At 47.5% G+C, this 57,671-nt stretch carries 48 protein-coding genes and 1 riboswitch (2 of these 49 running past the window's edge); of the genes, 39 read left to right on the top strand and 9 right to left on the bottom strand.

Translation table 11 applies throughout. The annotated features are described in order from the left end of the window. Positions 1-286, top strand: the 3' end of a protein-coding gene (locus tag ACTHPG_RS25765) for a ketoacyl-ACP synthase III (protein WP_440392224.1). 719 nt of this gene lie to the left of the window's left edge; the window shows 286 of its 1,005 coding nt (coding positions 720-1,005); its start codon lies off the left edge, out of view; the stop codon is at positions 284-286. A gap of 176 nt (positions 287-462) precedes the next feature. Here ACTHPG_RS25765 and ACTHPG_RS25760 read toward each other — a convergent pair whose 3' ends face one another. After that, the gene (locus ACTHPG_RS25760; protein ID WP_440392223.1) at positions 463-2,397 is read right to left on the bottom strand and encodes an amidase family protein; all 1,935 of its coding nucleotides are present in this window, start codon (positions 2,395-2,397) and stop codon (positions 463-465) included. A gap of 371 nt (positions 2,398-2,768) precedes the next feature. Between ACTHPG_RS25760 and ACTHPG_RS25755 the strand changes: the two genes are divergently transcribed. The 25 genes from ACTHPG_RS25755 to ACTHPG_RS25635 all read left to right on the top strand — a co-directional run bounded on the left by ACTHPG_RS25755 (position 2,769) and on the right by ACTHPG_RS25635 (position 32,503). Beyond that, positions 2,769-4,898 carry a DNA topoisomerase III gene (locus ACTHPG_RS25755; protein WP_440392222.1) on the top strand — a complete coding sequence of 710 codons (2,130 nt, stop codon included), beginning with the start codon at positions 2,769-2,771 and terminating at the stop codon, positions 4,896-4,898. Positions 4,899-5,059: 161 nt separating this feature from the next. Further along, entirely contained in the window at positions 5,060-5,197 is a 138-nt protein-coding gene (locus ACTHPG_RS25750; protein WP_186327993.1) for a hypothetical protein, read from the top strand. A gap of 135 nt (positions 5,198-5,332) precedes the next feature. Then, positions 5,333-5,596, top strand: a complete 264-nt coding sequence (locus tag ACTHPG_RS25745; protein WP_440392221.1) for a DUF1294 domain-containing protein — start codon at positions 5,333-5,335, stop codon at positions 5,594-5,596. 246 nt (positions 5,597-5,842) lie between these two features. Then, on the top strand, positions 5,843-6,277 hold the full coding sequence (locus ACTHPG_RS25740) for a universal stress protein (RefSeq protein ID WP_047840488.1): 435 nt from the start codon (positions 5,843-5,845) through the stop codon (positions 6,275-6,277). Positions 6,278-6,548: 271 nt separating this feature from the next. Beyond that, positions 6,549-6,650: riboswitch (purine riboswitch) on the top strand. A 193-nt stretch (positions 6,651-6,843) separates the two neighbouring features. After that, positions 6,844-7,329, top strand: coding sequence for a 5-(carboxyamino)imidazole ribonucleotide mutase (purE, locus tag ACTHPG_RS25735; protein ID WP_105602018.1), 486 nt, complete (start codon positions 6,844-6,846; stop codon positions 7,327-7,329). Further along, positions 7,326-8,528 carry a 5-(carboxyamino)imidazole ribonucleotide synthase gene (purK, locus tag ACTHPG_RS25730; protein WP_440392220.1) on the top strand — a complete coding sequence of 401 codons (1,203 nt, stop codon included), beginning with the start codon at positions 7,326-7,328 and terminating at the stop codon, positions 8,526-8,528. Before purE ends, purK begins: the two co-directional genes overlap by 4 nt. Then, entirely contained in the window at positions 8,525-9,823 is a 1,299-nt protein-coding gene (purB, locus tag ACTHPG_RS25725; RefSeq protein ID WP_340910496.1) for an adenylosuccinate lyase, read from the top strand. Before purK ends, purB begins: the two co-directional genes overlap by 4 nt. A gap of 236 nt (positions 9,824-10,059) precedes the next feature. Continuing rightward, complete coding sequence (locus tag ACTHPG_RS25720; RefSeq protein WP_440392219.1) at positions 10,060-10,935, top strand: phosphoribosylaminoimidazolesuccinocarboxamide synthase; 876 nt, start codon at positions 10,060-10,062, stop codon at positions 10,933-10,935. A gap of 502 nt (positions 10,936-11,437) precedes the next feature. Further along, positions 11,438-11,683, top strand: coding sequence for a phosphoribosylformylglycinamidine synthase subunit PurS (gene purS / locus ACTHPG_RS25715; protein WP_017690695.1), 246 nt, complete (start codon positions 11,438-11,440; stop codon positions 11,681-11,683). A 4-nt stretch (positions 11,684-11,687) separates the two neighbouring features. Beyond that, positions 11,688-12,377, top strand: a complete 690-nt coding sequence (gene purQ / locus ACTHPG_RS25710) for a phosphoribosylformylglycinamidine synthase subunit PurQ (protein ID WP_440392218.1) — start codon at positions 11,688-11,690, stop codon at positions 12,375-12,377. Further along, on the top strand, positions 12,355-14,598 hold the full coding sequence (gene purL / locus ACTHPG_RS25705) for a phosphoribosylformylglycinamidine synthase subunit PurL (protein WP_440392217.1): 2,244 nt from the start codon (positions 12,355-12,357) through the stop codon (positions 14,596-14,598). The genes purQ and purL overlap by 23 nt, the downstream gene beginning before the upstream one ends. Next, positions 14,583-16,061, top strand: a complete 1,479-nt coding sequence (gene purF / locus ACTHPG_RS25700) for an amidophosphoribosyltransferase (protein WP_440392216.1) — start codon at positions 14,583-14,585, stop codon at positions 16,059-16,061. Before purL ends, purF begins: the two co-directional genes overlap by 16 nt. 3 nt (positions 16,062-16,064) lie before the next feature. After that, complete coding sequence (locus ACTHPG_RS25695; protein ID WP_440392215.1) at positions 16,065-16,508, top strand: immunity 26/phosphotriesterase HocA family protein; 444 nt, start codon at positions 16,065-16,067, stop codon at positions 16,506-16,508. 131 nt (positions 16,509-16,639) lie between these two features. After that, positions 16,640-17,680, top strand: coding sequence for a phosphoribosylformylglycinamidine cyclo-ligase (gene purM, locus ACTHPG_RS25690; RefSeq protein ID WP_440392213.1), 1,041 nt, complete (start codon positions 16,640-16,642; stop codon positions 17,678-17,680). After that, positions 17,680-18,297, top strand: coding sequence for a phosphoribosylglycinamide formyltransferase (gene purN / locus ACTHPG_RS25685; protein WP_440392212.1), 618 nt, complete (start codon positions 17,680-17,682; stop codon positions 18,295-18,297). The genes purM and purN overlap by 1 nt, the downstream gene beginning before the upstream one ends. Before the next feature lie 293 nt (positions 18,298-18,590). Further along, positions 18,591-20,138, top strand: a complete 1,548-nt coding sequence (purH, locus tag ACTHPG_RS25680; protein ID WP_440392211.1) for a bifunctional phosphoribosylaminoimidazolecarboxamide formyltransferase/IMP cyclohydrolase — start codon at positions 18,591-18,593, stop codon at positions 20,136-20,138. Positions 20,139-20,268: 130 nt separating this feature from the next. Continuing rightward, entirely contained in the window at positions 20,269-21,534 is a 1,266-nt protein-coding gene (purD, locus tag ACTHPG_RS25675; protein ID WP_440392210.1) for a phosphoribosylamine--glycine ligase, read from the top strand. Positions 21,535-22,250: 716 nt separating this feature from the next. Next, positions 22,251-23,588, top strand: coding sequence for a hemolysin family protein (locus tag ACTHPG_RS25670; RefSeq protein WP_440392209.1), 1,338 nt, complete (start codon positions 22,251-22,253; stop codon positions 23,586-23,588). A 242-nt stretch (positions 23,589-23,830) separates the two neighbouring features. Next, complete coding sequence (locus tag ACTHPG_RS25665) at positions 23,831-24,913, top strand: hemolysin family protein (protein ID WP_440392208.1); 1,083 nt, start codon at positions 23,831-23,833, stop codon at positions 24,911-24,913. Positions 24,914-25,170: 257 nt separating this feature from the next. Next, positions 25,171-26,121, top strand: a complete 951-nt coding sequence (locus tag ACTHPG_RS25660) for a ring-cleaving dioxygenase (RefSeq protein WP_440392207.1) — start codon at positions 25,171-25,173, stop codon at positions 26,119-26,121. 14 nt (positions 26,122-26,135) lie between these two features. Further along, the gene (locus ACTHPG_RS25655) at positions 26,136-26,741 is read left to right on the top strand and encodes an alpha/beta hydrolase (protein ID WP_440392229.1); all 606 of its coding nucleotides are present in this window, start codon (positions 26,136-26,138) and stop codon (positions 26,739-26,741) included. A 216-nt stretch (positions 26,742-26,957) separates the two neighbouring features. Then, a complete protein-coding gene (locus ACTHPG_RS25650) occupies positions 26,958-29,249 on the top strand; it encodes a beta-glucosidase family protein (RefSeq protein ID WP_440392206.1) in 2,292 nt (763 codons plus the stop codon). Positions 29,250-29,618: 369 nt separating this feature from the next. Then, entirely contained in the window at positions 29,619-30,509 is an 891-nt protein-coding gene (locus ACTHPG_RS25645; RefSeq protein ID WP_440392204.1) for an alpha/beta hydrolase, read from the top strand. Between the two features lie 63 nt (positions 30,510-30,572). Next, positions 30,573-31,865, top strand: a complete 1,293-nt coding sequence (gene ilvA / locus ACTHPG_RS25640) for a threonine ammonia-lyase IlvA (RefSeq protein ID WP_440392203.1) — start codon at positions 30,573-30,575, stop codon at positions 31,863-31,865. Between the two features lie 50 nt (positions 31,866-31,915). Next, complete coding sequence (locus tag ACTHPG_RS25635) at positions 31,916-32,503, top strand: GNAT family N-acetyltransferase (protein WP_440392202.1); 588 nt, start codon at positions 31,916-31,918, stop codon at positions 32,501-32,503. A 127-nt stretch (positions 32,504-32,630) separates the two neighbouring features. Here the strand turns inward: ACTHPG_RS25635 and ACTHPG_RS25630 are convergent, their stop codons facing one another. Further along, positions 32,631-33,599 carry a hypothetical protein gene (locus ACTHPG_RS25630; RefSeq protein ID WP_440392201.1) on the bottom strand — a complete coding sequence of 323 codons (969 nt, stop codon included), beginning with the start codon at positions 33,597-33,599 and terminating at the stop codon, positions 32,631-32,633. A gap of 315 nt (positions 33,600-33,914) precedes the next feature. Here ACTHPG_RS25630 and ACTHPG_RS25625 point away from each other — a divergent pair, with 315 nt between their 5' ends. Together ACTHPG_RS25625 and ACTHPG_RS25620 are read left to right on the top strand one after the other, a co-directional pair. Then, on the top strand, positions 33,915-37,058 hold the full coding sequence (locus tag ACTHPG_RS25625; RefSeq protein WP_440392200.1) for a stalk domain-containing protein: 3,144 nt from the start codon (positions 33,915-33,917) through the stop codon (positions 37,056-37,058). A gap of 407 nt (positions 37,059-37,465) precedes the next feature. Next, positions 37,466-38,374, top strand: coding sequence for an AraC family transcriptional regulator (locus ACTHPG_RS25620; RefSeq protein ID WP_440392199.1), 909 nt, complete (start codon positions 37,466-37,468; stop codon positions 38,372-38,374). A 16-nt stretch (positions 38,375-38,390) separates the two neighbouring features. Here the strand turns inward: ACTHPG_RS25620 and ACTHPG_RS25615 are convergent, their stop codons facing one another. Together ACTHPG_RS25615 and ACTHPG_RS25610 are read right to left on the bottom strand one after the other, a co-directional pair. Then, positions 38,391-39,203: a hypothetical protein gene (locus ACTHPG_RS25615; RefSeq protein WP_440392198.1), complete on the bottom strand. Its 813-nt coding sequence runs from the start codon at positions 39,201-39,203 to the stop codon at positions 38,391-38,393. A gap of 96 nt (positions 39,204-39,299) precedes the next feature. Beyond that, positions 39,300-39,476: a hypothetical protein gene (locus tag ACTHPG_RS25610; protein ID WP_440392197.1), complete on the bottom strand. Its 177-nt coding sequence runs from the start codon at positions 39,474-39,476 to the stop codon at positions 39,300-39,302. 139 nt (positions 39,477-39,615) lie between these two features. Here ACTHPG_RS25610 and ACTHPG_RS25605 point away from each other — a divergent pair, with 139 nt between their 5' ends. The 3 genes from ACTHPG_RS25605 to ACTHPG_RS25595 all read left to right on the top strand — a co-directional run bounded on the left by ACTHPG_RS25605 (position 39,616) and on the right by ACTHPG_RS25595 (position 41,823). Beyond that, entirely contained in the window at positions 39,616-39,849 is a 234-nt protein-coding gene (locus tag ACTHPG_RS25605) for a hypothetical protein (RefSeq protein WP_440392196.1), read from the top strand. Between the two features lie 254 nt (positions 39,850-40,103). After that, positions 40,104-40,934 (top strand): alpha/beta hydrolase, encoded by an 831-nt coding sequence (locus ACTHPG_RS25600; protein WP_278296936.1) that lies wholly within the window; start codon positions 40,104-40,106, stop codon positions 40,932-40,934. Between the two features lie 103 nt (positions 40,935-41,037). Then, positions 41,038-41,823, top strand: coding sequence for a DODA-type extradiol aromatic ring-opening family dioxygenase (locus ACTHPG_RS25595; RefSeq protein WP_440392195.1), 786 nt, complete (start codon positions 41,038-41,040; stop codon positions 41,821-41,823). 117 nt (positions 41,824-41,940) lie between these two features. Here ACTHPG_RS25595 and ACTHPG_RS25590 read toward each other — a convergent pair whose 3' ends face one another. Continuing rightward, on the bottom strand, positions 41,941-42,153 hold the full coding sequence (locus ACTHPG_RS25590; protein ID WP_440392194.1) for a hypothetical protein: 213 nt from the start codon (positions 42,151-42,153) through the stop codon (positions 41,941-41,943). A 434-nt stretch (positions 42,154-42,587) separates the two neighbouring features. Between ACTHPG_RS25590 and ACTHPG_RS25585 the strand changes: the two genes are divergently transcribed. Next, positions 42,588-47,342: an InlB B-repeat-containing protein gene (locus ACTHPG_RS25585; protein ID WP_440392193.1), complete on the top strand. Its 4,755-nt coding sequence runs from the start codon at positions 42,588-42,590 to the stop codon at positions 47,340-47,342. A gap of 183 nt (positions 47,343-47,525) precedes the next feature. On the opposite strand, the gene ACTHPG_RS25580 is transcribed toward ACTHPG_RS25585, so the two are convergent. Next, positions 47,526-48,065: a DoxX family protein gene (locus tag ACTHPG_RS25580; protein WP_440392192.1), complete on the bottom strand. Its 540-nt coding sequence runs from the start codon at positions 48,063-48,065 to the stop codon at positions 47,526-47,528. Between the two features lie 337 nt (positions 48,066-48,402). On the opposite strand from ACTHPG_RS25580, the gene ACTHPG_RS25575 reads away from it, so the two are divergent. The 4 genes from ACTHPG_RS25575 (at position 48,403) to corA (ending at position 52,726) form a co-directional block, all read left to right on the top strand. Then, on the top strand, positions 48,403-49,476 hold the full coding sequence (locus tag ACTHPG_RS25575; RefSeq protein ID WP_440392190.1) for a DUF3048 domain-containing protein: 1,074 nt from the start codon (positions 48,403-48,405) through the stop codon (positions 49,474-49,476). 317 nt (positions 49,477-49,793) lie between these two features. Further along, positions 49,794-50,411, top strand: coding sequence for a DUF47 domain-containing protein (locus tag ACTHPG_RS25570; protein ID WP_062836231.1), 618 nt, complete (start codon positions 49,794-49,796; stop codon positions 50,409-50,411). Between the two features lie 14 nt (positions 50,412-50,425). After that, the gene (locus ACTHPG_RS25565) at positions 50,426-51,415 is read left to right on the top strand and encodes an inorganic phosphate transporter (protein ID WP_062836232.1); all 990 of its coding nucleotides are present in this window, start codon (positions 50,426-50,428) and stop codon (positions 51,413-51,415) included. Positions 51,416-51,766: 351 nt separating this feature from the next. After that, positions 51,767-52,726 (top strand): magnesium/cobalt transporter CorA, encoded by a 960-nt coding sequence (gene corA, locus ACTHPG_RS25560; protein ID WP_440392189.1) that lies wholly within the window; start codon positions 51,767-51,769, stop codon positions 52,724-52,726. A gap of 226 nt (positions 52,727-52,952) precedes the next feature. Here corA and ACTHPG_RS25555 read toward each other — a convergent pair whose 3' ends face one another. Together ACTHPG_RS25555 and ACTHPG_RS25550 are read right to left on the bottom strand one after the other, a co-directional pair. After that, the gene (locus ACTHPG_RS25555) at positions 52,953-54,041 is read right to left on the bottom strand and encodes a DNA alkylation repair protein (RefSeq protein WP_440392188.1); all 1,089 of its coding nucleotides are present in this window, start codon (positions 54,039-54,041) and stop codon (positions 52,953-52,955) included. Positions 54,042-54,168: 127 nt separating this feature from the next. Further along, positions 54,169-54,804, bottom strand: a complete 636-nt coding sequence (locus ACTHPG_RS25550) for a tyrosine protein kinase (RefSeq protein WP_440392187.1) — start codon at positions 54,802-54,804, stop codon at positions 54,169-54,171. Between the two features lie 453 nt (positions 54,805-55,257). Here ACTHPG_RS25550 and ACTHPG_RS25545 point away from each other — a divergent pair, with 453 nt between their 5' ends. Next, positions 55,258-55,548, top strand: coding sequence for a YerC/YecD family TrpR-related protein (locus ACTHPG_RS25545; protein WP_017690665.1), 291 nt, complete (start codon positions 55,258-55,260; stop codon positions 55,546-55,548). A gap of 1 nt (position 55,549) precedes the next feature. Beyond that, complete coding sequence (locus ACTHPG_RS25540; protein WP_440392186.1) at positions 55,550-56,335, top strand: sirohydrochlorin chelatase; 786 nt, start codon at positions 55,550-55,552, stop codon at positions 56,333-56,335. Between the two features lie 156 nt (positions 56,336-56,491). Here the strand turns inward: ACTHPG_RS25540 and ACTHPG_RS25535 are convergent, their stop codons facing one another. Beyond that, the gene (locus tag ACTHPG_RS25535; protein WP_440392185.1) at positions 56,492-57,061 is read right to left on the bottom strand and encodes a TetR/AcrR family transcriptional regulator; all 570 of its coding nucleotides are present in this window, start codon (positions 57,059-57,061) and stop codon (positions 56,492-56,494) included. A 168-nt stretch (positions 57,062-57,229) separates the two neighbouring features. Here ACTHPG_RS25535 and ACTHPG_RS25530 point away from each other — a divergent pair, with 168 nt between their 5' ends. Continuing rightward, positions 57,230-57,671: the 5' end (the start) of a ketopantoate reductase family protein gene (locus ACTHPG_RS25530; RefSeq protein WP_440392184.1), read on the top strand. It continues 485 nt past the right edge of the window; the window shows 442 of its 927 coding nt (coding positions 1-442); its start codon is at positions 57,230-57,232; its stop codon lies beyond the right edge, outside the window.

Raw genomic sequence — 57,671 nt, 5'->3', positions numbered from 1 at the left:
AGCCGGGTTAAGACCTGAACAGATTGACTGGTTTGTCCCGCATAGTGCCAACATGAGAATGATTGAGGCTGTTTGCGAACGGGGTCCGGTTCCTTTGGAACGTACTTTAACGAGTGTCGAGTATCGCGGGAATACATCTGCTGCTTCCATTCCGCTTGCTTTACAGCTTGCAGTGGATGAGGGGAAATTGAAAGAAGGACAGACTGTAGCTCTCTTTGGTTTTGGTGGTGGTCTGACTTACGCTGGTCTGGTGCTGAAATGGGGCGTACCGGACAAAGTTCAGTAATGGATAACATACGAGTGTATGCAACACAAAAATAATAAAGAAAATTAAAGAGACCACCCGGACTCCATGCAGTCATGAAGAGGGTGGTCTCTTTAGTGAGTTAACTCGTTTAAATAAAATGATATGAATGCATTTGTTTTTTTGTGTTAACGGGAAAGCTTAATTCCATAATTATTTTACGGCGTAAGCTTAGGCGCCTGACGGTGGTGAGTTCCTTGCTCGTAGCTGTATGCCAGCTTGATCAAAGTTCCTTCATCAAAAGCACGACCCAGGAACTCCATACCTACAGGCAGACCATCGGTTGTGAAACCGGCAGGTACCGTAATCGCCGGGAAGCCGGAGAATGGACTCAGACGATTGTTACCACCGGAGTTTTGTCCTTCGCCAATAACACCAGCGGTTTGTGTGGACGTAGGATAGATGATGGCATCCAGATTATTGTCTGCCATTACTTTCAGCAAGGATTCACGTGTAACTTGGGTACGTTTCAGTACGATGTCCTTATATTCGGTAGTCTCCAGGGTTTGGCGTGCATCCCGAGTCTTCATGGATTGTTCTTGGGACTTATCAAACTCTCCGGAAGCGATGATCTCCGACAGACTGTGATATGGAGCATCTGCACCCAATGATTCCAGATAGTCATTCAACTGGAACTTGAATTCATATCCGCTGAGGCTTGGGTATTTGTTGATCTCGGCCAAGTTCGGGATAGGAATTGGAACTGCGGTAGCGCCAAGTGACTTCAATTCTTCCACAGCTGTGTTGATTACGTCAGCAACGGCTTTTTCTTCAGCTTTGGTACTTGGGATGAGTTCTGTGGCCACACCGATGCGTGCACCTTTCAGTCCATTTACATCCAAGAAATCAGTGTAGCTGGAAGGAATTTTTCCAACCGCGTAAGCTGTAGCGACATCCTTTTTGTCATAGCCGGCTGTTGCATCCAGCATAATTGCGGCATCACTTACGGTACGTGCCATAGGTCCGCCAACATCCTGTGTCAAAGCCAATGGGATAATGCCTTCTCGGCTGGACAGTCCGATCGTTGGACGGATACCTACGAGGCTGTTGAAGCTGGAAGGGATTCGGATTGAACCACCGGTGTCCGTTCCCATGCCGGCTGCGGCAAAGTTAGATGCAATTGCAGCGCCTGTTCCGCCGCTTGAGCCACCTGGATAGTGGTCCAGTGCGTATGGATTCAATGTTTGTCCACCCAATGAGCTGGATGTCGTGATGCCAAATGCGAATTCATGCAGGTTTGTTTTGCCCAAAATAATGGCACCAGCTGCTTTAAGTTTCTTCACTTGTTCAGCATCGTGAGCAGGGACGGAATCTTTCAGACAGATACAGCCTGCGGTTGTAGGCATGTCATTGGTATCAAAGTTATCTTTGACCAGAATTGGAACGCCATGCAGAGGCCCGCGAGCACCTTGAGCTGCACGTTCTTCATCCAATTGCTCCGCAATTTGGAGCGCATCCGGGTTCAGGGTTAATATGGCGTTGATGCTTACACCTTGATCATCGTATTTCTCAATGCGGTCCAGATATTTCTGAACCAGCTCTTTTGATGTCAGTTTTCCTTGCGTCATTGCGGCCTGGAGATCCATGATGGTTGCTTCCTCCAGCACAAACGGTTTTATGTAGTTATAAATGCGGTCTTTCAGTATGGAGAGATCATTCTCGGTAAGAACAGCTTTTGGAAGGAAGAGGGAGTCCGTATAACCCTTCATTAGTCCTGCGGTATTCAATGCACCAACAGCACCTGCGAAAGTGGCTTCATCCGGGACATCCTTGAATGATTCGGTAGTCGAATCCAGCTTGAGCCATTGTTGCAAGGCGACCGCAGCATCTTTACGTTGTACGGTTGTGCCGGAGAGCTTGTCCATGGTAAAAGGAACACCTGCAAGTGTAGCCGCTTCTTCCATGGCCTGAACAAATGCTGCCGGAGTAGCAGGCGCTTTTCCTTTGGATACAGCTGCTACGGTTGTTTTACTCGCAGGTGTTGCCGTTGCGGCTGATGCCGAAGGCACCGTTCCTCCCCATGTTGTGGCAACAACAGCTCCTGCCAGTAACAAAGCCGCACTTTTCTTTAATACAGATCCATGATAAGTCATGCATCCACGCTCCCTTCCGTTTCTCATTGATGTGTGTTAGCAGTGATTCTGTTTCTATGCTTTTGACACATTGTATAGTTATGTGAGGTAATCTAACAAGGTTTATATTTATCCAAAAAAACGTATACATCAATGCTGTACAGTATTAATGCTTATTCATGCTTCTGATTTCGTTAGCTCAGGAAATCTACCAAATACCCAAATGTTAATAAATCTAACATGTACTCGGCATGTTGATTCAACATGATGTTACAGGATGCGTGCAGACTAGGAAGCAGATATGGCAGAACATACCCTTCGTGTGAAATGATATAATGAAAAGATAGGAATTAAAGAGACATAACGATCTACCAGAGAGGAAGAGATATGAAGTGAAGACATTGGTACTCGCAGAAAAACCATCTGTGGCACGTGAGATCGCCAGAGTTATGGGGGCGCGTGATAAACATAAAAGTTATATGGAAGGCCCGAAATATATCGTGACCTGGGCGCTTGGACATCTGGTTGGATTAGCTGAACCGGAGGATTACGACAAGAAGTATGCCACATGGAATCTGGAGGACCTGCCCATTCTGCCAGAGCGTACGAAACTGAAGGTACTTAAAGAGACCAACCATCAATATAAAGCCGTGCAGCAGTTGATGAAACGTCAGGATGTGGGTGAGCTGGTCATTGCGACAGATGCGGCCCGTGAGGGAGAATTGCTGGCTCGTTGGATCTTGCAGATGGCGGGTTGGAAAAAATCGTTTAAACGCCTGTGGATTTCATCCCAGACAGATAAGGCGATCAAAGACGGATTTGCTTCACTGAAGCCAGGCAGCCAGTTCGACCGTCTCTATGAATCTGCACGTTGCCGGGCAGAGGCCGATTGGATGATTGGACTGAACGTGACACGTGCGTTAACCGTTCGTTTCAATGCGCAGTTGTCTGCTGGACGTGTGCAAACCCCGACATTAGGCATGATTATGGACAGGGAAAATGAAATTAATGGTTTCCGCTCACAGGAGTACGAGACGTTAACGGCAGATTTGGGCGGATTTCAGGCAGTGTGGCGGGCAGCTGGTGGAGATTCACGAATTTTTGACCCTAAAGAAATGCAAGAGTTGAAGAAACGGGTGGACGGGCGCAAGGGCACGATTGCCCAGGTGAAGAAAAGCGAGAAAGTAGAGCCACATCCGCTGGCATATGACCTGACGGAACTGCAACGGGATGCCAACCGGAAATATGGTTTCTCTGCAAAGCAAACATCGAATGTCCTGCAACGTCTATATGAACAGCACAAACTCGTGACGTACCCACGTACGGATAGCCGGTACCTGACCTCCGATATGACAGCTACCTTGAAAGAACGTCTGGACAGTGTAGCCATTGGACCTTACGCGTCTTTGGCACGTCCTTTGCTGCGCAAAAATCTGAATATCACCAAACGTATTGTGGATGACAGCAAAGTGACCGATCACCATGCCATTATCCCCACGGAGCAAACAGTGCTTCTCAATCAATTGAACCCGGAGGAACGCAAATTGTACGATCTGATCGTACGTCGTTTTATCAGCCTGTTCTATCCGTCAGCGAAGTACGATTCGGTTGCGATCACGGTTCAGGTGGGGGGCGATTCCTTCCATGTCAAAGGTACAACGGTGAAAGAAAGTGGATGGCGTGAAGTATACGGCGGTGATTACAGCGATGATGACGATGACCATGCTGACGATGCAGCAGACCACGAGCGTGCGCTTTTGCCAGATGTGCAGCAAGGACAGTCCGTGACGGTTCAGCGTTGCCATATTAAAAGTGGACGGACGATGCCGCCCAAACGGTATACCGAAGCCGCTTTGCTTTCCCAGATGGAAAAGCATGGACTCGGGACTCCGGCTACACGAGCGGATATTATTGAGAAGCTGGTCAGTTCCGATACAATAGATCGTCAGGGCAACAGCATGCATCCAACCGGCAAAGGCAAACAGTTAATAGAACTGGCTGCCCCACAGCTGCGTACACCGGATCTGACTGCTCGTTGGGAGGCGGAACTGGAAAGGATAGCCCGTGGACAAGGGAAACCGGGACCTTTCCTGGATGGTATTCGTTCAATGGCGAAAGAGCTGGTGTCTACGGTAAAAGGCAGCAAAGCAGAGTACAAGCCACATAATGTGTCGAATAGCCATTGTCCGGACTGTAACGCACGGCTGCTGGAGAAGAAGGGCAAACGCGGCAAGTTTCTTGTGTGTCCTACGGAGGACTGTGGGTATCGCCGTTCAGCAGAAAAAAGGTTATCCAACCGTCGTTGTGCCCAGTGTCACAAAAAGATGGAAATCAAAGAGGGCAAAGCGGGACTATACGTGCAATGTCTGCCATGTGGTATTACAGAAACATTGGATAAGGACAAACAGCATCTGAACAAGCGCGATCAGCAAAAGCTCGTGAAACAGTATGCAAAGCAGGAGTCCATTGGGTCTAACCTTGGAGATCTGCTGAAGGCGGCTATGGAGAAAAAGGGAGAGTAGGGCAAGCTCTGAGTTAGGGCAGATCGCATCCATCATGTAACACTAGTTGCGAATAACCGGCGCTATGGAAAGTGATTGCTGCGTGTGTACCTAATCAACCATGTGATGGGGTATAAGATCCTCTGTTTTCAGGCAACGTAAGCCAAGGAGGTGATACCCATATGCCGCACAACAAACCCGAAAAGATCCATAACCAACAGAACAAAGATAGCATTAGGGAAGAAAACATCGCTGTTCGTCCAGCCAAAGCAGCCAAAAGAGTACCGAGTCTGAACGGTATTCCCAAGCAGGAGTCCTAAAATTATCTAAACTGTCGATCTAATGCGTGCCTCCCGAAATTCTGCGGTTCCCTACCGGTGCGTTGAACATGTCTCTGATGAGGATTATAATGGAGACAGGGAGATGTCCCGGGACAGGGGGATCGCTAGAATTATATGCAAACCGGACTTATATTGTGGTTTTTATTTATTAATGTAGTTGGTTATCTGGTGATGTCGGATGATAAGAGGCGTGCACAGCAGCGTCGTGACCGTACACCTGAACGGACGTTATTCTTGCTTGCATTTATTGGCGGTGCTTTGGGAGTCTGGATCGCGATGTATCGGAAGAGGCATAAGACCAAACATCTCAGCTTCACCATTGGCATTCCGTTGTTGTTGTTCTTGAATGCAGTAATCTATGGTTACTTTATTCAATGAATTCATGGAACACACATGCGTAACCATTCCTTCTGTGTTTTTAATTGTAGGATTGGAGATATCGAACTGGACTTACGTTGAAGTGAAGGTGTATCGTTAATTTGTCTGATATGTAAATTCATTCGTATAAATGGTTCATAGTGACTCCGGGACGTTTAAGGAGTTATATGGTTCTGTTAGTTTATTGGATGTCAGACCGAAGCTTGCTTCGCGTGCTCTACATATAAAGGAAGGGACGGGATTCACATGTTATTTTCCAAAATATTAGTGGCTTATGATGGTTCCAAAGCTTCAAATAAAGCGCTTGATCGTGCAATTGAGCTAGCCAAAGTGTCCCCGAATGCAGTATTGGACGTCATTCATGCTTTTGATTTCCCGCGTGTATTCATCGGTGAGGGGCTGGCTCCACTGCCACCTTCCCTTAATAATGATTACTACAATCTGGCGGTGCAGACAACAGATGAAGCGAAAGAGAGAATCCAGGCTGCGGGTGTAACTGCCAATGTGGATCTGATTCAAGGAGCGGCTGCGGAAGTGTTGCTTGATTTCGCCAAAGAAAATGATTCGGATATCATTATTATTGGTAGCCGTGGACTTGGCGGAATTCGTGAATTTGTCCTGGGAAGTGTCAGTCACAATGTGGTGCAACATGCTCAGGTTCCGGTACTGATCGTAAAATAATGGATGAAGTATGCACGCACTGAAAAAGCAGGGAGCCGGTTGTCTTCGAGAGATTGAAGAGGAGCCGGCTTTCTTTTATGGGATGAAATGGATGGCTAACCGAATTCAATGAAGCAATTCCCGAACATTATATTTGTCAATATGTTAAATGTTCGTCTTTAAGTTGACATTAGCTGTAGGGGATTGTTAGAATGTTAGATGTGTCGATCAGGTAAGAATAAGGTCGAGTAGGAACGAAATGTGTAATAATAGATTGCGAAAATGAACGAAGATAGTTTGATAGATATTTGCTCGTATAACGCCGGGAATAGGGCCCGGAAGTATCTACCCGGGAACCGTAAATTTCCGGACTACGAGGAGATACGGCTGAGAGTCGCATGCAATCAGATGCGGACAGCAAGCCCCCTTTTGGCATGCCCAAATGAGGGATACGTATTTCTTGGAGTCCGGTGTCCGAAGAAAATGTGATGTTTTCGCGGGTAGCGGATTTTTTCATTTCACACGTAATAAGAGTTCCTTCATATCAGATGTAATCAAAAAAGCTCAGACGGGAGTTGGATGTATTCATGTCACTGCAAGTCGCTGTAATTATGGGCAGCAAGTCAGATTGGGAAACGATGAAGCATGCATGCGAGGTTCTGGATGAACTGGAGATTGGGTATGAGAAAAAGGTGGTCTCAGCCCATCGTACACCGGATTTGATGTTCGAATACGCAGAGCAAGCAATCGATCGAGGATTCAAGGTAATCATTGCAGGCGCAGGCGGGGCAGCACATCTGCCCGGGATGGTTGCTTCCAAAACGATGCTTCCGGTCATTGGCGTTCCCGTTCAATCCAAAGCATTGAACGGTCTCGATTCCTTGTTGTCCATTGTTCAGATGCCCGGTGGTATTCCCGTCGCAACTGTAGCGATTGGCAAGGCAGGGGCAACCAATGCAGGATTGCTGGCAGCTCAGATGATCGGTGCATTTGACCCGGATGTCCAACGTCGCTCTGAAGCTCGAAGAGAGCGCATCAAACAGGAAGTACTCGAAAGCAGTGAAGAGCTATGAGTAGAGCCGCGAACCAATCCGGCATAGCAGGAGAATTACAGAAAGTTCTGCTCCCCGGGAAAACAACCATCGGCATTCTTGGAGGTGGACAGCTCGGACGGATGATGACGCTCGCAGGAACGGCAATGGGATACCGATTCGTTACTCTTGATCCGGCTTCGGATGCCCCTTGTGGTCAAGTGGCTCGGCAGATTGAAGCGGGATATGACGACGCCAAAGCTGCGCTTGAACTGGCTCGGCAATGCGATGTCATTACGTATGAATTCGAAAATGTGGATGCAGAAGTCGCTGGCCTGCTGGAGCGGGAGTCCTACGTTCCGCAAGGAAGTGCGTTATTGTACACCACACAACACCGGTTGCGAGAAAAGCGTGCGATTGAAGCTGCTGGAGTAAGAGTGGCGCCTTATCGGGAAATCACGAGTGCGGATACGATGCTCGCTGCTGTAAGCGAACTTGGCGTGCCATCTGTACTGAAGACGGTGACTGGAGGTTACGATGGCAAAGGCCAACGTGTAATTCGGGAAGCGAGTGAGGCTGTTGCCGCATACGAAGAACTTGCAGCTACAGGTGCGGAACTGGTGCTGGAACAATTCATCAAGTTTGAATGCGAGATTTCGGTCGTTGTAGCGCGTAGTACAAATGGGGAGATCAAAACGTTCCCGCCAGCGGAGAACATTCATGTAAATAACATTTTGCATGCTTCCATTGTACCGGCTAGAGTTGCCGCAGATATCCAGATTGAAGCTCAAAAGCTGGCAGCCGCGGTGGCAGAATCAATGAAGGCTGTTGGGCTGCTGGCTGTGGAACTGTTTGTAGCGTCGGATGGAAGACTGTACGTCAACGAACTGGCACCAAGACCACATAATTCCGGTCACTATACGATGGAAGCTTGTGCGACTTCTCAGTTCGAACAACATATCCGTGCCATCTGCGGATTACCACTCGGTGACACTTCGTTATTGAGTCCGGTTGTTATGGTCAATGTGCTTGGAGAACATCTGGAAGGCATTATCGCAAGAACAGGGCAACCTGATGCGGAAGCGATAGAACTCGGTGTGATTCCCAAGCTTCACATATATGGTAAAACCGAAGCAAAAACAGGACGGAAGATGGGGCATGTGAATCTGCTCTGTCAGGATGTTGAAGAAGGATTGCAATGGATTGAACAAACTAACCTCTGGAGGAATACAAATTCATGATTGAACGTTATAGCAGACCCGAAATGAGAGCCATCTGGACCGAAGAGAACAAATTCCAATCGTGGCTGGAAGTTGAAATTTGTGCATGTGAGGCGTGGGCCGAACTGGGTGTAATCCCTAAGGAAGAAGCAGCATTGCTTCGTCAGAATGCATCTTTTGACATCGACCGCATTTATGAGATTGAAAAGGAAACACGTCATGACGTTATCGCATTTACACGTACGGTATCTGAAAGTCTGGGTGCAGAACGTAAATGGGTGCATTACGGACTGACTTCCACAGATGTCGTGGATACGGCTCTGGGTTATGTACTGCGTCAAGCGAATGAGATTCTGGAAAAGGATATCGTGAATTTCATTGAAATTCTTCGTGAAAAAGCACTGACCTATCAGCACACACCAATGATGGGACGTACGCACGGGGTACATGCAGAGCCAACAACATTTGGACTGAAAATGGCGTTGTGGCATGAAGAGATGAAACGGAATCTGGAGCGTTTCCGTCATGCAGCAGACAATGTACAATACGGCAAAATCTCAGGTGCAGTAGGAACATACGCGAACATCGATCCGTTTGTCGAAGAGTTTGTCTGCGAGAAGCTGGGCACAAAGCCAGCGCCGATCTCGACTCAAACATTGCAACGTGACCGTCACGCAGAATATATGGCTACACTGGCGTTGATCGCAACGTCCCTGGACAAGTTCGCTACAGAGGTACGCGCACTGCAGAAGAGTGAATTCCGTGAAGTGGAAGAAGCTTTTGCCAAAGGTCAAAAAGGATCTTCCGCGATGCCGCACAAACGTAACCCGATTGGTAGTGAAAACATCTCCGGCCTGTCTCGCGTCATTCGCGGACATATGGTATCGGCATATGAGAACGTAACGCTCTGGCATGAACGCGACATCTCGCACTCTTCCGTAGAACGTATCATTCTGCCCGATGCAACGATGCTGCTGAACTACATGCTGAACCGTTTTGGTAACATCGTGAAGAACCTGACCGTATTCCCTGAAAACATGAAACGCAACATGGAGCGTACCTACGGGGTACCGTTCTCCGGTCGCATCATGACGAAGCTGATCGACAAAGGCTTCAGCCGCGAGCAAGCGTACGATACCGTTCAACCACGTGCGATGCAAGCATGGGAAGAACAACGTCAGTTCCAGGATATCGTGAAATCCACCCCGGAAATCACGGAAGTACTGAACGAAGAAGAAATCGCAGATGCGTTCAACCCGTCATGGCACCTGAAGCACGTAGACACCATCTTCAAAAAACTCGGCTTGAACGACTAATATATAACTCCCATAAGGCTACAGCTCAGAATGATGGAATAGCAGGGAACGAAGAGGACAGAAATAAGCTGAAGAAGTGAAGCGTTCGCCTTTATCCCCGGACTTTCACTTTGAAAAAGTGGAATCAAAAAATCTGGGGATAACAGCGATCGGAAGATTGTTCTGTCTTCGGAGTGGAGTCCACACCATCAGGATTCTGATCTTAGCCTTACATCTCCACGAAAGAAGGTGAACCCATGGCACTGTCCACTGCGGCAGATCTCGTTAAAGCACCTCTGTTATATAAAGGAAAAGTACGTGAATTGTACGATCTGGGTGAACATTTTCTGATCGTGGTTACCGACCGAATCTCGGCATTTGATTACGTGCTGGACCCGGCGGTTCCCGAGAAAGGAAACGTATTGAATAAACTCAGCAGTTTCTGGTTTGAACTGACAGGTAACATGATGGAGAATCACGTCGTTCATACCGATGTGAATCAACTGGGTGATCTCATCACAGACCCAGAATTGCTCAAAGACCGCATCATGGTAACCCGCAAAGCCGAACGCATTGATATTGAGTGTGTCGTGCGTGGATACATCACTGGTGGTGGATGGAGACAATATGAGACAAGCGGTGAAGTGAATGGCATTAAACTGCCTGAAGGACTGCGCAAGAACGCCAAGCTCGAGGTTCCCATTTTCACACCGGCAGCCAAAAATGATGTAGGGCATGACGAGGACATTTCGATGGATCGCATGAAAGAACTCGTGGGAGACGGACTTGCAATGGAGCTTCAGGAAAAAAGCTTGCGCCTGTACGAATTCGCGCGTGATTATTGTGATCAGCGTGGCATCATTCTGGCAGACTGCAAATTCGAGTTCGGCATCGTGGATGGCAAGGTCATCCTGATTGACGAAATCTTCACCCCTGATGCTTCACGCTTCTGGGCCAAAGAGAATTATGAACTCGACATCGAGATCGACAGCATGGATAAAGAACCAGTGCGCACCTATCTCGCTGGAACGGATTGGGACAAGAACAGCAAACCGGATCCACTCCCGCAAGCCGTAGTTGAAGCAACAACCGCCAGATACGTCGATATTTATAACCGTTTAACGGCACAATAAATTAAATTGTTTTCACGTAAATGGTCAGTCTCGACCATTACACACCGTGCAACGTAAAGGTTTAGGCCTTTAAAAAACACCGCATGGACTAGCGGAGGGGCGGAATTGTTCTTAAAGGAGCGAAGCGTTCGCCTTTGTCCCCGGGTTTTGACCGCAGAGCGGGCTAAAACAATCCAAAAAACCTGGGGACAACCAGCGACCGGAAAGAACAATCCGCCCCGGAGCAATCACTAGACCATTACACACCGTGCAACGTAAAAGGTTTAAGCCTTTAAAAAACGTCGCATGGACTAGCGGAGGGGCGGAATTGTTCTTAAAGGAGCGATAGCGTTCGCCTTTGTCCCCGGGTTTTGACCGCACAGCGGGCCAAAACAGTCCAAAAAACCTGGGGACAACCAGCGACCGGAAAGAACAATCCGCCCCGGAGCAAGCTCCAAAAGACACTTTTTTTAACAGCATAAAGCATTTATCCCGTTCATTACTGAGGAGGAACATAAGGATCATGATTAAAGCAACCGTATATGTCACTATTAAGCAAAGCGTACTCGACCCGCAAGGCGTAGCCGTTCAAGGAGCCCTGCATTCGATGGGATTTAATGAAGTTGAAAGTGTACGGATTGGTAAAGTCATGGAACTGAACTTGGATACGACAGATCGTGCGGAAGCGGAGAAACGATTGAAAGTGATGTGTGAGAAGCTGCTCGCGAACACCGTTGTTGAAGATTACCGCTACGAATTGGAGGGTTAATCTCATGAAATTTGCAGTTCTTGTGTTCCCTGGCTCCAACTGCGACATCGACTGTTACAAGGCAGTGGAAGACGCGATTGGACAAGAGGTTGATTATGTATGGCACACGGCTACAGATCTATCGGCTTATGATTGTATTCTGGTTCCGGGTGGTTTCTCTTACGGAGACTATCTGCGCTGTGGAGCGATTTCCCGCTTTGCACCGGTAATGAACGAGGTAGCGAAAGCTGCTGAACAAGGTAAATATATTTTGGGCATTTGCAACGGATTCCAGATCCTGACGGAAGCGGGATTGCTTCCAGGTGCCTTGATCCGTAACACATCCCTGAAATTCCGTTGTCACGATACGGTCTTGAAAGTAGCGAATGCTGATACTCCATTTACACGTGATTATGCGCCGGGCGAAGAGATTATCATCCCGATTGCTCACGGTGAAGGCAACTATTATTGCGACGAGGAGACGCTCGCCAGTTTGCAAGCGAACAACCAGATCGTATTTACGTATGGCACGAACCCGAACGGTTCCCTGGGTGATATCGCGGGAGTCTGCAACGAGGGCGGAAACGTGGTCGGTATGATGCCGCATCCAGAGCGTGCAGTAGACTCACTGCTAGGTTCGGAAGACGGCAAACGTATGTTTACATCTATTTTGAAAGCATGGAGGGATCGGCATGACGCAGCAGCTATCCGCTAAGGAACCTACAGCAGAACAGGTCGCAGAACATAAACTTTACGCACAGATGGGCGTGTCTGACAGCGAGTATGAGCTGATCTGTGAGTTCATGGGCCGCAAGCCAAATTACACGGAAATCGGTGTATTCAGCGTAATGTGGTCTGAGCACTGCGCATACAAAAACTCCAAACCGCTCTTGCGTCGTTTCCCGACAAGTGGCCCTCGTGTCCTGATGGGACCTGGTGAAGGTGCCGGAATCGTGGATATCGGTGACAACCAGGCCGTTGTTTTCAAAATTGAAAGCCATAACCACCCTTCCGCGGTAGAACCTTATCAAGGCGCGGCAACAGGTGTGGGCGGCATTATCCGTGATATTTTCTCCATGGGTGCCAGACCTGTAGCATTGCTGAACTCCCTGCGTTTCGGCAAGTTGGAGAGCGATCGCGTTAAATATTTGTTCGAGCATGTCGTAGCCGGTATTGCGGGATATGGTAACTGTATCGGTATTCCTACGGTTGCGGGTGAAGTCATGTTTGACGAGAGCTACGAAGGTAACCCACTGGTTAATGCCATGTGTGTGGGTCTGATTGATCATGACAAGATTCAGCGCGGTGTAGCCAAAGGTGTAGGTAACCCGGTGTATTACGTTGGGCCACCAACAGGTCGTGACGGTATCCACGGTGCAACGTTTGCATCCGTTGAGCTGACAGAAGAATCCGAGTCCCAGCGTACAGCCGTTCAGGTTGGTGATCCGTTCATGGAGAAACTGGTCATGGAATCCTGTCTGGAATTGATCGACACGGGCATCGTGCTGGGTATTCAGGATATGGGTGCTGCGGGCTTAACATGTTCGAGTGCGGAGATGGCAAGTAAAGCAGGCAATGGTCTGGAATTGTATCTGGATCAGGTACCGCAACGTGAAGAAGGCATGACACCTTACGAGATGATGCTGTCCGAATCTCAGGAGCGTATGTTGTTCGTCGTTGAGCCGAAGGATGAGGCGCAGGCGATGGAAATCTTTGAACGTTGGGGCGTAATCTGTGCCAAAGTCGGTAAAGTTACGGATGATGGTCGTTTGAAATTGATCCATCACGGCGAAGTGGTTGGCGATATGCCAGTTACGGCACTGGTTGACGAGTGTCCGGTGTATGACAAACCTTCTTCTGTACCTGCTTACTATGAAGCCAGTGCTTCCATCGACACGCTCCGTTATGACGAAGTGTCGGATCTCGGTGGAGCGCTGAAACAAGTGCTCGCTTCGCCAACGGTGGCAAGCAAGAAGTGGGTCTATGATCAATACGACTACATGGTGCGTACAAGCACTGCCGTTCGTCCGGGTTCGGATGCAGCCGTAGTTACGATTCGTGGAACACGCAAAGGTCTCGCGATGACTACCGACTGTAATGGACGTTATGTATACCTTGACCCTGAAGTTGGTGGAAGAATTGCGGTTAGTGAAGCTGCGCGTAACATTGTATGTTCTGGTGCAGAGCCACTGGCAATTACGGACAACCTCAACTTCGGTAACCCGGAGAAGCCGGATATTTTCTGGCAAATGGAGAAAGCGGTAGACGGTATGGCAGAAGCTTGCCGTGTACTGGATACGCCGGTCATCGGTGGTAACGTAAGTCTGTACAACGAAAACGCCAAAGGCTCCATCTATCCAACGCCAGTTGTCGGTATGGTAGGTCTCGTTCATGATACGGATCATATCACGACACAAGCATTCAAATCCGAAGGTGATGTGATCATCCTCCTCGGTGAAACCAAAGCTGAACTCGGCGGCAGCGAGTTGCAATACGCGGTTCATGGTCAGACTGAAGGTCGCCCGCCAGAACTGAATTTGCAAACGGAAAAAGCGTTGCTCAGCACGGTGCTGGAAGCAATCCAATCCGGTCTCGTTCGCTCTGCACATGATTTGTCTGAAGGCGGCTTGGCTGTAGCACTCGCGGAATCTTGTATCAGTGGTAATGTAGGCGCACAGGTGAATGTGGAGACTGCACTGCGTGCAGATCACGCCCTGTTCAGTGAGAGCCAGTCCCGTATCTTGTTGTCGGCTACGCCAGAGCAAGCGGGTAAACTTGAAGCATTTGTACGTGAGCGTGGTGTGCCTGTAGCTGTAATTGGCCGTGTAGAAGGAAGTAACCTGACGATTGAATTGAACGGAACATCAGCCGTGAGCGAACCTGTAGGAGGTTTGGCTCAGGTCTGGGAGGATGCGATTCCATGTCTCATGAACTGACGACAGGACCGTTGTGGACAGGCGATTATTATAATGAAGGGTCCGGCAAGGAAGGACTCGACAAATTGAAGGAAGAATGCGGCGTGTTCGGGGTGTTTAGACACCCTGACGCCGCTTCGCTCTCCTATTATGGACTGCATGCGCTGCAACATCGGGGCGAAGAAAGTGCAGGCATGTGTGTGAGTGATGGCAGCCAGTTTAACTATCATCGCGGCATGGGTCTGGTGAAGGAAGTTTTCACCAAAGACCTGATGCAGACTTTAACCGGGGACATTTCCATTGGACATGTCCGGTATTCCACAAGTGGTGACAGTAAACTGACGAACGCACAGCCATTGGTGTTTAAATACCGTGATGGCGATCTGGCGGTAGCGACCAACGGAAACATTGTGAATGCACCAACGATCCGGCGTGAGCTGGAGCAGAGCGGTTCCATTTTCCAAACAACAAGTGATACCGAGGTTATTGCGCATCTGATTGCACGTTCCTCCAAAGGGCTTGTGGAAGCAGCCAAAGAGGCGTTCCAGCGCATTGTCGGCGGGTATGCGTTCCTGATCATGACCAACGACAAGCTTCTCGTGGCTTCCGATCCGCACGGACTTCGTCCGCTGACGATGGGTAAGCTGGGAGATGCGTATCTGTTTGCATCCGAGACATGTGCGTTGGAAACGATCGGCGCAGAATTAATTCGTGACATTGAACCTGGTGAACTGCTTGTGCTGGATGCCGATGGTCTGCATGAAGATCGCTTCGATCATCACAAACACCGCAAGGCTTTATGTGCGATGGAATATATATATTTTGCTCGTCCAGATAGTGATATGAATGGTGCGAATCAGCATGCTGCCCGTAAACGGATGGGAAGCCGGATGGCGATTGAGTCGTTTGTGGATGCGGACTTGGTTACGGGGGTACCAGATTCCAGTATCTCAGCGGCCATTGGTTATGCGGAGCAAACGGGTATTCCGTATGAGATGGGTATGATCAAGAACAAATATACTGGACGTACGTTTATCCAGCCAAGTCAGGAATTGCGTGAGCAGGGCGTGAAGATGAAGCTGAGCGCCGTGCGACGCGTTGTGGAAGGCAAACGAGTTGTCATGATTGACGACTCCATTGTACGGGGAACCACTTCCCGGCGGATCGTGAACATGCTGCGTGATGCAGGAGCAACGGAAGTTCATGTGCGCATTACATCACCACCTTTCAAAAACCCGTGTTTCTATGGCATCGATACGCCTGATAGCCGCGAATTGATTGCCTCACAGCTGTCAGTGGAAGAGATCTGCCGTGAAATTAATGCGGATTCCCTGTCATTCCTCAGTCCGGATGGACTGATCGCATCCATTCAGGGAGATAATCAGAATGATCCAAAAGGCGGGCTTTGCCTCGCATGTTTTGATAATGATTACCCAACCCGCCTCGACTTTGGTGGCGAAGAAAAATTCGGTTGCAGCTGTTAATCCATGCGGATGAGAAAGAGCTATAACGAAGGCGATGTATTTTTGATTCCGATGAAGGATGGCCGATTTGCAATATGTCAGGTGGTATGCGCACTTAAAGACCGTTTCAAAAAGGCATTTTCGTTCGGCGTGATGAGCATTCAGCGTGACGAAACCGAAAGGTTGGAAGATGGCGATTTTCTCTTCTATTCCTTTGGGAACCGGAGAAGCAACGTCATATTTACTTCTCCGGCCAATATCCGAAACGGAATGTGGAAGATCGTGGGAAACATCCCTTTGACTCCCGAAAAGGAAGAACTGAGAGTGTTTCAGTGTGCAGGGCATTTATACTGCGGCGATGAGTACATTCGTAACCTCCAGATTGAGGAATATAGCCAGTATAATACGCTAGGCGCAGCCGGGTATGAATTGGTGCAGATTCATCTGTTAGAGATGGAGCAAGGATAGATGGGTTGGACGAGACATTAACACGATAAAAACTTGAGATAATGGCAATTGGAAGGTTGTTTTGTTATCGAAGTATAGTAAGAGTTAATAATTCAGTTCAATTTTTATAAGATACGAAGGGTGTGAGGGTTGTGTCTGAAGCATATAAAAAGGCCGGCGTCGATATCGCGGCAGGTAATGAAGCGGTTGAACGGATGAAAAAACACGTGAAGCGTACCTTCCGTCCGGAAGTGATGACAGATCTGGGTGGATTCGGTGCCCTGTTCGGTTTGAACAAAGATAAATACGATGAGCCAGTGCTTGTATCGGGTACGGATGGCGTAGGCACCAAGCTGAAAATTGCATTTGCGATGGATCGTCATGACACGATCGGAATCGACGCGGTGGCCATGTGTGTGAACGACATTGTGGTACAGGGTGCAGAACCACTCTTCTTCCTTGACTATCTGGCTTGTGACAAAGTTATCCCCGAGAAGATCGAAGCTATTGTTGCGGGTATCGCTGAAGGCTGTCATCAATCGGGTTGTGCGCTGATCGGTGGCGAGACGGCAGAAATGCCAGGCATGTATAGTGAAGGTGAATACGATATTGCCGGATTCACGGTAGGCATCGTGGACAAAGCGAAGATCATCAACGGTACAACCATCGCTCCTGGCGACACAGTGATTGGACTGGCTTCCAGCGGTGTGCACAGTAACGGATTTTCGCTGGTGCGCAGACTTTTGTTGGAAGATGCGGGACTTGATCTGCATGATGAAGTCGCGGAACTGGGTGGTAAGCTGGGTGATTCCCTGCTGGAGCCGACGAAGATCTATGTTAAACCCCTGTTGTCCCTGCTGGAAAAGGTAAAAGTAAAAGGTATGGCTCACATTACAGGTGGCGGCTTCATCGAGAATATTCCACGTATGTTGCCGAGCAACGTCAATGTGGATATTGACTATGGCTCTTGGCCGATCCTGCCGATCTTCAACCTGTTGCAGGACAAGGGATCTGTCTCGAACCGTGACATGTTCACCACATTTAACATGGGTGTTGGGCTTGTACTGGTTGTTAATGAAGCAGATGCAACCGAAGCTCTGCAACAACTGAAAGCATCTGGTGAAGAAGCGTACATCATTGGACGTGTTACTGAAGGAGACGCGCGAGTAACCTTCACGGGAGCGGATGTTTAATGGTGAACTACCGCATAGCTGTATTTGCCTCTGGTGAAGGGACTAACTTTCAGTCATTGGTCGATGCAGTACGGAACGGTGGGCTGGATGCATCCGTAGATCTGCTCGTGTGTGATAAACCGTCTGCTCGTGTTGTGCAGCGGGCACAGGACGCAGGCGTGGATTGTCATCTGTTTACTCCGAAAAATTATGCTTCTCGTGAGGCCTATGAGGCTGAAATCGTGGAAGTGCTTGAATCCAAAAAAATCGACTTGGTCGTTCTTGCGGGATATATGAGATTGCTGACTTCTGTTGTTGTGGATCGTTACGCAGGGCGCTTGATTAACATTCACCCGTCCTTGCTACCGGCATTTGCAGGTAAAGATGCGATTGGACAGGCACTGGAGTATGGTGTGAAAATAACGGGCGTAACCGTGCATTTTGTGGACGGAGGCATGGATACTGGACCGATTATTGCTCAGCATCCGGTTCCCATTTTGCCAGAGGATACGCCTGAGTCAATCAGCCGTTCCATCCATGCAGCCGAACAGCAGCTATATCCTGAGGTTGTTTCCTGGTTCGCTCAAGGTCTGGTTCATTTAGATGGACGTCATGTCACTGTTAACAAACCGGTTTGATATAAGTTGAAATTTTTTTACACATTAACGGAGAGGACAGAAAAAACCTGAAAAAGCGAAGCGTTCGCCTTTATCACCGGATTTTCCCTTTAAGAAAAGGGAATCAAAAAATCTGGGGATAACAGCGATTGGAAGGTTGTTCTGTCATCGGAGTGTCCGTGTAAACATCTTAGTTCCACTTATATAACAGAAGTCGAATATTGGTACGCATTTTGTGATATTTCTCGGGAAATAAATCGGCTGTGTTTCGTCAGGAAACGCGAAGCCATGGGACATTAAAGGAGGAGCATATTGTGAGTATCAAAAGAGCGCTGGTCAGCGTATGGGATAAAACAGGCATCGTGGACTTTTGCCGCGAGCTGTCGCAAATGGGTGTGGAGATTATTTCGACAGGAGGTACAAGCAGCCTGTTGTCGAAGGAAGGCGTACCTGTCATTGGAATTTCGGATGTGACCGGGTTCCCGGAGATCATGGACGGACGTGTTAAAACATTGCATCCGGCAGTTCATGGTGGGTTGCTGGCTGTTCGTGACAGCGAAGAGCATAAACGCCAGATGGAAGAGAACGGATTGGATTATATTGACCTCGTTGTCGTAAACCTCTACCCCTTCCAAGATACGATCGCCAAACCGGATGTGACGTATGAAGACGCGATCGAGAACATCGATATTGGTGGACCAACGATGCTTCGTTCTGCTGCCAAAAACCATGCTTTTGTTAGTGTCGTTGTGGACACAGCAGATTATGGCCAGGTGCTTGAAGAAGTTCGCAGCAATGGCGATACCACCCTCGAAACACGCAAACGGCTTGCGGCAAAAGTGTTCCGCCATACAGCGGCTTACGATGCAGTTATTTCTGACTATCTCTCCAACCTGAACGGTGATCCACTGCCAGAACGTCTGACGGTTACTTACGAAAAACTCCAGGATTTGCGTTATGGCGAAAATCCACATCAGCAGGCGGCATTCTACCGCAAACCGCTGGCGGCTCAAGATACGTTGACAACAGCCGAGCAATTGCATGGCAAGGAGTTGTCTTACAATAACATCAACGATGCGAACGCAGCATTGCAGATTGTCAAAGAATTTGAAGAACCGGCGGTTGTTGCGGTTAAACATATGAACCCATGCGGTGTGGGCATTGGCGCAAGTATCTATGAAGCATACAGCAAGGCATATGCTGCAGATCCGACGTCGATCTTTGGTGGCATTGTGGCAGCGAACCGCATTATCGACAGCGATACAGCAAGCAAATTAAGCGAGATTTTCCTGGAAATTGTACTTGCTCCTGACTTTACGCAAGAAGCACTCGATATCCTGACGAAGAAGAAAAACATTCGTTTGCTCAAAACGGGTGAACTGAACGCTGCTCGTAAACGGGAGAGCCAATTCGTGGTAACGTCCATCGACGGTGGTATGATCGTGCAGCAGTCCGATGTACATTCCATCGAAGCGAGCGAGCTTAACGTGGTGACGGATCGTGCACCATCGGAAGAAGAACTGAAACAGCTGTTGTTCGGCTGGAAAGTAGTCAAACACGTGAAATCCAACGCGATTGTACTGGCTTCGAATGACATGACAGTAGGTGTGGGCGCTGGACAAATGAATCGTGTGGGTGCAGCCAAAATTGCGATTGAGCAAGCTGGCGAGCAAGCAAAAGGCGCTATTCTGGCATCCGATGCGTTCTTCCCAATGGGTGATACGCTGGAACTGGCAGCTAAAGCCGGAATTACAGCAGTAATTCAACCTGGTGGTTCAATCAAAGATGAAGAGTCCATCAAAGTAGCCAATGAATACGGGATTGCCATGGTCTTCACAGGCGTTCGTCACTTCAAACACTAGAGTGTAAAAGGTTCAAATAAGGGGTGTCGCCAGTCATACTTATGACCTAGGGTACACCCCCTATTTTTTAGGTTTATCATCTCAAAATAATGTAATAAATCCAGTTATGCACGGAGGGGGAGCAGAGCGAATGGATATTCTGGTAGTAGGCGGCGGTGGCCGGGAGCATGCAATCATCTGGGCACTGGCGAAGAGTCCGAAGGTAGGCAAGATTCATTGTGCACCGGGAAATGCAGGCATTGCGCAGCTCGCTGAGTGTCATGCCATTGCGGTGAATGAATTCGATAAACTAACGGCTCTTGCTGTAGAGCTTAAAGCGGGATTAGTGGTTATCGGTCCGGATGATCCGCTGGCGGATGGAATCGTGGATGCATTTGACTCCACTGGTATTCCGGTATTCGGACCTCGTCGCAATGCAGCAGAGATCGAGGGAAGTAAAACATTCATGAAGGATCTGCTTTATAAATACAATATTCCAACGGCAGCCTATGAGAAATTCGATAACTATGAACAGGCTCAAGCATACCTGAATGAACAAGCCATTCCGGTTGTCATCAAGGCAGATGGACTGGCAGCGGGTAAAGGTGTGACGGTAGCTTATTCGCGTGCTGAGGCTGATCAGGCACTTCGCAGCATCATGGTGGATAAAGTGTTTGGTGAAGCGGGAGCCAAAGTCATCATCGAGGAATTCCTTGCAGGGCAGGAAATGTCCATTCTGGCTTTTGTGGATGGAGAGACAGTTCGTCCGATGGCCGCAGCACAGGATCACAAACCTGTATTCGACAATGATCAGGGGCCAAACACAGGCGGTATGGGTACATACTCACCATTGCCTCATATTCCTGCATCCATTATTGAAGAAGCCGTGGAGACGATTATCAAACCAACAGCTAAAGCAATGGTATCCGAGGGCCGTCCATTCCAGGGTGTATTGTTTGCCGGACTGATGATCTCGCCCGATGGCAAACCCAAAACAATTGAGTTCAACGCACGATTCGGTGATCCAGAGACGCAGGTAGTATTGCCACGTCTGAAGAGCGACTTGTTCGATATCTTCTGGGCCACTGTTCATGGCAAGCTGGCAGACATTGAGATTGAATGGAGCGATGAAGCGGCTGTATGTGTGGTGCTTGCTTCCGGAGGTTATCCGGGTCCTTATGCCAAAGGTGTAGTCATTGAAGGACTGGATCAGGTGAATGATGCCGTGGTATTCCACGCAGGTACAGCGCGTAATGAAGCGGGAGACTGGGTCACCAACGGTGGACGGATCCTGGGTGTAGTTGGCCTTGGGGCTGACATTGCTGAAGCTAGAAACAAAGCCTATGCACAGGCAGAGCATATTCAATTTAATGGCAAACATCAGCGGACGGATATTGCTGCTAAAGCACTCGTATAGATTGACATAAGAGCCCGTAAAGATGTGTACCGAAAGGTATTTGCATCCTGCGGGCTCTTTGCTGCGTATATAGATGTATCTGTGCAAATGGCCGAACTAGTCCATACGGGAAAAGACTTAGAGAAGATACGAAACGACATTAAATCAGATGAATCAAGCATGTTTAATGCCCTGAAGTACAGGGTAGTATTTTTATAAATTGGACTATACTAAATATGTGAACAATATCACATTATGAAGTAATATCAATCATATTATCTAAAGTACCGTAACATACATAGAGACTAATTTGTGAACATTATACTGTAAGCTTGTGCCAAACCATAACGTGCAACTGGATGGTTGAGTGGAAAACATGGTATACTTTTCGGAAACAGGAATGAGTACGAGGGGAGGTGGATATCTATTGGGTAGGCGATATTGTAAATTGTCCAAATGGCGAATCTAGGTGGAGTTGAGCGAGGAACAATTGACAGCATGAGGGGTAACCCGATTTGAATGAAGAAGTTTCTGCAAGTCATTGACTTCATCTTGAATTCCTGTTTTGTAATTTTACAAGGTCAAACGTAAGACTTATACAAAAATTATCATTAAAATCGATTTTATATAAGGCAGACGTCGTGTTGAAAGACTAACAGCGGATGAATGGTTAACACCGTTAACGGCTCACGCTGTAACTATCTCTGGAGGTGAATCCCTGAGAATCGGGGAAATCATTGGACATAATTACCATATTGAATATCGCTTTACTTATTATCTTGATTGCATTGACTGCATTTTTCGTAGCATCGGAGTTCGCTGTAGTCAAAATTCGTACATCAAGAGTGGATCAACTGGTCGCTGAAGGCAATAAAAAGGCAGTACTCGCCAAAAAAGTTGTCTCGGACCTGGATTATTATCTGTCAGCCTGTCAGCTCGGTATTACGGTCACTGCTCTGGGACTGGGAGCACTCGGAAAACCGACGGTTGAGAGATTGTTATACCCGGTATTCAATTATTTAGATGTGCCTGCTTCAATCTCATCCATTGCTTCATATGCAATTGCCTTTATCCTTGTCACGTTCTTGCACGTGGTTATTGGTGAGATGGCACCCAAAACGTTGGCGATTCAGTTTTCTGAAAAACTGACGTTGATGCTCTCTCCATCGTTATACTGGTTTGGTAAAATCATGTATCCGTTCATCTGGGCGCTCAATGGAGCCTCACGTGTTATTTTGCGGGGATTCGGTGTAAAGCCTGCCGGACATGATCAAGCCTACTCGGAGGATGAGATCAAAATCATCATGAACCAGAGTTATGAAGGGGACGAGGACAACAAGACCAAGCTTTCGTATCTGGAAAATGTATTTGTGTTCGATGAACGTGATGCCAAAGACATCATGGTTCCACGTACGGAACTGGTGACTTTGAATCAGGATATGACCTATGACGATATTATTCCTATATTGGATGAACATAACTATTCACGTTACCCTGTCATCGAAGATGGGGACAAAGACCGCATTATCGGCGTTGTGAATGTGAAAAAGATTTTACCTGACATGGTTGCCGCAAGATCGTATCAACTAAGCGAGTTCGTTCGAGAGATTCCGTTTGTTTCCGAAGTTACACGGATTCAGGATGCGATGATTAAAATGCAGCAGGAACGTGTACACATGGCTGTAGTCGTGGATGAATACGGTGGTACTTCGGGAATCATTACGATGGAGGATATTCTGGAGGAACTGGTCGGTGAGATTCGAGATGAATTCGATGCTGATGAGGTAGCTGATATCCAGGAGACCGGAGAGAATCAATATCTCATTAATGGTCGGGTACTTTTGGATGAAGTGGAGCGGCAGTTCGGGCTTAGCTTTGAAGGAAACGAAGAGATGGACACCGTGGCCGGATGGATTCAGTACCAGAAGGGTGTAGGTGTGGAAAAAGGCGACACGGTAGAACACGGCGATTATGTCTGGACCGTTGTCGATGCCGAGAACTATCACATCAAGCAAGTGCTCCTGGAACGAGTGAGCGGCGCTGAGGTTGAGGAAGCAGCTAGCGATCTGGCGTAATTTTAGCCGAGAATCTTGTGAAACTTCAAATATTTTTGACAACGTATCAGTGTAGGGGACGGAATCGATTCTGAAGAAGCGCAGCGTTCGCGTTTGCAAACCAATTTTAAACCACTGAAAACAACAATCAGCGAAATTGGGAGGCAATGGCGATTGGAAGAACGAGCCGTCACCGGAACGTCACTCGTGCAACCTTATTTTAAATTTTAATGGAGGTGAATCCCTCAACCTGAGGGAAATCATTGGACGGAATAATAGCCTTGAATTTATTTTTAGTAGCTGTATTTATAGGTCTGACAGCCTTTTTCGTTGGAGCCGAATTTGCAATTCTTAAAGTACGGATGTCCCGAATCGATCAATTGATCTTGGAAGGCAATAAAAAGGCAGTACTCGCCAAAAAAGTGGCGCACAACCTGGATTATTATCTGTCTGCGTGTCAATTGGGGATTACCATCACGGCACTGGTATTGGGAGCCTTGGGTGAACCTACCGTTGAGAAAATGCTGCACCCGCTATTTGAACGCATGGAAGTGCCTGCGGCGTTGTCTACTGTGCTTTCCTATGGTATTGCGCTGGCAATCATTACGTTCCTGCACGTGGTTATTGGTGAATTGGCACCGAAAACACTGGCGATTCAGTTTGCAGAGAGAATGACGCTGTTGCTGGCACCACCATTGTACTGGTTCGGTAAAATCATGAATCCGTTCATCTATGCGTTGAATGGAGCTGCACGTCTGTTGCTTGGCATATTTGGTGTAAAACCTGCCGGGCATGATACCGTTCACTCGGAAGAAGAGCTGAAGCTGATTATGGCACAGAGCTATGAGAGTGGCGAGATCAACCAGACAGAGCTGGACTATCTGAAAAACATTTTTGCTTTTGATGAGCGTTTGCTTCAGGAGATCATGATTCCAAGAGATAAAATCGTTACCTTGAATAAAGAAATGCCACTTGATCAGATCATTGAGACGCTGAATCGACATGAATACACGAGATATCCTGTTATTGCAAATGGAGATCAGACGCATTTTGTTGGTTTCATCAACACGAAAGAAATGCTGACAAGTGTGGCTGCAGGCCGTGCCTTTAATATGGAGACATTTGTCCATAATACGCCGAGTTTCTCCGAGCGCTCTCCGATCAAGGACGTGCTGATCCAGATGCAGCAAAGCCGTGTACACATTGCAACCGTGAAAAACGAGGCAGGTGTTACGGTAGGTATGGTTACGATGGAGGATATCCTTGAAGAGATTGTCGGAGATATCAAGGATGAATACGAGCACAAAGATTTGGTGAACCCTCCAAAAAGAATGAAATTGGTTTAACAAGCAATGCGAAAAAGACATTACAGAATTAGCGAAGCAATGTAATTGTAGTAACGATAAACAGGTTCCCGGTGTAATCGGGGCCTGTTTTTTTGGTTTACATCTTAATTTTAAAATAAATGCTTGCATATTGTAGTCCAATGGATTAATATAAATTTAAAGAATCTTAATTTAAAGATAAATACCGAAAATCAATACAATAAATAAAAGAAGCACATCTAACTTATGATATTACTAAAACCAAGGGAGTGGAGATTATGTTCAGAACTTCAGGAATCCATCATATTACAGCTTTTGTAGACGATGCACAGAAAAACGTTGATTTTTACGCAGGTGTGTTGGGCCTCAGACTGGTGAAAAAAACAATTAACTTTGATGCACCGGACGTGTATCACTTGTATTACGGGAATGAGAAGGGTGCACCGGGCACAATCATCACCTTCTTCCCGCAGCAGAATTCAAGAAGAGGTGTCATTGGGTCAGGTCAGACTGGAGTAACCGTATATGCGGTTCCGGTGGGAAGCCTGCCTTTCTGGAAAGAACGTCTTGCATCCTTTGATATTCCATATGAAAATAAAACCAGATTCGGTGAGCAGTACATCCGTTTCTTCGACAAAGGCGGCCTGTTGCTTGAACTGGTAGAGCGCGAAGGTGGTCAGCCAAGCAACTGGACGTTCAACGGTGTGACACCGGAGCATGCCATCAAAGGATTCGGCGGTGCGGTACTGTTCAGTCATGTTCCTGAGAAAACCATGGACGTATTAGTGAGCAAACTGGGTCTGGAGCAGGTCGGTGAAGAGAACGGACTGCTTCGTCTCCAGGCAAGCGGCGATATCGGTCAGATCATCGATATTCAGTCTACAGGCATCCAACGCGGGATTGGCGGAGCCGGAACGGTTCACCATATTGCATGGCGTGCGAAAGATTATACCGAGCATGAACAAATCCAAAAGGATCTTGAACAATCCGGATATCATCCAACACCAGTCATTGACCGTCAATACTTCAATGCTGTGTATTTCCGGGAGCCGGGAGGCATACTGTTTGAATTGGCTACAGATCCTCCGGGATTTGCACGGGATGAACCAGCAGAGAGCATGGGCGAGAAACTGATGTTGCCTGAATGGTATGAACCACAGCGCGAGCAGATTGAACAATTGTTGCCACGAATTGAAGTACGTGAATGGAAGGGAGAGTCCAAATCATGACCACAACCAATACAATGAAACATATCTATAAAGCAGGTGCACAGGCGGATGCGCCAACCATCCTGTTGCTTCATGGCACAGGGGGAACCGAGAATGATCTGATCGGTCTTGCGGAGATGATTGCGCCAGGAGCTGGCATACTTGGAGTACGAGGTAACGTATCGGAGAACGGGATGCCCCGTTTCTTCCGCCGCTTGGCCGAAGGTATTTTTGATGAAGAAGATCTGATTGCTCGTACGGCAGAGTTGGGATCTTTTGTAGATGCAGCTGCAGTGGAATACGGTTTCGATCGGTCGAACGTTTATGCACTGGGCTACTCTAACGGTGCCAACATTGCGGCAAGTCTAATCTTCCATCAAGCGGATGTATTCAAAGGTGCAATTCTGCATCATCCAATGGTACCGCTGCGCGGTCTGGAATTGCCGGGTCTGAAAGGTCTGCCTGTGTTTATTGGTGCAGGCGAGAACGATCCGATTGTACCAAGACGTGAAACCGAGGAACTCGCTTCGCTGCTCAGCGGTGCAGGTGCCGATGTAACCATGCACTGGGAGCGTCAGGGTCATCAACTAACGCGTACCGAGGCAGAAGCTGCGGCAGCTTGGTTTAAGACACAGGCGTAAATTGGGTGAATCGACGGTTATGAAACAGTTAGAGACAGCCTGATCGTGAAGATCGGGCTGTTTTTCCATTTTTAGCTGATCATCAATAGGCAGAGGAAATGATTGACTGGTGTTATGTAAACGGTACTAACCGGGTAAACATTTGAATGTGTGTTAGATAACCTTGTATGCTTGTTTATATAGCTATGCACGACATCATGAACTGGAGGGGTTAATGTGGAACGTAACATTAAGGAACTGGTACAGCGGATGACACTGGAGGAAAAAGCGGGTATGTGCTCGGGACTGGACTTTTGGCATTTGAAAGGGGTGGAGCGTCTTGGCATTCCATCCATCATGGTGACGGATGGACCTCATGGGCTGCGGAAGCAGGATGGCAGTGCAGATCATCTGGGTCTGACGTCGAGCGTGCCCGCAACCTGTTTCCCGTCTGCGGCAGGACTGGCTAGTTCATGGGACAAGGATCTGGCGCGTCAGGTCGGAGTAGCCTTGGGTGAGGAATGTCAGGCCGAGGATGTAGCGGTACTGCTTGGGCCGGGTGTGAATATTAAACGTTCTCCGCTGGGCGGGCGTAATTTTGAATACTTTTCCGAAGATCCGTTGTTATCCACGCAGATGGCTACGGGTCATATTCAGGGTGTGCAGAGTCAGGGTGTGGGTACGTCTCTCAAACACTTTGCAGTCAATAATCAGGAAGAACGGCGCATGTCGATTGATGCGGTGGTGGATGAACGGACGCTGCGCGAGATTTATCTGGCGAGCTTCGAAGGTGCGGTGAAGGATGGACAGCCGTGGACGGTGATGTGTTCCTACAACAAGGTGAACGGCACGTATGCAGGTGAGAATGAATGGTTGCTGACGGATATCCTGAAAGACGAATGGGGACACGAAGGTCTTGTGGTATCAGACTGGGGCGCGGTTAATGAACGTGCAGACGCCCTTGCAGCAGGACTTGAACTGGAGATGCCAACAAGCGGTGGAATCGGTGAGCGTAAAGTGATCGATGCTGTAGAGAGTGGAAAATTGCCGCTGGACAAGCTGGATCGGGCGGTGGAGCGTCTGCTTACGCTGATCTTCAATGCGGTTGATCAAAAACAAGATGGGGCCACATATAACAAGGATGAGCATCACCAACTTGCGCGCAAGGTGGCCGCCGAGAGTATGGTTTTGCTGAAAAATGAAGAGGGTCTTCTGCCGCTGGGGCGTGAAGGAAAAGTGGCGTTAATCGGGGCATTTGCGCGTAAACCTCGCTTCCAGGGCGGTGGCAGTTCCCACATTAATCCGACCAAAGTGGATGATATTGTGGAAGAGATGACACGGGTGGCTGGCGAAGGTGTAACCTTCACTTATGCCCCGGGTTATCGGATTGAAGCCGATGATGTGGATGATACATTAATGCATGAGGCTGTCCAGGCAGCGAAGTCGGCGGATACCTCCGTGGTGTTTGTAGGATTGCCGGACCGTTATGAATCCGAAGGGTATGATCGAGCCCATCTGCGCCTGCCTGACAATCATATTCGGCTAATTGAAGAGATTGCGAAGGTGCAATCACGCGTCGTCGTGGTGTTGAGCAATGGATCTCCAGTGGAGATGCCTTGGCTGCCAAAGGTGCAAGCGGTGCTCGAAGCGTATCTTGGTGGACAGGCGGTTGGTGGAGCGATAGCTGATCTGTTGTATGGAGAGGTGAATCCATCCGGTAAACTGGCAGAGACATTTCCTGCCAAACTCAGCCATAATCCATCTTATCTGAATTTCCCGGGCGAAGGAGATCGTGTCGATTATCGGGAAGGCATCTTTGTGGGTTACCGCTATTATGACAAAAAAGAGCTGGAGCCCCTGTTCCCGTTTGGTTATGGACTGAGTTATACAACATTTGAATATGCTGATCTGGAGGTAGATCGTACAGAACTGACCGATCAGGATGAGGTAAATGTACATGTCCGGGTCACCAATACTGGTGACAGAGCGGGCAAGGAGATTGTCCAGCTGTATGTCAGTGATGTAGAGAGCACAGTTATTCGTCCAGTCAAAGAACTGAAAGCTTTTGCCAAAGTGGCTCTTGATGCTGGAGAGTCAAAAGTAGTGAGCTTTACATTAAGCAAGCGTTCATTCGCCTATTACAATGTGGATATGAAAGACTGGCATGTGGAGACCGGAGAGTTCGAGATTCAGGTAGGCAGCTCCTCCCGGGATATTCATGTGCACACACGTGTGAACGTAGAGTCTACAGCGACATTCCTTCCAACTTATACGCGTAATAGCACATTGGGAGATATCCAGCGTGATCCCGCCCATAAAAAGCTGCTCGAACAGGCTTTGCAACAATTCCAGGAGGCTAGTGGATTTGGTGGTGATGATGCGGGTGATCATGCGGATATGATGGATGCGATGATGAAATATATGCCGCTGCGTGCACTGGTAGCGTTTAGCGGTGGGGCTATGACGGAGGAAGCGATGAATGAGCTTCTGGAGCAGCTGAACAACAAGGATCATGGTATTCGTGGATAAGGGGAGTAGCCGCTCTAAGTCGAATATTCGTCCATTCTTGGATGGAGTGACTGTGCAATCCGTGCAGGACTTGAGCACGAAGCAACAAGAATGTGTATATGAGGGCCAGCCGCATAGTGGCTGGTACAGTTACCCGATCCGATCATGGATCGGGTTTTCTTTTTGCATAAGGGAAAAGAGGGGAAAGGAACGGTGGGATAGGATAATCCATGCAACGCAACAGAAAGTGATAGAAACGACAGGACGGCTGTAACACTGATGAAGCAACATGGTTGTGGTAGAGGATGGATTATTCTATAATGGAGTAATTGATAATCATTTTCAATTAGATCGGTGAAAGATGACTATGCTTGTAATCAGGAGGGGAATATGAATCCTAACTCTAGCTCACATACGTTTGGCTCAAGTACGTTTGTGAAGACCCGCGATGGTCGCAAATTACATTATATGTCCAGAGGAACAGGAAAACTTACGGTTGTGTTTGAATCCGGTATGGGTGCCTCCAGATCGAACTGGGGATTAGTTGCACCAGCCATTGCTGAGCATGCACGCGCCGTCGTATATGACAGGGCAGGGGCGGGACGAAGTGATGTGGACTCGGCTCCCCGTAGCCTTGAACGGATTGCAGGGGATCTTGGGGAACTGCTGACTGCGTTGGGCTCCGGCCCATTTATTCTGGTTGGACATAGCTGGGGAGGTCCGATTGTGCGGGCTGCGGCGTCTGCACATTTGTCTCGATTACGAGGCATTATTCTGGTGGACCCATCAGATGAGCATTGCGAACTGTATTTTTCGAAAACGGCCAAGAAGAGCTTTGCCATCAATGGTTTCCTTATTCCAATCATGGCACGTACGGGTTTATACAAGTTGCTCGGCAGCAAAGCGGGAAGCATTCAGCCTGCGGATGTGGCGACGGATCATCTCAAAGAGGATTTTACTGTAAGGGCAGCCAGCACGATGCTTGCGGAAGGCAAAACATTTCTGAATGACATGGCAGCATTGTTGGAGCATCCGCCAGCTCTGGGTGATCTGGAAGTCAGCGTGATCTCGGGTACGAAACCGGGTAAGGGAGAGGGGAAAATCAGACCTGCGCTCATCAAGGCGCACCACCAGACGGTGAGCCAGCTATCCAATGCAAGATGGATTGGGGCCGATCAATCGGGACATATGGTTATATATACAGACCCTCAGGTCATTATCGATGAAATTGTACGAATGATAAATGATGTAAGCTCAGGCGCAAGAACAGAACAAAAGTGATACAATACAAAGAAAAGCAGTGCGCGACATTGCTAGACCATAAAAGCGGAGTGTGGAGACAACATGAAACCAGTTGAACAAGAACCAACGGGAACCACAAGTCCCGGTCGTGCCAGTGTTGGCATGGAAGATATCGTGCGCGCACATCATGTGCTGCGTGAGGTCATTGTAAGAACGCCGTTGCAGCGGGACGCTGTATTGTCGGCCAAATATAACTGTAATGTGTATTTGAAAAGGGAAGACCTTCAAGTGGTGCGCTCGTTCAAAATTCGGGGTGCCTATAATATGATTCGCAGCCTGACACCAGCCGAGATGGAGAAGGGTATTGTCTGTGCAAGTGCGGGCAACCATGCTCAGGGTGTCGCTTTTAGCTGTAATGCCCTCGGAATTAACGGCAAAATCTTCATGCCGAGTACAACCCCGAACCAGAAGGTGAAGCAGGTACGACGCTTTGGCGGTAACAACGTTGAAGTGGTGCTGATCGGGGATACGTATGATGATGCTTATGCAGAAGCGATGCGTGCATGTGACGAACAGGGCATGACGTTTATCCATCCTTTTGATCAACCGAAGATTATTGCAGGTAATGGTACGGTAGCGATGGAAATCATGGAAAGTCTCGATGAGAATGCGGACTATGTGTTTGTTACGATTGGTGGCGGAGGGCTGGCAGCCGGCGTGGGGACCTACATGAAAACCGTGAGTCCAGAGACACACATCATCGGTGTTGAGCCGCTTGGGGCAGCTTCCATGAGTGAGGCGATGTTCCGCAAACAGGTTGTAACACTGGATGATATCGATAAATTCGTGGATGGTGCAGCGGTGAAACGGGTTGGTGATCTGACCTATGATATCTGCAGCAGTATACTTGATGACATTGTGAAGGTGCCTGAAGGCAAAGCCTGCACAACCATTCTGGAACTTTATAATGAGAATGCAATCGTGGTTGAGCCCGCCGGTTCCTTGGCTGTTGCGGCATTGGAGCAGTATCGTGAGCAAATTGTGGGCAAGACGGTAGTCTGTGTCATTAGTGGCGGGAACAACGATATCGACCGGATGCAGGAAATTAAGGAACGTTCCTTGATCTATGAAGGTCTGAAATATTATTTCATGGTTAATTTCCCGCAGCGTGCAGGAGCTCTACGTGAATTCCTGGAGGAAGTTCTAGGGAAGAATGATGATATCACCCGGTTTGAATATACGAAAAAGCATGATAAGGAAAATGGCCCTGCCTTGGTGGGCATTGAGCTGATGTACAAGGAAGATTACCAACCGCTCATTGAGCGTATGAACCGCAAAGGTATCGCCTATACTGAGCTGAACAAAAACCTGAATCTGTTCAACATGTTAATCTGATGAATTATTCCAAGATGCAGTCAGGCATGCCATCGGAGGTGAAACTAAGTATGCAAGCAGATCACCACGAGACCTCACCTCTGATCAGACAAGCACGCATAGAAGATGCAGATCAGGTCATTCCATTGTTGGTTCAGGCGATAGGAGATATTGCTTACTCGCTCGCGGGTGAGGCGGATCATGATCAGGCAATGCAGATTTTGCAGGAGTTCTATGTACAGGAAGACAATCGGATTAGTTATCGTCACGTAACAGTGATGGACCAGGATGGGTTGGTCGTGGGAATTCTCGTAGCCTATGATGGCGGTGAAGCGGATCGGCTGGATCAGCCGATACTGAATCGCCCTGGACGAAGCCGGGAAGAGAAGTATGCATTGGTCAAGGAAACCCGTCCGGGTGAGTATTATCTGGATACTCTCTCCGTAAGTGAAGCGGTTCAGGGGCAGGGCATCGGTCGGGCACTGATGGCTGCTTTTGAGCAGCAGGGCAGGGATCTGGGTCACTCCCAGGTATCTCTGATTGTAGAACGGGACAACGGCCGTGCGCTAATGCTCTATGAACGGCAGGGATATGTCAAAGACGATGTGATTGTCATCGCAGGACATGAGTATAGTCATATGGTCAAACCGATTCAATAAAGCAAGGAACCAGAACCAAAAAAACCGCTACAGGGGAGATCCTGCGGCGGTTTTTTTGTCGTAATGCTATGTTGTACCTTAGCTTGAATGTAGACCTCAACGTTAATTTGAGCAGGAGCGGATTAACTCAATAATTGGCATAGTCACTGACAGGTACATGCTGCTCCAGCCATTTCTCGACAGCAGCCGTTTTGTCGAAATTGGCTTCGGTTACGACGTCCATGAACTTTTCGAGCTTGGTCAGGAAGGCACTGTCTTCGGATGAGTTACGTTGTAAGACAGCTTTGTAACCTTTCTGGGCATTGGCTGTCATTTTGTTCGTTTCATAATCAAACAGCGGTGTATTGTTCAGCCCATAAAACGTATACAAGGTATAGTTATTCATGAGGTTGTTCACTTGTTTTACCCGATTGGACTTCGGATATTCATTCAGGAATCGTTCCTGATTCAAAGCGCGATTGAGTATCTCCTGATAGCCAATAACCAGTGCACCATCATCGGCGGCAAGGTTGCTGGTTTCGACTGCCATGATATTAATGTATTGTTTGATGTCCGGCTTCACGTACGAGATATATTTCTGAAAAGCCATATAGTTCATGATTGGATAAAGAGAACCTTCAAGCATGACGAGGCGGTAGCCGCTGTCACGGGCTTCTTTTAACAGTGCACGTAGATCCGAGTCCTGGGTACGCTCCATAAGTTTGGTGAAGCTATCATTCAACTTGTAAGCCTTGATCATCTTGTCCTGAACGTTAGGAACGAGCAGGCGGTCCGTCATGGCGCTTAGCGCCTGCATGCGAGCATTCTCCAATTGAAGCACCATCAGGGTGGCGTGATGCTTTGTTACTTTTTTGATATGAGATTCCAGATAGGTATCTGCGGTAGGTAAGCCGTTCTTTTTGTAGAGCATGGACTGAAATGTTTGATATATCTTTGTTGAACTGGCAGTCGTGACTTTGGATTCTGTACTGGAAGAAGCGGCAGCAGCGACTCCGGATAATGGAGCGACAGCCGTTTGTAGCAGCATGAGGATGGCGGTGGCGGTAATGAAGGTGCGTGTGCCTTTACGTTTGGCAGATTGGAACGATGATGTCATAGATATGAACCTCCCGTAGTTAAGAAAATGATAGGCGTTGTTCACTAGTCACTATACATTAACGTACTTGAGGACGGATAGGGTTGCGGAATGGTGACAAATTCTTCTGTTATTTTTAACTTTTGGAGGGTGGAAGATAGAGGGAGATTTCTGCGAAAATATTTTTTGTACAACTGGAAACTTTTGAGGTGATCTGAACGTCTTAGATGTGCACAGGTAAATACAGGAATTAATGAAAGAACAGCGAATCTATTTCGATGTTAACTAATTGCGAGAATGGGGATATGGGATATGAGGAAAGCGGGAGGAAAACAAGTGAAGAAGGTAATGTCAGCGCTGGCTGTATCGGCCATGCTGATGTCCGCACTTCCAACGTCGGTTATGGATGCAGCTGCGAGAATCAGTATATATATTAATGATGCAGAGTTATCATCTGCTCAGGCACCTGTGATGAAAGGTGGACGCGTACTGGTTCCGCTTCGGTCAATTTTTGAAGGATTGGACGCGAAGGTACAGTACACGAACAGAACCAAAACGATTGTTGCAACTCGCGACGATCAGGAAGTTACATTGACACTCGGTTCCAAAACGGCATACATCAACGGAGAAGCGATCTCGCTCGATGTACCTGCAAATACGATTAAAGGCAACACGATGGTTCCCATTCGTTTTGTCAGCGAAGCTTTTGGAGAAAAAGTATTCTGGAACTCGCGTAATCAGCGTGTGGATATCAAGACAACGGCTACACCTCCAGTGGATGAGACACAATATGCTGCATGGAACATCTATGGATCGGTATCCGGCAGTAATGGAGATGGTCGTGACCTGACTGTGAGCTTCACACGTCCAACTTCGGAGAAGGCGGTATCTGCTTACCGGATTATGCTGGTGAAAACACGCGATGTGAATACCTTCACGGAGTCTGCCGCGTCTGCCGTACCTTCTGCAAACTATACATCTGTAACACCGAATGGCAGCAACCCGAAACTGACGCTTAATGCACAGACGCGTGACGTAAACGGGGATTTGCTCAATAGCAATGAAACGTATCGCTTGTATGTCCTGACTGTTGGTAACAGCAGCAATAATTATAAAAATGCATTGAACTGGTCTTCCCAAGCATTGAAGCTCAATATTGTGAAATCTACAGTACAGGCGGTTACAAGTCTGCGTGCTGCAGATATTAGTGATTATGGCGATGGCCGCGATCTGGAGATTAACTTCACACAGCCGAGCACGACATCGAACATTACGTATTATCGTGCATTTGTTGTTAAAGCGAAGGACTCTTCTGCATTCAATCTGGCTGCAGCGAATAAAGTGTCCAGTGCAAATTCCACGATTATATACAAAGGCAACACTGCTGCGGTCAAAAGCCAGCTGACTTCTTCGACACGGGACACGTCCGGCGAATTGATTAAAAGCGGTACAGCGTATGTCGTGTATATCTTGTCCGTAAGCACAAATACAACAACAGACAGCAAGCTGTCCGCAGCATCATCTTCACTTACATTGTCCGTGAACACAGCAACATCACCAGTGATTACACAGGTGAGAGACAATTCGGATTATGGGGATGGTCGTGATATTCAGGTGAGCTTCAACCGTTCTTCGGATGAGTCCAAGGTGGCGAATTATCGCGTCTTCGTGGTGCGCAACTCGGTTGCCAGCAGCTTCAATCTGACAACAGCAAGCAACCTGTCCTCCAGTCTGTACTATACGGTGAACAAAACAGGCAACAACATTACAACGACATTGCCGTCATCCATGAAGGACACCAGTGGTTATAACGTAACGAATCTGCAAGATTATCGCATCTACGTGATGGCAGTGGGCAATCAGCAAAATGGATACACCAATGCGCTGTCAGCTTCCTCCACTGTGCTGAGACTTACAACGAACGGTAACGCGGGAGTGATCAGCAACCTGGCTGTTGCGGATATTGGTGACTACGGTGATGGTCGTGATCTGCGGGTCTCTTTCAACAAAGCCGCGGATGAATCCAGAATCTCAGCCTACCGTGTATATGTCGTTCGTTCCGCTAATGTGGGCAGCTTTACGCTGAGCGCAGCTAATGCGTCGAGCAACTACACACAGGTGAACAAAACGGGTGGTAACCTGTCCTTTACGCTTCCGAACTATGCGGTAGATACCAATGGTTATACCATTACCAATAACGTTGCTTATCGGGTATTCGTGCTGTCGGTGAATAACAACGGAAACTCCAGTCAGAATGCTCTGTCTGGTTACTCTTCACAGATTACGTTGTCACAGAACGCCGCTATAACGGCTCCGAGCAATGTGGGTGCAAGTGATATTGGGGATACTGGAGATGGACGTGATCTGCGTGTGACGTTTAATAAATCGGCAGATGAGACGAATGTGAATCATTATCGGGTGTTTGTGGTGAAAAATGCGAATGCAGGCAGCTTCAATCTGAACGCAGCCAATGCGGTGACTAGTTCCAATTATACGTATGTAAGTAGAACGGGAAATAATCAAACGATTACCTTATCTAATGGTTCGAGAACAGTGGATGGTGACTCGATTCGTAACGATGTAGGCTATCGAGTTTACGTAATGGCTGTGAATAACAATGCTTCTCTGACGAATGCATTGTCATCGCCTTCCGGCGCAATCACACTGACTTCGAATGCCACTGTAGAGGCAGTTGGCAAGGTAGAGGCAACTGTGAAAGATGCATCGCAAGCTGCCGGCAACGTAACTGATGTAACAGTTAAATTTACGAAGCCTGGTAACGAGACAGGCATTAAACGGTATGTGCTAATGGTTGTGCCTGCTGCAACGGCATTTGATCTGAATGCAGCCAAAACAACTGCAAATTCAAATTTTGCAACAGTTGTTAATACTAGTCCTACAGACTTGCCGCTTTCATTGAAGGACAGTAATGGCGTTGATATCAAAGCAGGAGTTTCATACAAGGTGTATATACTATCGGAATCATCAGATAGTAAGTGGGAATCCAATTTGGCATCTTCCCCTGTTTTCACGATCAACGCAAAGAAACAGGCACCAACGCCTGTTGAGAAGGTAACAGGTGTAAATGCAGCAGTAACTGATAATTCCATCAATGTAAGTTTCACTAAGCCGACTAATGAGGCAGGCATTGCTCGTTACGATGTGTACATTGTTAAAGAAGGGGGCAGTACAGGTACTTCTGGTACAGTTCTAACCACAGTAAGTACGGGTACCGCTCCATGGACAGCAACAGTGGGTATTACAGCTAAGGATTCAGATAATGTAGATTTTGGAGCAGGGAAATACCGTGTTTTGGTAGTCGCAGTGGCGAGTGACACATCGTTAAATACATCAGTCACCTCTGAAGGGACTTTGACCATTCCGCCAGCTTCTTCTGGTACTGATCAGGGAGCCGACAATACAGGTAAATCCTCTAATCAGGATACCGATGCAAGTGCCTCCGGTGGTAGTGGTATTTAAGTATCAGCTTGAGATACCTCATAAAACAAACAAAGTTTAACACTTGGATGAATACATCATCTAGATGAGTGACAGAGGTAGTGAAGGGCACGGAATCGATTCTGAAGAAGCGGCAGCGTTCGCCTTTGTCTCCGAATTTCTACCTTTTAAAGGTTAATCAAGAAAATTTGGAGACAACAGCGATCGCAAGAACGATCCGTGACCGGAACGGTCACTCAGAGAAGCGCAATCTATTTTCAGTAAAGTAACATGTTAACTCCCTTTCCAAAAGAGAAGGGGAGTTTTTTAATTACCCTTTTGAAAATCTTGTCGCTAAAAAGGGTACTTAGACCATTGTTGGAACAGGACAAGCCGGTGGATAATAGAAGGAATAAGCTAGAAGCCAATGAGCCGAAAGGAATGATGGAATGCTTGCATTTCGTTTGACGGGCCTGCCGGATTCCCGGTTGCCGCTGTACCTGTATTGTGTGGGCACGCAGGAAGAGAAAGTTCTGCATAGACCGGATGGATTTCCGGTGTATCAGTTGTTTTTGTCACGCGGCGGTGAAGGGCAGTTCAGGATTCCGGGAAAAGGGACATGGACGATGGGAGCAGGGCAGTTATTCATTGTGGAGCCCGGGATTGCGCATGAGTATGTGCCTCATTCCAAATCCAAAGGTGAACTTGGTTATATCGGTATTGGCGGTGCATCGACTGGATCGGTACTTCATAGCGCGGGTTTGCTTCAGAACGAGCCGTACCCCATCTCCGGTTTTGAATTCATGTGGTCGCGGTTAACAGATCTCTGGCAGGGACTGAATCAAGGAGTAACGGAGATGTGGAATACTTCTGCCCTGATCTACCAGCTCATTCTGGATATAGCACAATCGAAAATTGCATCGGATATCGGTCGTGTGGATATTGGATCATCCATGGTGCAGGAGGAGATAGTAACCCGTTCGAATCAGGAGTCTGACCCAGGCAAAGATGCACTCATCCGAGCAGTAGCATTGATGCATACACATTATCAGGATGACCTGTTATTGAGGCATGTCGCGGATGCAGTGGGTTATTCGGTGCAGCACCTCAATCGATTGTTTCATCATCATTATGACGTGACAGGACATCAATATATGCAGCGATTGCGTTTGCAGAAGGCTTCGGACTGGTTGGACAAGCATCCAAGCGCAAGTGTGCGAGAGGCGGCAGAGACGATAGGCATGGAAGTGAACTATTTTATCCGGATGTTCAAGCGGGAGTTCGGCGAGACGCCAGGCAAAGGAATTAAACATCGCAATCAGCTCCAAATGGAAAAAGGGACCCTCAAGGCCCCTTAATCGCTTATATAACGTGTTATGCTGTTTTCTTTTGACCGAATAGAGGCCTTAACGTAGCAAGCCCCACAATGCCGATCACCGCACTCACCCATGGAGCTAGTGCGAATACAGGAAGTTTATCCCGTAGTGGATACCCGACAAACAGCACGAGTACCACGACCACGATGTAGATGACGATCCCCCGAATATTGAGCTTAGGTACCTTATTTCGGTCCGCTCCTTCATCGTCTGGTCGCTCAGCAAGACGGCGAAGCATTTCCACCAATGCGATTCCGCCGACGGCTGCAACGATTAAGGAAAATAGACTGATGTGTTGGAACGGTTCTGTATCTCCGCCAGTCCAACCCACGAACAATCCTGCACACCCTTGGATCAGCATGACAAAAGACAGTGCGGCCCATGCGATCATGGCATACCACTTTGGTGTCCGTTTCGCTGGCTCGGCATTCTCCGTTGGCTGTGGTTCAGCATCGTTGGCTTTCTTTTTCGATGAAGCTGATGCATTCTGACTACGGGTTGGGGAGGATTTACCCACCTCAACGGCGGCCGTCTTCTCCGGTGCTGTATCTGTTATCCCGAGCTGTGCATGGATGTCTTGTTCCAGATCAGGTCCGTATAGCTCGCGAGCGGGTTTGTTATCCCGCTGAGCCTGTACGATCGCTTTTCCTGCGGAGAGAATCCATTCTTCCTGTGTTCTCTCATCCGCTGGCGCATGACGCGCAATGGTGCTGATCTCGTCATACAGCTTCACATGTTCAGGTGTCATACGACTCATCTCGGTAATTTGCCGATTCTGTATTTCTTTCAGTTTCTTATAGGAAATCCCCAATGATTGCTCCCCCTGTCTACACACGTTCTGATCTTCGAATGATCTGAAGACCCTGACGGTATTTTAGTATACGGGAAGGGCTCTCGTTTCGCAAAGTCATTCCTTATTAAAAAGCTGCTCATGGTTGGTCCATATCCCCACACAGGCCAGAATGACACAGGTGCATAACAGTACCAGTTTAGCGTGATCTTGAATCCACTCCAGTAGATGTTCCATGAATTCATTCCTTTCGGCAGAAGGACTCCGAGGCATATACTGCCATGTATTGTTCATTTATTTTCCCCCGTTGATGTGAAAAAATACCCTCATTCTTCCCAGATCTAACGATTGTGTGACGTATGCATAAAGAGCAGCCGATTCCATCACAATAGTAGCATTTCCAACAGAAATCCAAGATTGGAGTGTGCTTGTGATGGATAAACAAACAGATTTGACGCGGAAGCTGCTGCTGAACAGCAACTCCCGTGGAGTCGTAGACGAGGTTGTATCCTTTGAGGAGAATCTGGAGGACACGGAGTATGCAGAAGAACTGACAGACGGCAACTTGAGGGGAAGAAGTTTCTGGGATAACAGTGATTCGAGTCATGAGCATGAGTGGAATGGACGGATAGAGACCCACGAGATGTTCCGTAGAAGCTACGAATAAAGATCCTGCAACACTTGGTTGAAATGCCGACAGATATCCGGGCCAGCTGTTATCAGCGTGGCTCATTTTTTTGCGCTCATCCGCCGATAAAATGTAGACTAGCAGTCGACGTAGAAAGGGTTCTTACTTACGTTGACTTGCAGGGTACGGGATGATAATATATGAATAACATCTTAATACACACTAAACTTATCGGATTATATATATTTAATAAATGGAACTCAACAGGCTAAGCGTGGAAAGGGGAAATCGGTATGGAACGTCAGATCAGTATCCGACATGGGCAGGAAGAATTAACAGCCACGATTCATTATCCGGTTGTGAAAGATATCAAGGAGGAGAAGAGTCAGCAGCGCGTACCTCTGGCAGTCATCTGCCACGGCTTCGTTGGTAGTCGGATCGGCGTGGACCGTTTGTTTGTCAAGACTGCACGGGAGCTGGCGGAAGACGGTTATCTGGTTCTGCGTTTCGATTATATCGGTTGCGGAGAGAGCAGTGGGGAGTATGGAGCCGAGGGATTGGAGTCCATGGTGCTGCAGACCCGTTCGGTGCTGGATTATGCGGTCAATTGCAGTGATGTAGATCCTACGCGTGTGACACTTATTGGTCATAGTCTGGGTGGCGCCGTTGCATTACTAACGGCTGTTCGCGACAAACGTGTCAAGAACCTCGTAATGTGGTCCTCCGTGGGTTATCCGTTCAATGATATCGTGAAGATTACGGGGCGGGAAGTTTACGATGAAGGCGTGAAACTGGGTGCAGCTGACTATCTCGGATACAAATTCACACCGACATTCTTCGAGTCTCTCGCTGAACATCAGCCATTCCAGGAAGCAGTCAAGTTTAACGGGGATGTTCTCGTCGTGCATGGTACGTCAGATGAGATTATTCCTGTAGACTATGCATTCCTGTATCAAAAGGTATTCTGGATGCGCCAGGAAGGCCGATGCGACAAGGAAATCATCTTCCAGGGCGATCACACCTTCTCTTCAGGTAAAGAGCGGGAACAGCTAATTACACGTACCAGAGAGTGGCTGGGCGAGCGTCAGAAGATTGAGCAGGATTGGCAGCACTGGATGATATAAGCGGCAGGATTGCAACGGTTTGGGGATGTCAGCTTGGAAAAGCGCCTTCTTAGGGGTAAAATAGAAGAGTAAGCATTCTATCCGTGTCTGGAGGTTGGCAGCAATGACATTACCTGCACTTTTCATTGCGCATGGTTCTCCCGCTCTGGCGGTGGAGAGCAATGACTACACTCACTTCTTGAACCAGCTTGGAGACAGGCTGCCGGCTCCGAAAGCCATTGTCGTATTTACGGCACATTGGGATTGTCCTGAACCGTCCGTGACGATGGATGATACACATCAGACCCTGCATGATTTTTATGGATTTCCTTCTACGATGTATACGATTGAATACCCTGCTTCCGGGCAGCCAGATCTGGCGAACGAGATATGTGCTTTGTTCACCCGCAGCAACCTGGCGCATCAGCCGATTCGAGGACGAGGCCTGGATCATGGCGTATGGGTACCGCTGCTACATATGTACCCCGAGGCGAATATCCCTGTGATCGCTGTGTCGGTAGACTCACTGCGTACGCCACAGGAACAGTATGATATTGGCCGAATGCTGGAACAGTTGCGTCATGATGATGTCCTGATTATTGGCAGTGGTGGAACGGTTCACAATTTACGATTGTTGGGCGATACGGATGAACCGCAAGAGTGGGCGGTGGATTTTGATAACTGGATCGGGGAGCGCTTGGAGCAGTGGAACACAAGAGAACTGTTTCAATACGAGAAAAAAGCCCCTCACGCACGCACGGCTGTTCCATCGTATGGTACAGAGCATCTTGCGCCTTTGTTCTACGCTATGGGTACAGCGGATATGTCCCGATCAGCGAAGCGTCTATTCCAGTCTTATCCGTATGGAACGCTTAGTTTAAACTGCTGGCAGTTTGGAGACGGCGTGTAACTTGGAACAGACAAGAACAAGACTAGACCTATGAATGAATATAAATAAGCAAAAGGTTCCTGCAGTCAGTTAGTTGACGGCGTGGAACCTTTTTTTGATATTCAGTTACTTATAAGACTATTTGCGAATTTCGAACAATTCACATTCCGTACGTGAGTGATAGGCGAGTTCACTGACACTGGACTGAACAACAACGGTGTTCTCATCAAATCGGATGATAATACCTCCAGAGTCAATCTGATGGTTATCTTTGAATACCCGAATTTTATGTTTTAAGGTCATGGCTTCTTGGAAATCGACGTCAGTTTCGAGACGGCGCTGCGTAGGCATTAGAGATACTCCTTTGTTCTGTTGGACTTTATACCATCATAATATGGGATTCTACAGGTGAGCAAGTATATGCAGCTGGATATAAGCAACTTGTGTTGTAACGCTTTGGAAAATTAGAGTTATATTTGTGATTTATAGCATTGGAAATGTAAAAATGTGCAAAAAAATAAAGTCTGGATAGCTAACGATAGGCTATATTATTTTTCTGATCTATAAAGTAAACTAAGCGTAATCATGTTATACGCAACGGAAAAATCGCATGCTGACGGGGATGGTAGGCTGTTCTCAAAATGCAAGCTCATCAGGACCATGCAACAGAGGAGCAGAAGTTTAGCTTCAGGTCACTAGACATCAGAGTACAAACATCATTTTACGGCTTGGCGGAGCTGCATTTGGCATGAGGAACAATGTGTAAATAAGGGGGAGATATTGGAGTGATTCACTATACCTGTCGTGCCTTTTGGAAGATCACGCTGGTCTTTGTGCTAGTGTTTACTGCATTATCGGCAGGATTAGGAACAACACGGTCAGCGCACGCGGAGATGTGGTATGAACAGTATCTGGGAGAGATACAACTACTTCCTTACGGGTTTGTACCGAAAGGTTGGGAGTTTGCTGCGGGACAAAAGATGAGTATTCAGGACAATGAAGCTTTGTATTCATTGCTTGGTTTGAATTATGGGGGCGATGGACAAGTCGATTTTGCATTACCGGATCTAACATCGCTTCCTACACCTGACGGTATGGGCTACTACATAGCAACTACTGGAGTATTTCCTGCACGCGAAAATGGCGGGACTGCGATGGGGTATGGAGGTGAAGTGCGCATCTTCCCGTATACTTTTTCGCCTGATGGCTGGCTCAAGCTGGATGGGAGTACATATAATGCGCAGAGTTATCCTCAGCTGTACTCCGTTATTCGTGATGTGTTTGGATCTCAGGATGGTCAAAAATTCACTTTGCCCAGTATTAGTGCACCGCTGCGAAACCAACCATTACACTTTGCTGTGGCGGCAAGACCGATGGGTAGTCAGAACGGAACGGATATCAGGAATCAAAATAGTGAAGTTTTACTAGGACAGACCATACCATTTCTTGTTCCGATGCAGACCAATTGGAGTGCTAGCGATGGGAGATCGTTTCCCATAATGGGTTACCAAGCTCTTTTTACACTCCTGGGAACTAAATTTGGTGGCAATGGAAAGGATACATTTTCTATTCCAGATTTGAGAAATAATCCTTTCGATTTCCAATATTATACTGTGGATAGTTCAGGACTATACCCTTCTCGTAGTGAACGAGGAGGGGGGCCTTCTGCGGTCGCAGGAACAAGTACGATCTATACCGTGGCCACTGGACTGACGGTGCGAATTAACAGCTCGGATTTGATGGCGAATGTACCTGGTAGTGCGGGTGCCAAGGGAGTTTCGTTGCGCGCTCAGCCGCAGCATGGAACGGTTGTTCAGGATAGTACCGGCTTTATTTATCAGGCTCCAAACTTCTATTACGGTAATGATAGCTTTACAGTGAGGACATACAACGATAATGGATTTGCTAACGGTTATTCGACGGTCCAAATCAAGGTGGAGCAACCTGTGCCACCTATTGTAACCGGTGTTAGCGATGGGGGCATTTACAATCGTACGGTGAATCCAGTATTTAGCAGTGGCATGGCTACTCTGAATGGCCATCCGTTTACGAGCGGAACAGCGGTTACTGCGGAAGGAAGCTATACGTTAGTCGCAACGAACAGTTACGGTTCGACGCAGGTTCAATTTAGAATTGATCTTACACCGCCGACGGTACTTGGAGTAACGAATGGTGGGCGTTATACAGTGCCGCCTACGATTACGTTTAGCGACGGAAGTGCTACGCTGAATGGAGCGACATTTACCAGCGGAGGACAGATCAGTCAGGAAGGTAGTTATACACTGATCGTCACTGACACGGCTAATAATAGTTCAACGATCAAATTCAGTTACTATGCACCACGGCAGCTTCTGTTCGATAGCGGCGGCGGAACGAGCGTAGCTACGCAAAATTTGTATTATGGTGATCATGGCATTGAGCCAACTGCACCGACACGAACCGGTTATACATTTACCGGCTGGTATAGCGACGCAGCGCGCACGCAGCCATTTCATTTTACGAATACGGAAATTACGACGAATACACAGTTGTATGCAGGCTGGAGTACTAGCCAGTATACCGTTAGCTTTGACAGTAGTGGTGGAACAGCCGTAGCGGATATTCCGGTGAACTATGGCTTGACCATTAGCGAACCGACAGCGCCAACACGAGTCGGTCATACATTTAACGGCTGGTACACGAATGCGGGTCGCACGCAGCCATTCCATTTTGGAAATACGGCAATAACGCAGAACATGAGGCTATACGCCGAGTGGATTGTTAACCAATATGCGGTTAGCTTTAACAGCAGCGGTGGTACGGCAGTAGCGGATGTTGCGGTGAATCATGGCTCTACGCTTAGCGCACCAACTGCTCCGTCGCGCACGGGTTATACGTTTACAGGTTGGTACACCGATGCTGGTCGTACACAGCTGTTCAACTTTGCTGGTACGGTGATAACGGGAAATACACAGCTGTACGCTGGCTGGAGTATCAATCAGTATTCCGTCAGCTTTAATAGCGGCGGAGGTACAGCTGTATCAGATGTTCCGGTTACGTATGGCTCCACGATTAGTGCACCAACGTCACCAACACGCACAGGGTACAGATTTATTAGCTGGTATAGTGATGCGGCACAAACGCAGCTCTTCGATTTTGCGAATACACCGATCACGACAAATACACAGTTGTACGCTGGCTGGAATATCAATCAGTACACTGTCAGCTTTGATAGTAACGGAGGTACAGCGGTAGCGAATCGTCAGATCGACTACGGTACGCTCATGAGTGAGCCAACGGCTCCAACGCTAACGGGATATACATTTGGCGGTTGGTACACAGATGTGGCTCATACACAGCGCTTTGAATTTGCTAGTATGCCAATAACGGTGGACACACAGCTCTATGCAAGCTGGACGCTCCAATCGTATACGGTCACGTTCGACGTATATCAGGGAGATCATGCTAATGTGCCTGATCAGATGATAGAGTACGGCACATTGATTACGCGTCCTACAGATCCGGTACGTACGGGTTATACATTTACCAATTGGTACACAGATGCAACACATACGCAGCCATTTGACTTCCAGACGATCATTACTGATTCGGTTACATTGTATGCAGGTTGGAGCACCAATCAATATGTAGCCAGTTTTGAAAGTAATGGTGGTACTCTAGTGAGCGAGCAATTGCTCGACTATGGTAATCCGGTGCAGGAGCCACAGCAACCGAGAAGAACGGGTTATACATTTGGCGGCTGGTATAGTGATGCTAGCTTACAGCAACGTTTCGATTTTGCGACATCGTCTATTCTGGATCATGTTCAGCTATACGCAGGTTGGGAACGCATTCTCTATACCGTTAGCTTTGATACGGCCGGAGGCTCGGATATACCGGATATGAGTATCGGACATGGCGATCAGTTAACCTTAATGAATGAGCCAACTTCGGATGCGGAAGGTCAAGTCTTTGCAGGTTGGTTTGCAGATTCACAGCTCACGGTTAAATTTGATTTTAGTCAGCCGATCCAGTCGGATGTAACTTTGTATGCCAAATGGGCAGTTCAAGTACAGCAGATTACATTTGATACGGATGAAGGCACGACAATTGCTCCACAGACCGTTGCTTATGGCGACCTTCTGTCTCGTCCAACCGATCCAGAACGTACAGGTTATACGTTTGCTGGCTGGTATGGGGATGCCGCACATGATCAGCCATTCGATTTTGCAACAACGACAGTAGTGGCAGATATGACGTTGTATGCGAAATGGAATATAGCCGTGCGAACCGTCACCTTTCATACGGATGGTGGAACGGCAATACAGGCTAGCGAGGTAATTAACGGTGAGATGTTAACTCGTCCAAGCGATCCGGTGCGAACCGGGTATGCGTTTACGGGGTGGTACAGGGATATCACACGTACTCAGCCATTTGATTTTGCAACAGCGACGGTAACTGCTGATATGACGTTATATGCCGGTTGGACGCTTATACCAACACCAGGCGGTGGTGACTCAGGAAACAATGGGAATACAGGTTCCAACTCCAATTCCAGTCTTGGCTCAAGCGGTAATCCTTCTAATGATAACAATGATACGCAGACAAGTGTGTCCATTCCTGCGGGGGAAGCTGGTCAACTTCGACTAGGCACAGGGGTGCTGCTTGAAGTTCCAGCCGGTGCTTCCGACCAGCCACTAGAGATTAAAGCCATTGTGGTAGACACACCGGTTACTGGATTAGCAAGTAATCAACGTGTTGTGAGTCAGGTGGTGGAATTCACCAAAAACACGCAGGGTAACTTTAAGATTCCAGTGAAGTTAACGCTGACCTTTGACCCTACTTTACTTCAAAGCAATGAGAAGCTTGCGGTCTTTTATCAGCAAGAGCCGAACACATCATGGACAATGGTTGAAGATGGCAAAGTGGACGACGATAAAATTCGCGTAGATGTGAATCACTTTACACGTTTTGCCGTGATGGCAGTTCCGGCAACAATAGCTGCTCCTACAGCAGCCAATTTTAGTGATATTGAAGGTCACTGGGCAGCTGACAGTATTCGTGAAGCAGCTGGGCTTGGTATTGTCAAAGGCTATGCTGATGGTACGTTCCATCCAGGTGCGCAAGTTACACGAGCAGAATTTGCTGCCATGCTTGTCCGGATGCTTAAGCCGGTGCCTGATAATGAAAATGTTATTTCAACATTGCCTGCTTTCGAGGATGCAACCGAGATTGGGGCATGGGGAATGAAGGAGATTACACAGGCAAGCACACTGGGGTGGATTCAAGGTCATGCGGATGGAACCCTCCGTCCAAACGCTCCAGTCACACGTGCAGAGATGGCAGTTATGGTTAGCCGTGCGCTGACATTGACTGATGTTACGATCGAACCTTCCTTCACTGATGCAGCCAGCATTCCGGTATGGGCAAGCCAGGCAGCAGCTCACATGCAGCAATCGGGTCTGATGAAAGGTCGACTCAATGGGGCATTTGATTCTTCGGCACTGACAACCCGTGCGGAAGCAGCGCAGGTATTGATGAATGTACTCCAACATAATTGAACCCGATCCGGGATTAGTCTCTCTTGCCGTTTTACGATGTCATATCGTAAAACGGCTTTTTTCATTGTTTCATCGCAGTATTACTCGAGACGAGTATAGTTGATAGATTAGTCAGACATAAAAAGCCCCGCGCTCCGGGGGATGGAGAGCAGGGCTGAGAATTTGATGAATGATTGCTATGACTTAAGCTGTTTTTTGAGTTGGGCTAATCGTTGGTGTGTCTTTAGGCTGATTACCTTTGTTGCGAGTGATCAATCCGCGAAGGTAAGGCAGTACCCAGTGATCCAGACCGATTTTACCTGCATTTGCACCAGCAACAACCAGGAAGATTTGCATCAGAACCAGTTGAGCGTTCGTGCTTACTGTACCCGAGAAGAGGAACGCGAAGTTCATCACGAGAGCCATCAGCGCAGCCAGTGTTGTGAAGCATCCGAGAATGAGTCCTACACCTACAAGGAATTCACCAAGTGGAATGATGAAGTCGAACAATCCTGCGTTTGGTACAGCGAATTTCTCAAGGAATGTTCCCCACCATGCTTGAACTGTTGGATTTTCACCCGTTGCTTTGCCGACTGCCCCGGCAAGGAACCCGCCAGCTTGGAATCCGCCAGTCAATTTGCTCCATCCGTGAGTCATCCAATCGTAACCGATATACACCCGAAGTACTGTCAAAATCCACATTGCCACTTTGTTTTCTCTAAGCCATTGGTTGAAGCTGAACATATAAACCACTCCTTCATGGAATCTAGTGTGTGTTGTTTTTGTTTTTCTAAGTGATCACCTTTGATGTCTTTATTGTATAGTTCAAAAGTCGTTTTGTTTGTGATTAAAATCACAATCTAGTTCAAATTTTAAGTAAGGTTTGAGAAGTTCACATTTAGGACATATTTTTCTCCCGCTTAGCTGTTTCAAATGTGGGATTCACGCTGTATCAAGGCCTTCTGGGCGCAGACAAATTAGACGGTGTGTGATTAAATGGAAAGAAATACGTGAAATGGTTGCCCACATGAGACATATATCACAACTTAGAACCAGGCCATATCGTTCAGGAGGTCCCATATTGAAGCTTTTTAAATGGAATAAAGCAGCATTGGCTGCATCTCTGTTTATTCTTTCATTAAGTCTTGTTGCTTGCCAAAACCAGGAGACGGCTCAGATGCCACTTCAGCCAGAACCGACACCCGCACCTGTACAAGAAGAACAGACTGTGGAGGAGTCCGACACGTCTCTTTATACAGCACCTCTTACGGGTCTGCCTGTAGATGAAGCAATTACGCGTCGACCACTCGCCGTAATGATTAATAATGCACCAGCAGCCCGGCCCCAATCGGGTCTAAGTTCAGCCGATATCATTATTGAAGTCCTCGCAGAGGGCGGCATTACCCGTTTCATAGCCATCTTCCAGAGTGAAGGCGGTGCTGAGACGGTTGGACCAGTTCGCAGTATACGCCCATACCTGATTGAGCTCGGCGAGAGTTATGATGGGGTGCTCGTTCATGCCGGAGGCAGTCCGGAGGCGTATTCCATTTTGCAAAGGCAGCAGAAACAGCATATGGATGAAATATCGAATGGTGGACCTTATTTCTGGCGTTCCTCGGATCGTAAAGCCCCACATAATCTGTATACTTCAGCGGACAAGCTGAGAGAAGGGGCAGATATCAAAGGCTACAGCCATGATTTCAAGTCTCCCGTATACATCTATAACAAAGAAGGCGCGACATCTGCAGGAGAGACAGTACAGCAGTTCGATATCCAATATTTATTGGATAGTTACCGGGTGACGTATGATTATGATGAAGTTAGCGGACGATATATGAGAATGGTGAATGGTAAGGCAGATCATGATCTGGATAATGGGACTCCACTTGGCGCAGCGAACATTATTGTGGCAGGTGCAGATCACAGGGTGCTCGATAGTGTAGGACGGTTGTCCGTTAATTTGGAACAGGGCGGTGAAGCGATGTTGTTCCAGAAGGGCAAGATGATTCGTGGACAGTGGGTGAAGAAGCAGGGGGATATTATTCGTTTTGTTCAGGATGGCAGTGAAGTGGCTCTTGTGCCTGGTAAAACGTTTATCAGTATTGTTCCCAATCAACCGGAATTTTCTAGTCATGTGAAGCTGGCTGGACAATAGAAGGATGTAATGAAAGAAAACGATGAAACATGTACCCATTTTGTTGTCGAAAAGGCATGATATTGTACCTTGGCATGAAAAGTAGAATAGTGTTGATTCTGTATTTTGATGTCGAATTGTAAACGCAGTGTAAAATCTCAACTTGAATTTACCATTATTCCAAATAATTAAGATTCATTTCAGATTAATGTGATAAGAATATAAAAAAGGATCACACCTTTTGTACAAACCATGAAACAAATATGATAAGATATCAAAGGTTGTCATTTCATGTTTCATCGGTTATCGGCAATTTTTTCCGTAAAGGGGATAGGGCTATGAAGCTTAAGAAGAAGAAGGATATATTTTTTGAGACACTGGAGAACATGGCAGATACGGTTGTTCAAGCGGCAGATTATTTCTCCCAGCATGTTTCCAACCTTCAGGATGTGACTCTTTTTGCCAATGAAATGAAGAAGTACGAGTCCCAATGTGATGACTATGTGCACACAATTATTACGGAACTCAACAAAACGTTTATCACGCCGATCGAACGCGATGATATTATGGAGCTGACAACGACACTTGATGACGTATTGGACGGACTCGAAGCAACGGCTTCCCGTTTCTATATGTACCAACTGACGGATCCTGACGAATATATCGTGCAATTTGCTGAAATTTTGCGTCAATCGGCTTACGAAATTCAGAAGGCCATTCATTTGCTGTCTCAGAAAAAATTGCTGGCGATTCGTGAGTACACGATTCGATTGAATGATCTGGAAAATCAGGGTGATGAAGTGTTGCGCATGTGTATCAAGAACCTTTTCGCTACCGTTCCTGATCCGATTGAATTGATCAAACGTAAGGAAATTTACGAACGTCTTGAGACAACAACGGATGCTTGTGAACACGTAGCAAATGTGCTCGAATCCATCATCATGCGTAATTCTTAAGGAGCCAGAGAATAATGGAAACAACGATTTGGGTATTAGGTATAGTCGTCTTCCTTGCACTGGCGTTTGACTTCATCAACGGTTTTCACGACACGGCCAATGCCATTGCTACTTCAGTATCGACACGGGCACTGACGCCACGTCGCGCGATCCTTTTGGCAGCGGTAATGAACTTTGTCGGTGCGATGATGTTTACAGGCGTTGCGAAGACGATTGGGGGGAGTGTAACCGACCCCACCACGCTGGATAACGGGATCGAGGTCGTCATAGTCACCTTGATCGCTGCGATTATCTGGAACCTGGTTACATGGTGGTTTGGTATTCCGTCTTCTTCATCACACGCATTGATTGGAGCCCTTGCTGGTGCCGTGCTCGTTGGCGCAGGTTCCGATAAAGTGAAGTGGAGCGGGTTCATTGATATTGTCGGAGGTTTGCTATTATCACCTCTGATCGCATTTGCCATCGGTTATGTGGTCATGACGATTCTTAAATACATTTTTGCCAAACGCAGTCCGCATAACGTGAATAAAGGTTTCCGTACGGTACAGATTTTCACGGCAGCACTGCAAGCTTTCACACATGGTACGAATGATGCACAGAAAGCGATGGGTATTATTACGTTTGCTTTGGTTGCAGCAGGTGTACAAGATCATCTGGAAGTGCCGCTGTGGGTTAAAATCTCAGCAGCAACCGCGATGGCTCTGGGTACATCCATTGGTGGTTGGAAAATCATCAAAACAATGGGTACCAAAATCTTTAAAATTGAACCAATTAACGGTTTTGCCGCCGATCTGTCAGCTGCTTCCGTTATTTTCACAGCAACGTTGCTTCACCTTCCAGTTAGTACAACGCACGCGATCACATCAGCTATTCTGGGTGTGGGTTCCGCAAAACGTTTCTCTGCTGTGAAATGGGGACTTGCTGGACGAATCATTATTACGTGGTTCATTACAATTCCAATTACTGCGGGACTGGCAGGATTGTTGTACTGGATTATTTTCTAAAGAGAGAAGTGATCCCGAACGAATCCGGGGTTACCAGACAAACTGTTCATAACTGTGTGAATATCGGGATATGTGGACAATTATACAACCAAAATCAAGAGACGCCTGTGCATGAACGTGTGGACAGGCTGGATATGTGGATAGCCATCCGTGGAATGATAAACCAAAAGAAGATATTCCTGTGGATACAGGGAACTGTGGATAGGGAAATGAGAGAAGCCAACAGGGTTGGCTTTTTTTGTTGTCGAGTTTGAATGCACGTCTGTGGATATTTGGAACACGTGGGAGACGTGCCTATGGTTAAAGTTGTACAATGACGTAAAGATACAGGACAAGGACGTGGTCTAATTTATGATTCGTACACTCGCCATTACACGAGAACATCAAGTCTCCGTGAACGTACCACTTACACAGCTGGATCTGAACGATTACGCCTGGGTATGGGCGGATTTTAACCAGCCAACGGAAGAGGAAAGCCGTTTGCTGGATACATATTTTCATTTTCACCCCTTAGCTATTGAGGACTGTCTGCATGTGTTGCAGCGGCCAAAGCTTGATTATTATGAAAATCTGCAGTTTCTTGTACTGCATGCACTGAATCCCAAGACGCTGGAAGCCGAGGAGGTTGACTTGTTTCTTGGAGCAAACTTCCTTGTGTCCTTTCATCATGGCGTATTGGAGGAAGTGGATGAAGCGTGGGAGCGCTTGTTGCAGCATGTACATGAACGAACCATCTGGGCGCGAGGTCCAGTGGCAGCGGCCTATACGGTGATGGACAAGCTGGTCGATCATTATTTTCCGTCCCTATTTGCCATTGAGGATGAACTGGCTGAACTGGAGAACCGGGGTGGACAAGAGTCCGTTGAAGACCTGATGAATCAGGTGTTTGACTTGCGAAGCCGATTGCTGAAGCTCAGAAGAACGGTCGTACCGATGCGGGATCTGCTCTATCGGGTGGTCAATTCCCAGCATGTGCAGCGAACAGGCGAACATACGGCTTATTTTACCGACATCTATGACCATTTGTTGAAGCTGACGGACATGATTGAAGCTGATCGGGAGATGACGGCCGACCTGCGCGACAGTTATATTTCCCTGAATTCCAACCGAATGAACCAGATCATGAAGACACTTACGGTGATTACGACCGTATTTATGCCCTTAACGCTGATCGCCGGTATTTACGGTATGAACTTTGCCTATATGCCTGAGCTTCAGTGGAAGTTAGGGTATGGTGCAGTGCTATTATTGATGTTTGTACTTGGCGGCAGTATGGTGGCTTGGTTTGTGAAGCGTGGATGGTTTAAGTAGAACGTGTTACATTTGGATAGCGGTGAGGGTAGGTAAGGGAAATTGCAGTTAGAATTACATATAAAAAGGCCACTGGGTCATGATCTCGGGCAGAAATAACTGTAGGGAGATGATGTATGCCAGGTGGCCTTTCTGATGCTGCTATAGATATGCTAGAAATATTCTATCCACATGTGAATAAGTATTTCTTTGGAGTGAGCTGTGTATAACTTAAGATTTCTTCCTGTTACTCCACTTCAAGGACAAAAGAAGTCGTTGCTGCTGCTTGACCATTCACAACAATCGTTAGCGTATGTAGTCCGGCATAGTATTTTCTCGTTGTAATGATTTTGAACGACTGTTTGGTGGCTACTTTCGTTCTGCCTGTCGGATACATTTTATCAGAGCATTTGAATCGTTTGGGAGCCTGCTTGCCGTTTGCCTTCATATAACCCATCTCATACTCAATTCGCAGCATCTGTGACTCACCGCTCTCATTAACAACATCAAATGAAAAATGAAGATCCTCGCCAATGGAAATCGTATCTTGGAGAAGCCGAAGCTGCTCAATGTGAATCGAATCCTGCTCGTTATAACCAAAAAGACTTAGTGCTTTGGGATGTCCTTTCTTCAGTAATGACCTGCTGGCATGTCGGACAATCCAGTCTGTATGGGCATGTTGTCCATACCAGGTGGTGGCCAGATCTAAAACCAGTTCGGGGTGGTCTTTGGAGATGTCATTCAGATGATTGGCAACACTTTTGCGCACGTAGAGGGACTCGTCCTGTTTCAATGCATGCAAAATCGGAAGTACAGGTGTTGGATCAGTGATAAAGTTCTGTAGTTTGGCGCCCCATGGCAAACGTGGCCTGCTACCTTCACTGGCAAGTCTGCGGATATGTTCGTTGTCGCTATCTGCCCACGCCATCATATGTTTCATCGTTTGGATTGGATAATGCTTAATAAACGGGCGTACCGCAAACTCGGAGCTGGAATAAGGTGTGAAAAGGGTCAGATACTTCATGGATAGCTCGTAATCCTCCGGGTCAAGTCCATTCACTTCGATAAAATCCGGTACAAACAGATATTCAACGCCTCTCATATTCGGCGCGGCTTGTTCGATAATATGTAATGCTTCCTCATATTTGTCGGGCAGTACTGCAGTCAAGGCCAGTGTGATTCTGCGAATGCGCGCCTTGAATTCCAACTGTTCCCAGCCCTCGGCGAAAACCAATTCGTGAAATTCCTGTGTATCCAGCTTCGGGTAGAATTGACGCAACAGTTCACCGGTCCGATCGATTAATGCGGGAGTGTATTTGTCTTTGAAAAGTTCCATGGTCCGCCTCCTTTAGTTACTATCCAGTATACCTCAAATTACAGGAATAAGAACATGAGTTCCTTAAATTTATTTGTATACGGATGAATGATGTTAAGCCCCCCTCTATTGGGGGGCCTGGATGAATTTAACGTTTGCGGCTTTTGGGACGACGCTTGGTGGCATTGGATTTGCGGCGAACTGGAGTTGTGTTGCGGCGACGTGGAGTACTCGTTTGTTTATTCGTCCGTTTGCGCTTCCGTCTCCGGGGCGGCGTATATTCTTCATAGTCTGCATCAGCTGCACTGTTACTTGATTTTCCTTTTCCAAAAGGCAGAATGCCCATGACGAGCTTCATCATCGGAGCCATCTGCTGGATCCCACCGACGACCTTCTGCATTTTGCCTATTCCACTCATGATCCCATCAATACCGCCAAAGCGGTCGATCATTCCTTTTAACTCACCAATGTTGGCTAATGAGAAGCCGGAACTGCCCGCAGCAGGTGCCGGTACCGGAGCTGGGGCAACAACCTGAGCTGTGCCTCCATATAAGTTCCCACCAGCTACTCCTTGCCCATAGGGTATTACTGCAGATGCTTCGACTTCACCGAAGCCCGGGTAATGGGGCTCTACTCCAGGATACATCGGTTGAATCTGAGTTTCATTTAAAGACCGCGGAACCACACCGGGCGGCATATAGGCAGAAGTACGTGCCTGCCGATGAGCATGAGAAGACGGACGTTGCCCTTGTGCTGGCTGGCGGTGATAATAATGCTGTGGCATGAACAATCACGTTCCTTCTATTGGATTTCGGAATTGCGTTCCACAAGTTTCATGACAGATGTATATCAATATACGATAGTGGAACTCCCTTTGGTTATACTGTATGTCATTCGCGGAGAGACGGCGTAGGCGGGTATCCCGGAAAACGGGATATTTGCGGATTTGGGCGCATGGCATGATGGCAGGTCCCGAAGAGTAAAACGCAGTTTAGACACAAAATTGTAACATTTGAGACGGTTGAAATCCTACATAAGTAATCGGATATATACAGGTGAAAACTGGGAAATAGCGCGGTAATTTCGTCAGATGTACGCGAGGGGAGGACAATAGTACCTTTTGTAAGCGGTAACATGTATTTTTATTCTGTAGTGCGTGAAATCGGTAACGCTTGAAATACCAACTCAGGGTGAGTACAATGTAGGTACACAGTAACCGCTAGGGGATGATGATGAAATGCAGCTGAAAAAGCTAAATGATAAAAGCATTGAACAACTATTTGAGGCTATTTTGACGCTAAAAGATATTGAAGAGTGTTATGTTTTCTTTGATGACCTCTGCACGGTAAACGAGATTCAATCCATGTCCCAGCGGCTGGAAGTGGCTCGTATGTTGGGTAAAGGCAATACGTATAACCAGATTGAAGCAGAGACAGGTGCGAGTACAGCTACGATTTCACGTGTGAAACGCTGCCTGAATTACGGTAATGATGGTTATAAAATGACACTGGAACGCCTGGGACGCTAACATGAAGAAGCCGGGTGTACTCATCATCAGTCACGGTTCACAGGAGCAGACCTGGGTGGAATCCGTCGATGACGCGATCTCCCGGTTGAATCTGCCTTCGCCATTACCGGTTGAAGCCGGTTTTCTTGAACTTGTGGAAGGACGCCTGATCCAGGACGGTATCGACCGACTGGAAGCACAAGGCGTAACCGATATTTTGGTCGTACCTCTGTTCGTTTCGTCCGGGAGTACACATGTGGATGAAATCGAATATGCGATTGGTGCAAAGGAAACACCTGATCGCGAAACGGATCTCGAACCGTTTGATGTGAAGGCTCGGGTTCACTTCGGTTATCCAGTGGACAACGATCCGGATATCGCTGTGATGGTGTGGGACAAGGTTAAGCTACTCTCTCAACAGCCTGAGCAAGAGACCATACTGCTGGTAGGGCACGGGAGTATTCATGATGGATTTCGCCAGCGCTGGGAAGCCGGAATCTCTTCCCTTGCAGAGCTTGTGCAGGAAGTTAGTGGTGTAGCCCATACGGATTATGCATTGCTAAATCCGGAGAGCGTGTACGACAAAGTGAAGTATTGGAGCGAAGAGCGGGGGAACCGGGTTATTGTGGCGCCGCTGTTTTTGAGTGCCGGTTACTTCACAAGAAACGTAATCCCGGACCGGCTGAAGGAACTGGATTATGAGTATAGTGGTGAGACGCTGTTGCCACATCCATTGCTTGGACAGTGGCTTGAGCGCCAGATCCAGATTTTGCTGGATAGATGTAATGAGGTCGGGGCTTCTTCTTGAAGTATTCACTTTGGCATGTGTGTGATCGCATTGATCGAAGTAATGTCGTCATCAGTTCATGTGAACTCTATAGCTTCATAAACAATCAAAACCACGTCCAAGGACGTGGTTTTTTTGTTTGTTGTAGACCACTCGACCACTCGAACGAGGGCCAGGTTACCCACTTATGGGAGCGTGCAAATTCAGATGTAGCTCCAGTAGATCTATTAATTGGTCAACGATCTCCTCAGCCGGATAAGGCATGGAATTCATAATCCACCACTCCAGGAGACCGACTGCAGCGGAAGCAAGAAACTGTATGGTAACCTCTTTCTTCATACCCTCCTGAATGCCACAGGCATCCATTTGTTCCTCCACTCCCTGGACCAACAATGTCATCAACTTACTACGGAATGCCGGAATACCTTTTTTGGTTAGAAGTGTAGTATAGGTAGAGTCATGCTGTTCCAGATAACGGAACGTTCTGAGGAGCGCATCCTTGGCCGTAACGGGTGTTGTAGTAGAGCTTTCGATCATACAGGCATCCAATAACTGCTGCAAATAGGTCTCAATGCATTGATCCAACAGGTCGAACTTGTCAGCGTAATGCAAATAGATGGTTCCTCGGTTTACATTCGCCCGATCAGCAATATCGTTGATCGTAATTTGCTCGAAATCCTGTTCCTCCAGTAATCCTACAAAAGCTTCAATTATCGCCTTTCGTGTCTTGAGTACTCGTCTGTCCATGGCCCCTCCTATAATGGTTTTCAACAAAAAGGAATCATTCGTTGATTATTCAACAAAAACGGATATTTTAACGATTGAAGCACAGTAGGTGCTTTGTTACTCTTATTTTATCAACAAATGTTGATAAAACAACGATTATTTATAAAATATGAAATTGAGGGATAACAGATGAAGATATTAGTATATGGTGCGGGTGTTTTGGGCAGTCAATTGGCGCACATTCTGGTGCGCGGTGGCAATGATGTCACTCTTCTGGCTAGAGGGAAGCGAGCGGAAGAGCTGGAGAAGGATGGAGTCGTCATTCGGCATATGTTTCAATTCAAAACGACAGTTGATCCGGTTCGAGTAGCCAGAACGTTGGAAGTGGATGATCAATATGATCTGATTTTTGTTGTCATGAAATATAATGATTTTCCTTCTGTGTTACCTATTCTGGCAGACAATCAGAGCAGTAATATTGTGATTGTGGGAAATAACGCAGATGCACGAAGCATGCAAAATTTTTTGGAGCAAAACAGCAGGGTAGCAAAACAGGTCGCGTTTGGATTTCATGTGAGTGCAGGGAAGCGGGAAAAGGACCGCATGTTATCGGTCGGTGGAGGCAACGGAC

This window comes from Paenibacillus sp. SAF-068 (assembly GCF_051967555.1).
Lineage (GTDB): Bacteria > Bacillota > Bacilli > Paenibacillales > Paenibacillaceae > Paenibacillus.
The sequence above is the reverse complement of the archived record's forward strand: the minus strand, read 5'-3'. Positions and strand labels throughout refer to the sequence as shown.

What these genes read in the sequence shown, in the direction of transcription:
- ACTHPG_RS25760 (WP_440392223.1), bottom strand. Translation starts at nt 2,397, where the DNA reads ATGACTTATCATGGATCTGTATTAAAGAAAAGTGCGGCTTTGTTACTG.
- ACTHPG_RS25750 (WP_186327993.1), top strand. Translation starts at nt 5,060, where the DNA reads ATGCCGCACAACAAACCCGAAAAGATCCATAACCAACAGAACAAAGAT.
- ACTHPG_RS25745 (WP_440392221.1), top strand. Translation starts at nt 5,333, where the DNA reads ATGCAAACCGGACTTATATTGTGGTTTTTATTTATTAATGTAGTTGGT.
- ACTHPG_RS25740 (WP_047840488.1), top strand. Translation starts at nt 5,843, where the DNA reads ATGTTATTTTCCAAAATATTAGTGGCTTATGATGGTTCCAAAGCTTCA.
- purE (WP_105602018.1), top strand. Translation starts at nt 6,844, where the DNA reads ATGTCACTGCAAGTCGCTGTAATTATGGGCAGCAAGTCAGATTGGGAA.
- purK (WP_440392220.1), top strand. Translation starts at nt 7,326, where the DNA reads ATGAGTAGAGCCGCGAACCAATCCGGCATAGCAGGAGAATTACAGAAA.
- purB (WP_340910496.1), top strand. Translation starts at nt 8,525, where the DNA reads ATGATTGAACGTTATAGCAGACCCGAAATGAGAGCCATCTGGACCGAA.
- ACTHPG_RS25720 (WP_440392219.1), top strand. Translation starts at nt 10,060, where the DNA reads ATGGCACTGTCCACTGCGGCAGATCTCGTTAAAGCACCTCTGTTATAT.
- purS (WP_017690695.1), top strand. Translation starts at nt 11,438, where the DNA reads ATGATTAAAGCAACCGTATATGTCACTATTAAGCAAAGCGTACTCGAC.
- purQ (WP_440392218.1), top strand. Translation starts at nt 11,688, where the DNA reads ATGAAATTTGCAGTTCTTGTGTTCCCTGGCTCCAACTGCGACATCGAC.
- purL (WP_440392217.1), top strand. Translation starts at nt 12,355, where the DNA reads ATGACGCAGCAGCTATCCGCTAAGGAACCTACAGCAGAACAGGTCGCA.
- purF (WP_440392216.1), top strand. Translation starts at nt 14,583, where the DNA reads ATGTCTCATGAACTGACGACAGGACCGTTGTGGACAGGCGATTATTAT.
- ACTHPG_RS25695 (WP_440392215.1), top strand. Translation starts at nt 16,065, where the DNA reads ATGCGGATGAGAAAGAGCTATAACGAAGGCGATGTATTTTTGATTCCG.
- purN (WP_440392212.1), top strand. Translation starts at nt 17,680, where the DNA reads ATGGTGAACTACCGCATAGCTGTATTTGCCTCTGGTGAAGGGACTAAC.
- purD (WP_440392210.1), top strand. Translation starts at nt 20,269, where the DNA reads ATGGATATTCTGGTAGTAGGCGGCGGTGGCCGGGAGCATGCAATCATC.
- ACTHPG_RS25660 (WP_440392207.1), top strand. Translation starts at nt 25,171, where the DNA reads ATGTTCAGAACTTCAGGAATCCATCATATTACAGCTTTTGTAGACGAT.
- ACTHPG_RS25655 (WP_440392229.1), top strand. Translation starts at nt 26,136, where the DNA reads ATGAAACATATCTATAAAGCAGGTGCACAGGCGGATGCGCCAACCATC.
- ACTHPG_RS25645 (WP_440392204.1), top strand. Translation starts at nt 29,619, where the DNA reads ATGAATCCTAACTCTAGCTCACATACGTTTGGCTCAAGTACGTTTGTG.
- ilvA (WP_440392203.1), top strand. Translation starts at nt 30,573, where the DNA reads ATGAAACCAGTTGAACAAGAACCAACGGGAACCACAAGTCCCGGTCGT.
- ACTHPG_RS25635 (WP_440392202.1), top strand. Translation starts at nt 31,916, where the DNA reads ATGCAAGCAGATCACCACGAGACCTCACCTCTGATCAGACAAGCACGC.
- ACTHPG_RS25630 (WP_440392201.1), bottom strand. Translation starts at nt 33,599, where the DNA reads ATGACATCATCGTTCCAATCTGCCAAACGTAAAGGCACACGCACCTTC.
- ACTHPG_RS25620 (WP_440392199.1), top strand. Translation starts at nt 37,466, where the DNA reads ATGCTTGCATTTCGTTTGACGGGCCTGCCGGATTCCCGGTTGCCGCTG.
- ACTHPG_RS25610 (WP_440392197.1), bottom strand. Translation starts at nt 39,476, where the DNA reads ATGAACAATACATGGCAGTATATGCCTCGGAGTCCTTCTGCCGAAAGG.
- ACTHPG_RS25605 (WP_440392196.1), top strand. Translation starts at nt 39,616, where the DNA reads ATGGATAAACAAACAGATTTGACGCGGAAGCTGCTGCTGAACAGCAAC.
- ACTHPG_RS25600 (WP_278296936.1), top strand. Translation starts at nt 40,104, where the DNA reads ATGGAACGTCAGATCAGTATCCGACATGGGCAGGAAGAATTAACAGCC.
- ACTHPG_RS25595 (WP_440392195.1), top strand. Translation starts at nt 41,038, where the DNA reads ATGACATTACCTGCACTTTTCATTGCGCATGGTTCTCCCGCTCTGGCG.
- ACTHPG_RS25590 (WP_440392194.1), bottom strand. Translation starts at nt 42,153, where the DNA reads ATGCCTACGCAGCGCCGTCTCGAAACTGACGTCGATTTCCAAGAAGCC.
- ACTHPG_RS25580 (WP_440392192.1), bottom strand. Translation starts at nt 48,065, where the DNA reads ATGTTCAGCTTCAACCAATGGCTTAGAGAAAACAAAGTGGCAATGTGG.
- ACTHPG_RS25570 (WP_062836231.1), top strand. Translation starts at nt 49,794, where the DNA reads ATGAAGCTTAAGAAGAAGAAGGATATATTTTTTGAGACACTGGAGAAC.
- ACTHPG_RS25565 (WP_062836232.1), top strand. Translation starts at nt 50,426, where the DNA reads ATGGAAACAACGATTTGGGTATTAGGTATAGTCGTCTTCCTTGCACTG.
- corA (WP_440392189.1), top strand. Translation starts at nt 51,767, where the DNA reads ATGATTCGTACACTCGCCATTACACGAGAACATCAAGTCTCCGTGAAC.
- ACTHPG_RS25555 (WP_440392188.1), bottom strand. Translation starts at nt 54,041, where the DNA reads ATGGAACTTTTCAAAGACAAATACACTCCCGCATTAATCGATCGGACC.
- ACTHPG_RS25550 (WP_440392187.1), bottom strand. Translation starts at nt 54,804, where the DNA reads ATGCCACAGCATTATTATCACCGCCAGCCAGCACAAGGGCAACGTCCG.
- ACTHPG_RS25545 (WP_017690665.1), top strand. Translation starts at nt 55,258, where the DNA reads ATGCAGCTGAAAAAGCTAAATGATAAAAGCATTGAACAACTATTTGAG.
- ACTHPG_RS25540 (WP_440392186.1), top strand. Translation starts at nt 55,550, where the DNA reads ATGAAGAAGCCGGGTGTACTCATCATCAGTCACGGTTCACAGGAGCAG.
- ACTHPG_RS25535 (WP_440392185.1), bottom strand. Translation starts at nt 57,061, where the DNA reads ATGGACAGACGAGTACTCAAGACACGAAAGGCGATAATTGAAGCTTTT.